Consider the following 56422-nt stretch of genomic DNA (forward strand, 5'->3'; position numbering starts at 1 on the left):
CTCAACTGGCCGTCGGGCGACCACCTGCCGCTGATCCTGCTGGAGCAGGCCCGCCACTTCATGAGCGCCGCCGGGCCGCTGGCGGCGCAGTCGGTGATCGCGACCGCGGTGCCCGTGCTGCTGGTGGTCGTCACCGGGCGCTGGCTGTACCGGGGGCTGACGCGAGGAGTGCGCCGATGACGGATATCTCGCGAAAGGACCGGCTGCGCTTCCGCCTGTCCCAGCTCTCCCGGCAGGCCGGGGCGCACCTGCCCGAGCTGGGGCTCGGCGGGCTGCTGACCGCGGGCGGCACGGTCCTGCTGCTGCAGGAGAAGCTGATCGAGCGGGTGACGGAGTGGCTGCCCGTCTGGCTGCTCGTCATCCTGATCGTCTCCCTGCCGGTCGTGGCCGGCTGGCTCACCCATTTCGTACGCAGCCGCCGCAAGGCCCCACCCCCGACGATCTTCCAACGCCTGCCCTTCCCCGACAGGATCGACGGGCTCGTCGGCAGGGACGCCGAGGTCCAGCAGGTCAAGGAGCGCGCGAAGGAGCGCGGGATCGTCGTCGTGCAGGGCGCGATGGGCATGGGCACGTCCTCGGTGGCGACCCTGGCCACGTGGGACCTGACCGCGGACGCCCGCAAGCAGCGCTACGCCGACCTGCGCGGCCCCGATCGGGACCACGCGGAGACGCCGCTGAGCGTGGCCCAGCGGGTCCTGCGCACCCTCGACCGGCCGCCCGGCGCGATCCAGGAGCCGGAGGACGCCACCGCGCAGGTGATCGACGCGCTCACCGGCACGGACCGGGTGCTCCTGCTGGACAACGTCAGCACCTGGAGCCAGATCGCCTGGCTCCCGCCCCGGGTGCCGGGCGCGCACATCGTGGTGGCGGGCACGTTCACCGACGAGCTGCCGCAGCACATCGAGCCGATCCAGCTGGGCCCGCTCGCGCCCGGGGCCGGGCAGTCGCTGCTGGCCCGCCACATCGGCGACGAGCGCGTCACCCGCGACCCGAAGGCGCTCGGGCTGCTGGTGGACGCCTGCCTGGGCAGCCCGCTGGAGATCGTCAGGATCGGCCGCTGGCTGGCCCGCAACCCCGGCGTCGCGCTCCAGTCCCTGGTCGACGACCTGCGGAACCTGTCCGTCGTCAAGACCCTCGACTTCGTGCTCAACCTCAGCATCAGGCAGCTCAGGCCGACGGCCAAGCAGCTGTTCGTCCTGCTGGCGAGCCTGCCGATCGCCGAGGTGGACCACCGGGCGGCCGCCGCGCTGCTCGGGGTGCCCTCCGCCGCCGACGCGATCGGGGAGCTGGCCGACCTGGGCCTGGTGGAGAACGTACGGATGACGCGCGTCAGGGTGACCGGCGCGTTCCCCAGCGGCACGCCAGGACCGCCTCCTTCGCCGAAGGACGCCGCGGCCTGGCGCCGGCTGGTCGAGCACTTCGCCGACGAGGCCGACTCGTTCGCCGCCCTGTTGCCCGGCGAGGAGGCCCGCGCCTGGTTCGCGATCGAGGACAGGGTGCTGCTGGAGGTGCTGGCGCACGGGAGCCCCGCGCCCAAGACGGCCCGGGCGCTGGCGCGCATCGCGGACGGGCTGGAGACCTGGTTCCGGCTCGAACAGCGGCACGAGGACCGGCTGCGGGCCGCGGAGGCGCTGGCCGAGGCGGCCAGGGCGCTGCGCGACGAGCACGTGCAGGCCACGGCCGAGCTGCGGCAGTGCGCGATCCTGCTCACCTGGGGCGACCCGACCACGGCCCGCCAGCACTTCAACCGGGCGGCCAGGCTGCGGGTCAGGGTGGAGTCGTGGCCCGCCGAGCTGCACCTGGAGCACGCGGCCATCCTCCTGGCCGCCGGCGACGAGTTCACCGCCGTCGAGTCGGCGCTCGTACGGTACGGCCAGGCACTGTCCGGCGGCGACCTCGCCGGGCACTCGCTCCGGCTGATCAACGTGGCCGCGCTGCTCCTGCGCAAGGGGCAGACGCTCGACGGCGACGGGCGCGACCCCGAGGCGCGCCGCCTGTACGCCGACGCCCGCGCCGTGCTGTTCGAGTCGCTCGACCTGGCCACGCGGGCCGACGACGACGGCGCGGCGGCGCACGCCCAGGAGCTGCTCGCGCTCGCGCACCACTACCTGGGGCTGCGCTTCGACGCGAGGTCCAACCTGAAGGAGGCCGAGCGGCTCTACGCGGAGACCGCCGACGAGATCGGGCGGGCCCGCTGCCTCGTGCAGCGGGCCGGGGTGCTGCTGGAGGAGCCCGATCACCGTCCCGAGGAGGTCGTCGCGCTGCTGGCGGAGGCCGAGCCGCGGCTGCCCCCGACGGGGGTGAGCACGGCGCTGGCCCACCTCCACCTGGCCCGGCTGCGGGCCGGGAGCGCCGCCGAGCACCGCGACGCGGGGCTGGCGGCGCTCTCCCCCTGGGACGGGATCGCGGAGCCGCGGCAGGTCCGCGAGCTGCGCACGAGCCTGTCGGAGCTGTGAGCTCACACCGGGATCGTGGCCAGGCTCCTGCCGTCGAAGGTCTCGACCGTGAAGTGGTTCAGCTCGGACTCCGGGAGGCTGGTGCCGCCGTGCAGCAGCAGGGGGTCGGGGGCTCCGGGCACGCCGTACCCCTTGTCGGGCACGCCCCAGCTCGCCACCACCTCGGAGCGGCCGTCGTTGCCCACCGCCAGGAGGCGGCACTGCAGCGGGCCCTTGACGCCCTTGAGCTCCAGCGCGACGTGGCTGCCCCAGCCCTTGTCCTCCAGCCCGACGAGAGCGGACACGCCGGTGCTCTTGTCGGTGGCGGAGTAGGTGTGGCCGGTCATGAGGAGCGCGCGGGCCGGGCTGTGGATGCTGTCGGGGTTGGGGCCGCTGGTGACCGAGCTGACGGCGAGGAAGACGCCGGCCGCGACGAGCACGCAGGCGGCGGCGGACATGAACGTGCGGTGCAGGCTCCGGCGGCGGCGTTCGGTGGCGGCGCGGCGCACCAGGAGCGATTCGACCTCGGGGTCGGGCGGGCTGGGCAGGAGGTCGTCCGGGTGGACGGTCTTGATCAGCTCCCCCATCGCGGCGAACGCCCCGGCCTCCTCCGCGCAGCTCGGGCAGCCCCTCAGGTGGCGCTCGAAATCGGCCTTCTCCTCCCCGCGGAGCAGGCCGAGCGCGTACGCGGCCACGTCTTCGTGACGCACCTCGGTCATGAGAGCGTCACCCCTCTTGCTGCGTGACGCACCTCCAACATGAGCGCGTCACCCCCCTTTTCGCGGTGGCTTCCGTAGTGACGCGCCTCCCTCGTCATGGCAACGTCACCCCCCTTTCGGTGTGGCTCTCATCGTGACGCGCCTCCCACGTCATGGCAGCGTCACCCCCCTTTCCTCCAGCGCCACGCGTAACGCGCGCATGGCGTAGTACACGCGGGACTTCACGGTGCCCACGGGCACCCCGATGATCTCCGCCGCCTCCTGGACCGTGCGGTCCAGGAGGAACGTCTCCGTGAGCACCTGCCGATGGGCCGGTGAGAGCGACATCATCGCGTCGGTCACGACGATCTCGCGTAACAGCTGCTCGTCCTCCGCGGCCACCGAGTTGAGGCGTTCCGGGACGTCCTCGACGGTGTCGAGGGGGCGCGAGCCGGAGCGGCGCCGGTTGTCGATGACCACGCGGCGGGCGACGGTCGCCAGCCAGGGCATCAGGGAGCCGGAGTCGGTACGCAGGTCGGGGAGGTTGCGCCAGGCGCGTACCAGGGTCTCCTGCACGACGTCCTCGGCCCAGCGCCGATCGCCACCCGTCAGCCGGACGGCGAAGGCCATCAGGGGGGCGCCGTATTCGCGGTACAGGGCTCGGACCATGGCCTCGTCGGTCACGCGGTGATTCACCCGCGACTCCTCGCGCTGCGGATACCAGGGAATATCCCGCCGATATTGGAATCATCACTCTAGCCACGGAGGGGGCCAGATGCTGGCAGTTTGCCCTTCTCACCGCTTCGCTGGATTTACCGGCTAAATCATGCTTTGCCCACCTGCGGCGACCCCGCAGACCGACGGCTTAATGATCTTCCGGCTCGGCGGTGAACAGCTCGTAGCTGTGGCCGTTGGGGTCGCGCACGTACACGCCGCGGCCGCCCGCCAGATGGTTGATCTCGCGGTCCCAGCCGTTCATCGGGCCGGAGCCGTAGTCGATCGCCGGGTCCCTCTCGAGCCGCTCCATGAGCGCGTCGAAGGTGCCGTCGTCGACCAGGAAGGCGTAGTGGCCGGGCTGGGGCGCGCGGCGGTCGTCGAAGTCGAGCGTGAGGTCGTCGTTGACGCTGACGGGCGCGAACGGCCCGGCGGGCGGGCCGACCCGCAGCCCCAGCAGGCCGGCGAAGAACGCCGCCGCCGCCTCGCGGTCGACGGCGGGGACGATCAGGTGGTTCATGACGATGGCCATGACGGCATCCCTTTCGGAGGAGATGTATGTGAAACGCACATAATCATACGTGCGTATCGCATGCAACCTGTCGTAGGGTGAGGGCATGAGCGAGGAGGCCGACGGCGGACCGGCGCTGTTCCACCTGGTGCGCTTCTGGTCCCGCCGGTGGGCCGGGCGGGCGTCGGAAGAGCTGACCGGGGAGCAGCGTCACGTGCAGCACATCCTGGTGGTGGAGGCCGTGCACACGAACGCGCGCGCCGGCGGAGAGGCGCCCGAGCCGCCCACGGTCGGCACCGTGGCGCACCAGCTCGGCCTCGATCATTCGGGCGCCAGCCGCATGGTCAGGGACGCCGTCGAGGCGGGTTACCTCGCCCGCGACACCTCCGAGCGCGACCGGCGCCGCGCCTCCCTGCGGCTCACGGACAGCGGGCACGCGCTGCTGGCCGGGGCCAGGCAGTGGCAGCGCCGGGCCTTCGAGGAGCTGACCGCCTCCTGGGACGAGCGCGACCGGCGGCAGTTCGCGACCTACCTGAGCCGGCTGGCCGACGACCTCGGCGCCTGATCCCCGGCCTCCGGCGGTCTCAGGCCCCGCCCGTCTCCGTCAGCCGGTCGAGCCTGAGGCCGAGGTCGATCATCTCGCAGCGCAGCGAGTCGATCTTCCCGAGCAGGTCCGAATGAATGGCCTTGTAGTTCTCGGTCATCTGCACGCGAACCCCGGCGACCTCCACGATCAGAGCCTCGAAGTCCTGGCTCACCTCGGTGCGGATGTCCGCCATCTCGGCCCTCAGCTCGGCCACGCCGATCGACACCTGCGCGACGAGGGCCGGCAGCTCGGACCGGTAGGGGCCGGCCTGGGCGGGGATGATGTCGTCGTGCCGGGCGGTGGAGCGCAGGGCCGCTTCGAGAGCTTCCACCCGGAGCTTCAGGTCGAGGATCTCCGCCTCTACGTTCACGCACACCTACCTTCGCTGCGGTCGGAAGGGATCCCGGCCCAGGTGGCCGGGGCCCTTGCTATGTGTGAGCACATGATGGCAAGCCGTTCATGATCAGGAGTGATCGATCGTCGAAGCGGGTACGGATTTTTCTCCGCCGGCAGGCGTGCTGTCCTCCCGGGACGTGCAGATTCGACCCCGGGCCGGATGACCTCGCCGGTTTGCGGGTGTCACGTCCGCAATGGTGACGGCCATCGCATGCACGCTCCCGCGAAAGAGCCACGCTTCACGTTTCGCGGAGAGCCGACGATGGCCGCAGGGACAGTCTGCTGTGTGGCCGACCGCCGGTGAAGTCCCATCGCGATCGGTGACTCCTACTTGTTGGGCGCGGAGCCGCATGACCGTACTTTCGGCCGGTGCGGCGGGCGGGCGGCGGCTCCTAGCCTGGGCGGTGTGCGGGTGCTGGAGTGGCGGGCCGGGATCGCGGCCGACGTGGTGATCGGCGCGGTGTCCGCGGCGGTGCTCGCCTTCTACGGCTACCGGATCGGCGCGAGCTGGGGTGGCGCGTACTGGGTGTCCGGTTGCGCCGCCGGGGCGGCGGTCTGCGCGCTCGCGCTCGTCCGCCGGCGGAGCCGGTTGTGGACGGCGATCGCGGGGCTGGGCGTCGCGTCGGCCGCCATCGTGGTCGCCCGGGTCGCCCACCTGCCCACCGAGCCCGGCCCCGGCGTGACCTTCGGGTTGTCCGTGCTCGTCGGGTCCGCCGTCCGGGTGCTTCCGCCCCGTCCGGCCTGCGCCGTCGCCGGTGGCGGGCTCGTGGTGGTGGCGGGGGCCTTCGCCGCCGGCTCCCAGGCGGCCGTGGGGACGATGAGCGCCGTGGGCTGGGCGGGCGCCGTCGTGGCCGGGCTGTGGCCGCGGCTGCTGGCCAACCGCCGCCGGGCCGTCGAGGAGCGCGTACGCCGTGGCGAGCGCATGGAGCTGGCCAGGGAACTGCACGACGTCGTCGCCCACCACGTCACGTGCGTCGTGCTCCAGGCGCAGACCGCGCGGCTGCTCGCGCACAAGCAGCCGGAGCGGCTGGCGACCTCGCTGGCGGACATCGAGACGGCCGGCTCCGACGCCCTGGCCGCCACCCGCCGCGTCGTCGGCCTGCTCCGCGACCCGGCCCGGGGCCTGCCCTCCCTCGACGGCCTGGACGAGCTGGTCAGGCGCTTCGGCGGCCACGGACCCGCCGTACGGCTGCGGCTCCCCGAGGGGGAGGACACCTCGCTCTGGCCGCCCGAGGTGGCCACCACCGTCTACCGGATCGTGCAGGAGTCGCTGACCAACGTCTCCCGCCACGCCCCGCGGGCCCGCTCGGTCACCGTCACCGTCGCGCGAGCCCGGAACTCGGTCACCGTCGAGGTCGCGGACGACGCCCCTCCCGCCCCGGCCCGGCGGCTCCGACGCTCCGGATCTGGCGGATCCGGCGGATACGGCCTGGTCGGGATGCGCGAACGCGTCGAGGCCCTCGGCGGGACGCTGCGCGCGGGCCCGCGCCCCGGCGCCGGCTGGTCCGTGGTCGCCGACCTCCCCGTCCCGGCGCGGGAGCACCCATGAGCGCCGCGGACATCACCGTCATGCTGGCCGACGACCAGGCGATGATCCGTGACTGCCTGCGCCTCATCCTGGAGGACCAGCCCGGCATCAGGGTCGTCGCCGAGGCCGCCGACGGCGCCGAGGCGGTCGCCCTGGCCCGCCGCCTGCGCCCCGACGTGTGCCTCGTGGACATCCAGATGCCCGGCCTCGACGGCATCGAGGTCACGCGGGCCCTCGCGGGGCCGGAGGTCGCCGACCCGCTGCGGGTGGTCGTCGTCACCACCTTCGACCTCGACGAGTACGTCCACGGCGCCCTGCGCGGCGGGGCGACCGGCTTCGTGCTGAAGGACGTCGGCCCCGACCTGCTCGTCGAGGCGGTCCGGGCCGCGAACGCCGGTGACGCCCTGATCTCCCCCTCGCTCACCCTCCGGCTGCTGCGCCACCTCACGGCCACCGCCGCCCCGGTCACCCGCGCGCCCGCCCAGCCGCTGTCGGATCGCGAGCTCGAGGTCGTCCGGGCGGTCGCCAGGGGCCGTACCAACCAGGAGATCGCCGCCGAGCTCTTCATCTCGCTGAGCACCGTCAAAGGCCACGTGTCCGGCATCATGACCAAGCTCGGCCTGCGCAACCGGGTCGAGATCGTCGCCTGGGCCTGGGAGCGCCGCCTGGTCGAGTGAGCCCCTACGGATCGGCGAGACCGCCTTGGGCCCGCAGCTCTCTGCGCGACGGGAGGCCCAGCTTGCGCAGGGCGCTGGAGATGTGGCTCTCCACCGTCCGCCTCGACAGGAACAGCTCGGTGGCGATCTCCTGGTTCGTCTTCCCCTCCGCCGCCAGCAGCGCCACCTCCCGTTCCCGCGACGACAGCGTCTGCCCGTGGGACGGCCGTCCGCCCCGCCACGGATAAGGGATCGGCACGCCGTTCTGGCGCATGATCCGGCTGATCCGGGCAAGGTCCCGGTCGGCCCCCATCGCCGCGTACAGGCGCAGCGCCGCTTCGAGCAGGGACCCGCCGTCGCCCGTGCCGCGTTCGCAGCGCCATCGGCCCAGGCGCTCGGCCGCCTGGGCCTCCTCGTAGCGCAGCCCGGCCTCCTGGAGGGTGGTACGCGCCGCGTCAAGCAGTTCGTCGGCCTCCGGCGGGTCCTGGGAGACGACGGCGCGGGCGGTCAGGAGCGCCGCCCGCGCGATCGGGGCGTCGGCGCCTTCGAGGCCGGCGCCCAGCTCGTCCACGAGCTCCACGGTCCCGGCCGTCCTGCCGAGCGCGTCCACCAGGCACAGGACGGTCTCCGCGCCCCACACCCAGTTCCCCTTGGCCCGTACGAGGGAGAGCGCGGCGGTGGCGTGCGCGGCGGCGCCGGCGACGTCGTCCAGGGTCAGCAGGAGGCGGGAGAGCGTCATCTTGGCGGGGATGAGCGGCCAGACGGCGCCGGCCCGTTCGGCGATGGCGATCACCTCGCCCAGGCACGCCACGGCCTCCTCGGCCGGACCCGTCGCCGCCAGCAGCGCGCCGAGCAGCAGCCCCGCCTCCATCGACGCGGCCGGGAAAGTGGCCGTCCCCGCGCCCGGGGAGACGGTCCAGCCGGGCGCGCCGCCCAGGCGGCGGACCCGGGCCTCCAGGCCGTCCCAGCGCCCCGCCGCCCGGTCGACCGCGGCCGCCACCAGCTCCACGACCTCCGCGACCCGCAGGTACTCGGCCTGGTCGGCCACCCGGCGCCCCTCCGCCAGCAGGGCCTCGGCGCGCTCCAGGCATCCGATGTGCAGCGCGCCCTGGGCCCAGTTGAGGCAGGCGCGGGCGTGTTCCCGGGGCACGCCACGGAGCCGGTCGTCGCGCAGCAGGTCGTCGATGAGCCGCCCGCTCCCCGGGTGCCCCTGCTCCAACAGCAGGGACGCCCGCGCGATGCGTACCGCGATGTCCACGTCGGGGTCGCCGCTGCGGCGGGCGGCCTCCTCGGCCTCGTCGCACCTCGCGGTGTGCTCGCTCACGTGCCGGTCCACGACGGTCTCGGGCGCGGCGAGCACGGCCAGCGCCCGCCCCAGCAGCGCGGGCCGGTCGCCGAGGTCGCCGACCGCGCGTTCGATCTGCAGGTGGCCGGCCCGCGCCTCCCCCTGCTGGCGCAGCAGCCGGCCGAGCGCGAAGCGCAGCTCGCCGCGCAGATGGGCGGGCAGTGGCTCGGTGGCGAGGAGGCGTTCGAGCATGGGTACGGCCTCCGCGTGGGCCAGGCCGTCCACCGCCACCCGGCCCAGCTTGACGGCCAGCCGCACCCGCGTCTCCCGGGACAACGAGCCGACCTCCAGCGCCTGGAGCAGGAAGCGGGCCGCTGTGGCGTCGTTCCCGTGGGACAGGGCGGTGCCGGCGGCGGCCTCCCCGTTCGACACGAACTCCTCGGTACGCCCCGCGAGCCGGAAATGGTGGGCCAGCCGGGCCACCGGCCTGGGACCTGGCCCGGTCTCCAGGGCCTGCGCGGTCCTGAGATGCAGCCACCGCCGCTCCGGCGCGGTCACGGACTCGTACACGATCTGCCGCGCCAGCGCGTGCCTGAACCGGGACCGCCCGTCCTCCTCGTGCAGCAGCCCCACGGCCTGCGCCGACGCGAGGGCCTTGGCGATCTCCAGGGGGCCGCGGCCCGTGACCTCCGCGAGCGTCCGGTCGTCGGGCGTCGTACCGATGACCGCGGCGGCCCCGAGGATCTCCCGCGCGGCGCCGTCGAGGGAGGACAGGCGCTGCAGCACGACGTCGCGCAGCACCGTCGGGACAGCCAGGGCGGACAGGACGTCGGGGCGGCCGGGGATCTCATCGGCGGGCAGGCGCTCCAGCAGCGTGCGGAGCACCTCCTCCACGACGAACGGGATGCCCCCGGTCTTCTCGTAGAGCAGGGCCGCGAACGTGCCGGGGAGCTCGGCCTTGAGGATGCTCCGCGCGAGCTCCTCCACCTCGGGCGGGCTCAGCGGGGTCAGGCTGACCACCCGCGCCGGCCCGGACGGCGCGCGGGCGAGGGCCTCACGGATCGGCAGCGCCCCCGACCCGGTGCGGACGGTGAGGATCACCGAGACGTCGTTCGGCTGGTGGGCGGCGAGGAAGGCCAGGAAGTCGTGCGTGCCGCCGTCTGCCCAGTGCACGTCCTCCAGGACGAGCACCAGCGGGCTCAGGTGGTCGAGCAGGGCCACGGCCGCCCGGAACACCCGGTGCCGCTCGGCCCGCTGGTCCGGTAACGGGGGCAGCGGCGGCGGCAGGCGCTCGGCGAGCTCGGGAAGGAGTGGCACGAGCGCTCCCACCACCGGGCTGACCGGCCGGGACGCGGTGAGGTCGGCCGCCAGGCGGAAGGCGTCGAGCAGCGGGGACAGCGGCAGGGGCTCCTGGAGCTGCTCGCACTGCCCCACGAGCCGGCGCGCCCCGGACGCGGACAGCAACTCCCCCACCAGGCGGCTCTTCCCGATGCCCGCCTCCCCCTCGACGAGCGCGAGCGAGGGCGGGGCGGCGATGACGGTACGGAGGAGGGCCAGCTCGGAGCGGCGCCCGATGAGCACATCGGAGAGGGAACCCGAGGGGGCGACGCGGGGCATGCGGCCACCCCCTACCTGCCCTAATGGCGATATATCAGAGGAAAACAGGCTACCTGATCTCCCTCTTGCGATAGGTGCCGCCCAAAAATCCGTATTCGGTACGGATGCCGCCCCCAGCCGTCCTCATTAGCCTCGGCGATCGTTCCGCGTGATCAGCGGGCGATGTACAGAGGGGCGACGATGGACCTGTCCGAACCTACGCGTGGCCGCCGCTTACTCGTAGCGGCGACCGCGCTGATCGCGGTGGCCTGGCCGGGAGCGGCCGAGGCCGAGACCGCGCCCGAAGAGCAGAAGACCTACATCGTGCAGATGGCGGCGGACCCCGTCGCCACGTACGAGGGCGACGTGGCCGGGCTGTCCACCACCAAACCCGCGCAGGGCGAGAAGATCGACCCGGGCTCGGCCGACGTGACCAAGTACGTGGACCACCTGCGCGGCCGGCACGACGCCGCGCTCAAGAAGGTCGGCGGCGGCAGGAAGCTCTACGAGTACGTGTACTCGTACGGCGGCTTCGCGGCCAAGCTGACCGGCTCGCAGGCCAGGGAGCTGCGGGCGATGCCCGACGTCGTGGCCGTGACGGAGGACAGGAAGGTGACGGTCCAGACGTCCTCGACGCCGCACTTCCTGGGCCTCGACGCCCGCGGCGGCCTCTGGGACCAGCTCGGCGGCCCCACCGGCGGCCGGCACGGCAAGGGCGCCGGCGACGGCCTGGTCATCGGCGTGATCGACACCGGTGTCACGCCGTCCAGCAAGAGCTTCGCCAACCCCGACGGCAGCGGCAAGCCGTACAAGCCGATCCGCGGCTTCCACGGCGCGTGCCCGCAGACGAGCCCGGCGGTGTGCAACGGCAAGGTGGTCGCGGCGCGGCACTTCGACGCGGCCTGGGGCGGCGACGCCGCCGTGCAGGAACTGCTGCCGTGGGAGTTCACCTCGCCGGTCGACTACAACGGGCACGGCACGCACACGGCCTCGACGGCGGCCGGCAACCACGCCGTGCCCGCGACCGGGCCGGCGGCGGCGTTCGGCGCGATCAGCGGCATGGCGCCGCGCGCGCGGGTGGCCGTCTACAAGGCGCTCTGGTCGGCGCAGGACTCCTCGACGGCCAACGGCTACTACTCCGACCTCGTCGCCGCCATCGACCAGGCGGTCGCGGACGGCGTGGACGTCATCAACTACTCGGTCTCGGGCACGAGCACGGACTTCCTCGACCCGGCGGAGATGGCGTTCCTGGCGGCCGCGCAGGCCGGCATCTTCGTCTCCGCCTCCGCCGGCAACGACGGCCCCGCCGCCTCCACCGTCAACCACCCCTCCCCGTGGGTGACCACGGTCGCGGCGGGCACGCACAACCGCGGCACGCAGGGGTCGGCGACGCTCGGGAACGGCACGACGTACGGCGGGGCCTCGCTGGCGGCGACCAAGGCCGGCCCGGCGCCGCTCGTCGACTCCACGGCCATGGGACTGCCCGGCGCCGACCCCACCATGGTGGCCCAGTGCTACGCGGCCAGGAACAACGACGGCAAACCGGTGCTCGACCCGGCCAAGGTGAAGGGCAAGATCGTCATCTGCGACCGCGGCGTGACGCCGCGCGTCGACAAGAGCCTGGCCGTGGCCGAGGCGGGCGGCGTCGGCACGGTACTCGTGAACGTCGACGAGAACTCCCTCAACGCCGACTTCCACTCCATCCCCACCGTGCACCTCGCGGTGAAGGACCGGCAGACGGTCAAGGACTACGCCGCCACGAGCGGCGCGACGGCCACGATCGACCAGGCGAAGATCAGCGACGACGTCCCGGCGCCGTACCTGGCCGCCTTCTCCTCCCGGGGCCCGCTCAGCGCGGGCGGCGGTGACCTGCTCAAGCCGGACCTGACCGCTCCCGGGCAGGACATCCTGGCCGCTACGGCGCCGCCGGGCAACAACGGGGCCGAGTTCGGGCTGTCCAGCGGGACGTCGATGTCCGCCCCGCACGTCGCCGGGCTCGCCGCGCTGCTGAAGGACCTGCACCCGGACTGGTCGCCGATGGCCGTCAAGTCGGCCCTGATGACCAGCGGCACCGACGTCCTGGACGGGCCCGGCACCGACCCGAAGGTGATCTTCGGTCAGGGCGCCGGCCACGTCGCCCCGAACAGCGCCGCCGACCCCGGGCTCGTCTACGACAGCGGGGTGAAGGACTGGACGGCGTTCCTCTGCGGGACGACCACGGGCATCGACCGGAAGGTGTGCGACGCGCTGAAGAAGCGGGGGTACTCGCTGGACCCCAGTGACTTCAACGGCCCGTCGATCTCGGTCGGCCGGCTGCCCGGCACGCAGACCGTGACGCGCTCGGTGACCAACGTCGGCCGCTCGACCGCCACGTACACGGCCTCCACCTCCGGACTGGCCGGGATCACGACCAAGGTGACGCCGAGCCGGCTCATGGTGCGGCCGGGGCAGACGAAGTCGTTCACGGTGACGTTCACGCGGACCACGGCCCCGATGAACGCCTACACGGGCGGGCAGCTCACGTGGAAGGGCGGGCGGCACAGCGTACGCGTGCCCGTCCTCGTGCGGCCGGTGCCCGAGACCTGGTCGGCCACGTACGGGGCCGCGGGCGGCGCCGACTCCGCCGAGTTCATCGCGCTCGACCCCAAGGGCAAGCAGGTGTACGTGACGGGCGCCAGCTTCGGAACGTCCCCCGGCGCGCTCAGCCCGAGCATCGCCACCGTCGCCTACGACGCGGCCACCGGCGCGCAGCTGTGGAGCAAGGGTTACAAGGGCCCCGCGGGGACGTACGACGAGCCGGCGGCGATCGTGATGAGCCCCGACGGGAGCAAGCTCTTCGTCACCGGCATCAGCGCGGGCACCGACACCGGCAACGACGCCGTCACCATCGCGTACGACACCGCCTCGGGCGCGGAGCTCTGGGTCGCCCGGCACACCGGGCCGGGCAACCTGTCGGACTTCGCCAACGCGGTCGCGGTCAGCCCCGACGGGAAGAGCGTCTACGCCACCGGCATGAGCACGCTGGCCGAGGGCGGCAAGGACGACTACTTCATCGTCGCGTACAACGCGGACAACGGAGAGCGCACCTGGCTGCAGCACTATGACGGGCCCGGGGGCGGCACCGACGACGCCCGGGAGATCGAGGTGACCCCGGACGGGTCCAAGCTCTTCGTCACCGGCCAGAGCCAGGGCGTCTCCGGCACGGGCTTCTGCGACTGGGGCACCGTGGCGTTCAACACGGCCACCGGCGAACAGCTCTGGGCCGCCCGGCACAACGGCCCCGCGAACGGGATGGACATCCCCTCCGGCATGGCCGTCGACGACAGGTCCGTCTACGTCACCGGGTCCAGCGAGGGCCGGGGCACGCAGACCGACCTCGCCACGGTCGCCTACGACGTCGCCACCGGCAAGGAGCTCTGGACGGACCGCTACGACGGGCCGGCGCACGGCAGCGACACCCCGCACGCCGTCACCCTCGCCTCCGGCAGGCTGTACGTGACCGGCAACACGGAGGGAGAGGGCACGCGGTCCGACTTCACCACGGTCGCCTACGACCCGGGCACGGGCCAGCGGGCGTGGGTGCAGCGCCGCGACGGGCAGGGGAAGGGCGAGGACTACGCCTGGGACGTCGCCGCCACCCCGGACGGCTCCAGGGTCGTCATCACCGGTGAGAGCTCCGACTCCGAGGATGGTGTCGGCGGGAGTGACTACGTGACGGTCGCGTACGACTCGGCCACGGGGCAGGAGGTGTGGACGGGGCGCTACGACGGGGCGGCGGGGGCGCAGGACCGCTCGCACGCGCTGGTGGTGGACGCGGCGGCCGGCATCCGCATCTTCGTCACCGGAGCCACGGCCACGGCTGGGAGCGCGGACTCGATGGATATCGACTTCGGCACGGTGGCCTACTTCAACCCCTGGAAGTAACCCTGACCCACGGAGGGGGCCTTCACCCCGAAGGCCCCCTCCCAAGGACCCCGTCCACCCCGATGTACGGCGGGATGTGGACGCCGGGTCGCCGGGTCGCTGTTCCCGTTCGTGTTCATCATCATCGCGTGCGGCGCGCTGTCGGGGTTCCACTCGCTGATCTCGTCCGGCACGACGCCCAAGATGATCCAGAAGGAGACCCAGGTCCGGATGATCGGGTACGGCTCCATGCTGATGGAGTCGTTCGTGGCCGTCATGGCCATCACCGCGGCCTGCGTGCTGACCCCCGGCCTCTACTTCGCGATGAACTCCCCGGCCGGCGTCGTCGGGGCCACCGTGCAGAGCGCCTCGCAGGCGGTCACCGCGATGGGCTTCGTGATCACGCCGGAGCAGTTGCAGGCCGCGGCGGCGGCCGTACAGGAGCAGACCCTGATCGCCCGGACGGGCGGCGCGCCCACGCTGGCGGTGGGGATCTCGCAGATCTTCTCCGGGTTCATCGGCGGGGCGGGGCTGCAGGCGTTCTGGTACCACTTCGCGATCATGTTCGAGGCGCTGTTCATCCTCACGACGGTCGACGCGGGCACCCGGGTGGGGCGGTTCATGCTGCAGGACACACTGGGCAACCTGTGGAAGCCCATCTCCAGGGTGAGCTGGTGGCCGGGGCTGGTGGCGGCCAGCGCCGTCGTCGTGGCGGCCTGGGGATACTTCCTGTACGTGGGCGTCAACGACCCGCTGGGCGGCATCAACCAGCTGTTCCCGCTCTTCGGCATCGCCAACCAGCTGCTCGCGGTCGTGGCGCTCACGGTCGCCACGACGTTGCTGATCAAGAGCGGCCGGCTGAAATGGGCCTGGGTGACGGGGGTGCCGCTGGCCTGGGACGTGGCCGTCACGCTGACGGCCAGCTACCAGAAGGTGTTCTCCCCCGACCCCACGCTCGGCTTCTTCGCCCAGCGCGACCGCTACCAGACGGCGCTGGACCAGGGGAAGCTGCTCGCCCCGGCCAAGACCCGGGACACGATGGAGCAGGTCGTGCTCAACTCCACCGTGGACGGGATCCTGGCGGCGCTGTTCGCGGTCCTGATCATCATCGTGATCCTCGACGCGCTGCGCGTGTGGGTGAAGGCGGTCAGGTCGCGTGAGCCGCTACCGACCACGGAGGCGCCGTTCCAGGAGTCGAAGATCCTCGCGCCCGCCGGGCTGATCCCCACCCGCGAGGAACGGGAAACGATGGCCAGGACGGCCCCCTAGAAGGCCCTTCAGAAGGCCTCGATGACGCGGCCCAACGTGGTGTTCAGCTCGGCGAGGCCGTCCTCGCCGAGCAGGGCCGCGAGGCGTCGTTCGACGTCGTCGATCGCGGTGTAGCCGACCCTCAGCGCCTCGTCGCCGCGCTCGGTGAACTCGATGAGCTTGGCGCGGCGGTCGGCCGGATCGGGCACGCGGCGCAGGTAGCCCAGCTCCTCCAGGTCGTCGACCAGCGCCCCCATCGCCTGCGGGGTCATCTGCGCCTTCTCCGCGAGCCTGCTCAGCCGGATGCCGTCGTGCTCCATGTGGAAGAACACCGCCGAGTGCGCGGGCCGGATGCGGGCGTCGTACGACCTGCCGGCCTCGAGCACGACATCCTGCAGGCGCAGGTACGCCTCGTACAGCAGGGCTATGACGTGCGGTGGATGTGTGGCGGCCAAACCCCTTCTCCAATCGCTCAGGAAGCCTTATATTAAGGCCACCTTAGCAATGGGAGGGTGCGATGAACCAGGAAGAGATCTGGGCCGCCCTCGAGATCGAGCGGCGCGGCGTCGCCGACCTGCTTGGCTCGCTGCCCGCCGACGACTGGGAGCGGCCGTCGCTCTGCGAGGGCTGGCGGGTCCGCGACGTGGCCGCCCACCTCGCGCTCGCCACCAACGTGAACGTCCCGCGGGCGCTGGTGGACTTCGTCCGGGCCCGCGGGAGCTTCGATCGTTTCGTCCGCGACACGGCGGTACGTCACGCCAGGCTGCCGGTCGGCGAGCTCGTCGCGCAGGTGCGCGAGTCGGCCACCTCGCACCGCCGGGCGCCGACGACCAAGCCGCTCGACCCGCTCTTCGACGTGCTGGTCCACGCCCAGGACATCGCCGTGCCGCTCGGTCTCGACCGGGCCATGCCGCTGGAGGCGGCCCGCGCCTGCGCCGTGCACATCTGGGAGCGCGGCTTCCCCTTCCATCCGCAGCGGCGCCTGCGCGGGCTGCGGCTCGTGGCCACGGACGTGGACTGGTCGGTGGGCGAAGGGGACGTGGTCGAGGGGCCCGTACAGGCGTTGCTCCTGCTGATCAGCGGGCGGCCGGCCGCGCTGCCCAGCCTGCGAGGAGCTACAGGCGCAGCTCTGGCGGGAATCCGGTCCACCTGAGCTCGGGCGGCAGGTGCGCCATGTCGTTGAAGAAGAGCACGGAGGACGGGCGGTCCGGCGCGTACCGGATGACGGTCAGGGCGGCGTTGCAGTGGTTGAGGCCGAGCCAGCGCCAGCCGGGGGCGTCCAGGGCGGCGCGGACGAGCCAGCCGATCAGGAAGTTGTGCGTGACGACGAGCTCGTGGCGCGTCTCCTCCGCAGCGCCGTCCACTGGACCCGTGAACAGCTCCTCGGCCTGGCGGACGAGCCGCGCGCCGCCGTCCGCCGGGAAGTTGGCGAGGAAGCCGAGCAACCGGTCCGCGTGCTCCGGCGGCAGCTCACTCCTTGCCGGCACGTACGGGAGGTAGTCCCCGGCCGCCTCCGAGACGCGCACGGGCACGCCGGGAAGGTGCTCGGCGATCAGGCGCGCGGTCTGGGCGGCCCTCGGGAGCGGGCCGTGGTGGACGGCGGAGAGGGGGACGTCCTTCAGCCGCTCGCCGAGCAGCGCGGCCTGGCGGCGGCCGTTCGCGGTCAGAGCGGACTCGTCCGGCGTGGCCTCGCCGTGGCGGGTGAGGTAGAGGTAGCGAGTCATCGGGCTCCAGTTGTTGACCTCGGACACACGTCATGGGCATCGTAGGGCGGGTGGCCGGCGATGAGACACGTGACGGGGTGGCGCTCACCAACCTCGACCAGCCCCTGTTCGACGGGGCCGGCGCGACCAAGCGCGACCTGGTCGACTACCTCGACGCGGTCGGCGACCGGATCATCCCGGTCCTGCGCTACCGGGCGCTCTCGGTCATCCGCGTACGGCCGGGCCAGGAGCCGTTCATGCAGAAGAACCTGCCCAAGTACGCCCCCGAATGGGTGCAGTCGGTCTCCGTGTGGGCCGAGGCGTCGCGCAGGCAGGTGACGTACGCGCTGTGCAACGACCGCAGGACGCTGCTCTGGTTCGCCAACCAGCGGGCCGTGGAGTACCACCCCGGGCTGTTCGTGGGCTCCCATCCCACCCACATGATCCTCGACCTCGACCCGCCCGACGGCAGCGACGCCTTCGAGCTGGCCGTGCGCGGGGCCTTCCTGGTGCGCCAGGCCCTGGACGACGCCGGGCTGGCGGGCGCGGTGAAGACCAGCGGGGCGAAGGGCGTGCACGTGTTCGTGCCCGTGGCCGAGGGGACGGGCGTGGAGGACCTCGCCGCGGCCACGCGCGCGCTGGCGGCCCGGGCCGAGCGGGTGGACCCGGCGCTGGCCACCACGGCGTTCATCCGCGAGGACCGCGCGGGCAAGGTGTTCATCGACTCGACCAGGGCCGGCGGGGCCACGGTGGCGGCCGCCTACAGCCCTCGTGTACGCCCCGGCACGCCTGTGTCGTTCCCCGTGGCGTGGGAGTCGCTCGATCAGGTGGTGCCCGCCGACTTCACCGTGCACACGGCGGCCGGGCTGCTCAAGGACGCGGACCCGTGGGCCGAGTCCATGCCCGAGCCGCAGCGGCTGCCCGCCGACCTGGTCGAGGAGGGGCACACGATCCCGGTCGCCCGCGTACAGGCGATGCATGAGGGCAAGCGGCGCGCCCGCGCCCGCCGCGCCGAGTGACCCTCGGCGCGCCCGTGCCCGCCGGGCCGAGTGAACCAACCGGATATGTCCGGATATTGACGCCCTAGTGGGCCTTCTCAGTGATCCTCCGCCGGGTTACGTTCACGTGGCGGCTCGGGGGAATCATCGCATTCGTCCACCAGGGGAACCCTTATGCGTCGAATCGCCATCGCACTGATCACCGCACTGGCCCTACCACTGGCTCTGACCACCCCGGCCAACGCCGGCGGCCTTGACGACCTCTTCGCCAAGTTGCTCGTCAAGCAGGTGAAGGGCCCGAACGCCAAGAAGCACCTCGACGCCCTTCAGGCGATCGCCGACGCCAACGGCGGCACCCGCGCCGCGGGCACCCCCGGCTACAACGCCTCCCGGGACTATGTGGCGGGCAAACTACGCAAGGCCGGATACAAGGTCACACTCCAGCCGATCAACTTTGTCCAGAGCTGGACCGAGAACTCCCCGCCCACGCTCAACCTCACCGCGCCGAGCTCGAAGACGTACGTGCCTAACGACGACTTCTTCTCCTTCGAGCCCTCCCCCGCCGGTGACGTGACCGCGCAGGTCCAGGCCGTGGACCTGACCCTGCCGCCGACCCCGACGCCCACCTCGACGAGCGGCTGCGAAGCGTCCGACTTCGCCGGGTTCGTGGCCGGGCGGATCGCGCTCATCCAGCGCGGCACGTGCGCCTTCGCCCTGAAGATCCGCAACGCGGGCCGCGCCGGGGCGTCCGGGATCATCGTGTTCAACGAGGGCCAGCCGGGCCGGACCGACGCGTTCCCGCTCGACATCGGTGAGTGGCGGGCCGGGGTCCCGATGGTCTTCGCCGACTTCGCGGTCGGCAACGAGCTGGCGGCCACGGCCGGGGCGACCGTACGGCTCAAGGTCGACTCCACCCTCGTGCTCGGCACCAACGACAACGTGATCGCGGAGTCCCGCTTCGGCGACCCGCGCAACGTGGTGATGGTCGGCGCCCACCTCGACAGCGTGCCCGCCGGTCCCGGCATCAACGACAACGGCTCGGGCTCCGCCTCCATCCTGGAGGTCGCCGAGGAGATGGCGCTCTACCCGGTCAAGAACAAGGTCCGCTTCGGCTTCTGGGCGGGCGAGGAGATCGGGCTGCTCGGGTCCGACCAGTACGTCGCGTCGCTGTCGGAGACGCAGCGCGACCGGATCCGGGTCTACCTGAACTTCGACATGGTGGCCTCGCCCAACTACGCGTACAAGCTGTATGACGGGGACAACTCCGACAACGAAGGCTCCCCGGCCGGGCCGCCCGGATCCGACCGGATCGAGAAGCAGCTCGAGGCCTTCTACGGCTCGCGCAACCTGCCCACCGTCGGCACCGACTTCGACGGGCGCTCCGACTACGGCCCGTTCATCGACGTCGGCATCCCGGCGGGCGGGATCTTCACGGGCGCGGAGGGCATCAAGACGCCCGAGGAGGCGGCGAAGTTCGGCGGCACGGCGGGGGTCGCGTACGACGCCTGCTACCACCAGGCGTGCGACACGACCGCCAACATCAACGACACCGCGCTGGACGTGGACCTGGACGCGATCGCGGACTCCGTCGCCCGCTTCGCCTTCAACCTGCGCTCCATCCCGCCGCGATCCGCCCCCGCGGCGGCGCCCCTGGCCGCCAAGACGGCCGCCTGACGGCTCCACACCGGGTGGGCAGCGCCCCTGCCCACCCGGGCACCACCTAGGCACCACGGCACCTTGGCACCACGGCACCTTGGCACCTTGGCACCACCGCACCATCGAACCTTCGCACCACGGCACCACGGCACCACCGGTTCCAACGAGCACCATCTCGGGATCTTCCACCCTCGACCCTCGGATGGAGGCGCCGCAATGCGATCGATCATCGTCGCGGCAACAGCGTTATCCCTGGCCATCACCGCCCTGACTGCCGTGCCGGCGCAGGCCGCAGCAGCCCCGAACATCTCCCTCACCAACGTCAAGGCCCACCTCACCCAGCTCCAGTCCATCGCCACCGCCAACGGCGGCAACCGCGCGCACGGCCGCCCTGGCTACCTGGCCTCCGCGAACTACGTACGCGGCCAGCTGGACGCCGCGGGCTTCACCACCACGCTCCAGTCGTTCACCTACAACGGCGCCACCGGCTACAACGTCATCGCCGACTGGCCCGGCGGGGACCCCAACGACATCCTCATGGTCGGCGCGCACCTCGACAGCGTCACCGCCGGTCCCGGCATCAACGACAACGGCTCGGGCAGCGCGTCCATCCTGGAGACCGCGCTCGAAGTGTCGCGCCAGGCGCTCCAGCCGGCCAAGCACCTGCGCTTCGCCTGGTGGGGCGCGGAGGAGCTGGGGCTGCGCGGGTCGCAGTTCTACGTGAACAACCTGCCGGCCGCCGACCGGGCGCGGATCAAGGGGTACCTGAACTTCGACATGGTCGGCTCCCCGAACCCCGGATACTTCGTGTACGACGGCGACAACTCGGACGGCACCGGCTCCGGTCCCGGCCCGGCCGGATCCGCGGAGCTGGAGAAGGTCATCCAGGACTACTTCACGTCGATCGGCGTGCCGACCCGGGGCACCGACTTCGACGGCCGCTCCGACTACGGCCCGTTCATCGCGGTCGGCATCCCGGCGGGCGGCACGTTCACGGGCGCGGAGGGCATCAAGAGCTCGGCCCAGGCCACGCTGTGGGGCGGCACCGCCGGTCAGGCGTTCGACGTCTGCTACCACCGCTCGTGCGACACCACTTCCAACATCAACGACACCGCGCTCGACCGGAACGCCGACGCGATCGCGTACTCGGTGTGGACGATCGCCACCGCCGTACCACCCGCCGTGGTCTGGCAGGACACGTTCGAGACGGCCAACGGCTGGACGGTCAACCCGTCGAGCACCGACACCGCCACCACCGGCCAGTGGGAGCGCGGCGACCCCGAGGACACCACCTCCAGCGGCGCCAAGCAGCTCGGCACCACGGTCAGCGGCACGAACGACCTGGTCACGGGCCGCCTGGCAGGCTCGGCCGCCGGTGACTTCGACATCGACGGCGGCATTACCTCGATCCAGTCGCCCCCGATCACCCTCCCGTCCACGGGTCCGCTGAACCTGTCGTTCTCGTGGTACCTGGCGCACGGCTCGAACGCCTCCAGCGCCGACTACTTCCGGGTCCGCGTGGTCGGCACCACCACCACGACGGTCCTGAACCAGGCGGGCGCCGCATCCAACCGCAACGGCGCCTGGACCACGGCCACGGCCGGCCTGAACGCGTTCGCGGGCCAGACGGTCCGCATCCTCATCGACGCCGCCGACGCCTCGGGCGCCTCCCTGGTGGAGGCCGGCGTGGACGACGTCAAGATCACCCGCTAAACCGCGCTGAGGGCCGGGCCCGTTACGGCCCGGCCCTCAGCTCCCTCGCGGGCCGGGCTCCGCGGCCCGGCCCGCGACGCCCCCGGATCGGGCGGGCTCAGCGGTCCGGTCAGTACACAACGCCCCGGATCAGGCGCGCTCAGCGGTCCGGCCAGTACGCAGCGCCGCCACCACCTTCTCCGGCTCATCCGCGAAGAACCGGATCGACGTGGCCTCCCCCCGGCGGCCGAACGGGCGCACGAAGGCGACCGGCTCGCTCAGCTCCACCGTCATGTTCGTCTGTGAGGAGACCGCCACGCCGAGCCGCCCGTCCTTGACGGTGACCATGCCGCTCTCGTTGTAGTTGCGACTGGTCCGCACGGCGGCGATCCGCTCGACCGGTACGCGTACGTCGAAGTACACGCCGAACCGGATGCGCAGCTCACCAGGGGTGATGACATGCGGCCTGGTGGCGCAGGCGGCGGCCAGCATGACCCCGAACAGCAGCCCGTACACGTCGGCAATCAGCACCGCGAACCGCAGCCACGCCGGCACGTCGAGCGCGACCAGCAGCAGATCGACCACCACGGTCTCGACCGCCATCGCGAACAGCATCAGCGACAGCATGAACGTCTGCGCCTTCGTGTACGTCACGACGGTCGCCCCCACCGGCACGCCATCACGACGCCGGACGATCCACTGTCCGATGGCCAGCAGGCCTTTCAGCTCGAACACCACGATCCGCAGCGCGGCTCTGACCATCGGTCCCCTCACTTTCGGCTCTGTGGGCCCGGTCGCCCCCGATTAGACACGTTGACGTCGCGTCATGGTCAAGCCGATGGGATTCCGGCTCTCTCGGCTGCTCAGCCCGGACGGCTACCGGGCGGGCTGCGCCGGGGTCGTGGCGGCGGGTTCGTCGGCGGACTTCGGAGTGTTCGTGCCTGGCCTGGTGGGCCGCATCGCGGCGGCTGCCAGTGTGCCCAGGAGGAGGATCGCGATCAGGGGGATCAGCGTCTCCTTGGCTGCCTGGGTGAGCCCGTTCTGCATCGACTGCTCGGCGAGTTGCCGGCCCTGGCGGACCAGATGTGCGGGCAGCCCCGGCAGCGCCTGCACCCCTTGGCCGTCGATCTGGCCGGTCTCGGCGGCCTGGCGCATGCCTTCGCGGAAGATCTCCTGGTAGGGGGCCGGCAGGTGTGCGGCCGCCGTGTTCGTTTCGCGGGCCAGGGACAGGGCGATGCGGGCTTGCAGCAGGACGCCGATGGTGGCACTGCCCAGAACCGAGCCCAGCTGGCGGGCGGTGAAGAAGATGCCGGAGGCGGTGCCGCGCAGGCCGGGCGGTACGGACCCCATCGCGACGTTGTTGACGGGGACGAGGACGAGGCCCATGCCGAGGCCGCAGAGCAGCAGGCCGGGGATGAGGTGCCAGGGCGGGAGGTCCGCGCCGGCCTGGAGCGCGAGGGCGCCCAGGCCGCCCGCCATGCCGAACAGGCCGGACATGATGAGGTACTTGCCGCCCACCCGGTCCGACAGACGGCCGATGAACGGGCCCATCACGCCGGAGATCAACGCCATCGGCGCAGTCAGGAGACCGGCCTGGGTGGGTGAGAGGCCCAGCGCGGACTGCAGGTAGATGACCAGCGGCAGGAACATGCCGGTCATGGCGAAGCCGATGATCGCGGTGCTCAGGGAGCCGGCGGAGAAGTTGCGATCGGCGAAGACCCGCAAGGGGACCAGCGGCCCGTCGCGGTTGACGCGCTGCCAGATCACGAAGGCGGCCAGCAGCACCGCGCCGGCGGCGATGACCTCGAACACGGTGATCGGGCCCAGGATCTCGCCCCAGTCGTACGTCTCTCCGTTCTGCACGCCGAACACGATCAGGAACAGGCCGGTGCCCGACAGCAGGATGCCCGGCACGTCGAGGCGCCGCGCATGGCCCAGCCGCAGGTCCGGCAGCACCGACAGGCTCAGGGCCAGGGCCGGGACACCGACCAGGACGTTGACGTAGAAGATCCACTGCCAGCCCAGGGTGTCGATGAGGACACCGCCGAGCAGCGGCCCGGTGACCGTGGCGAGACCGGAGACGCCGCCCAGGACACCCATGGCGCGGCCGCGATCGCCGGCCGGGAACAGGTGGGTGATGAGGGCGAGGGTCTGCGGGGTCAGCAGGGCGGCGCCCAGCCCCTGCGCGGCGCGGGCGGCGATCAGCAACTCGACGCCGCTGGACAGGCCGGCGCACAAGGCGGCGCCGGTGAAGACCGTCAGGCCCGCCACGAACATCCGCCGGGGCCCGTAGCGGTCGCCGAGCCAGCTGGTGAACAGCATGGGCACGGCGTAGGTGAGCAGATAGACGCTGTTCACCCAGACCACCGCGTTGAGTCCGGTATTCAGGCCGCGCACCATGGCCGGCAGCGCCACGGACACGATCGAGATGTCCACCACGATCATGAACAGCCCGAGGGAGAGGGCCGCCAGTGCGGCCCAGGCTCCGGTGGAGGGAGCCGGATGCCCGCTCATCGATGTGGTTGATACGTCCGTCAATGCTCAGCCGACCTCATGGTGATGGATGGGTCCTGTCCCACGCGGCCCGGCCGTCGCCAAGCGGTCGGACCGCGCGGATCAAGGGGCCGGCCCTGGCCCTGGTGGAGGGGGCCGGCGTTCAGCTCGTCAGTAGCGGACCGCCCCGTAGTCGATCTCCTCTGCGGGGTAGGTCGCGGCGCGGCGGCCGAGCCCGCGCATGCGTTGCCTCATCTCGTCGGCGGGGAGGCGGTGCATATCGCCGTGGCCTGGCAGTACCCACTCGAAGGTCAGCTCCTCGGCCCCGCGGGCGACCGACTCGGCAAGCGTCTTGATCGAGTCGTAGACCACGCTGTGGGCGACCTCCAGGGTCTGCTGGGAGTTCGACCAGAAGAACGCGTCGCCGGTGAAGCAGTACTTCTCGTCGGCGATGAAGAGCGTGCTGCCCGCGGTGTGCCCGGGGAAGGGGTGGGCGACGACCCCCGGCCCGATCTCGACCGGTTCCGTGCCGCGGATGACCTGGTCGGCGGAGGGCAGGGAGTGCAGGTCTCCCTCGTGGATCCACAGCCGGGCGCCGAAGGCGTCGGCGTACTTGCGCGCGTGGGCGACGTGGTCGAGGTGGGTGATCAGCACGTCGGTGATCTTGCCGACCGTCTCCTCGTAGCGGCGGGCGAGCGCGGGCCGCCAGCGCGGGGTGTCGATCATCATCGCGCTGCCGCCGGGGCGGCGCAGGAGGTAGGAGGTGGCACCGTACGTCTGTGGGGAGGAATGTCCACAGAGGTAGACGACGCCGTCCTGATCCAGGGGCTTGGGGTAGGGGTCGGAGTCGGCGTCCCACTCATCGGCCGGCGGGTGGATGGAGCGGGTCGGGCAGGCGTGCGCGGCCATGTACAGCTTCTCCACGTCGGCCTCGGTCTCCGGTTGGCGGATGACGGTCGACAGGCCGCCGTACTCGCCGCCCTCCTTGTAGGCGATCATGCCGGGGGCGACCTGACGGGCGATGTTGCAGTTGAGGCAGCGATCATCGACGTGCCAGCCGTCGTGGCGAACTTCCGCCGCCGGGCTTTCGTGCGCTGCTTGAGTCGTGCTCATGACTCCACTTCCTCCAGCTTGTGCTGCTGGTCGTCGTGTTGGGATGGGTGTCGGAGAAGGTCTCGACGCACCGCCGGGCGTCGACGGTGGCTTGCGGGTGCGGGCCCATGCCGGTCCCGCGGAACAACGGGCAGGCGGCGGGGGCGTGCGCGAAGCGGCGGTCACAGATCGAGGACCAGCCGAGGGCTGCGAGAGCGGGAGACGCAGATCATCATGATCTCGTTGGCCTCCCGTTCTTCCGCGCTGAGCACGGAGTCACGGTGGTCGGGCTCCCCTTCCAGCACCTCGGTCTCGCAGGTGCCGCAGATGCCCTCGGCGCAGGAGGAGAGCGCAGTGACGCCGGCCTCCCGGACGGCCTCCAGCACGCTGAGGTCCGGTGGTACGCGGACGATCACCCCGGACCGGTCGAGCACCACCTCGAAGGTGTTCTCCGACGCCGTCTCCCTCTTCTTGGCCTGGAACCGCTCCACTTGGAGCGCCCCGGACGGCCAGGCACCGCACCAGTCCTCGACCGCCTTGAGCAGCGGCTCGGGGCCGCAGCAGTAGACCAAGGTGTCGGCATCGGGCTCACCGAGGAAGCCGTCCAGGTCGAGCAGGCCATGCTGGTCCTGCGGGCGGACGGTCACCGCGTCGCCATAGGCGGCCAGTTCGTCCAGGAACGCCATCGAGGAGCGGGTCCGGCCGCCGTACAACAGCCGCCAGTCCGCGCCTGCGGCCTGGGCCGCGACCAGCATCGGCAGCAACGGCGTGATCCCGATGCCGCCCGCCACGAACCTGTAGCGCCGGGCCGGCCGAAGGGCGAAGTTGTTGCGGGGTCCCCGTACCCGCACCTGCGCGCCCGGGTGAAGTCTGCCGTGGATGTGGGCGGATCCTCCGCGGCCGTCCGGTACGCGCAACACGCCGATCCGCCACGCCGTGCGGTCGCCGGGGGCACCGCACAAGGAATAGCTGCGGACCAGGCCGTCGTCGAGCAGCAGGTCGATGTGGGCGCCGGGCTCCCACTCCGGCAGCGGGGCGCCGCCGGGATGACGAAGCGTCAGGACGGCTACGCCGTCGGCGGCGTCGGCCCGTTCCGCGACAACGAGCCCGCTCTCGAACTCGCGAGTGGAGGAGTTGCTCACGTTGGTTTCCCGCTTTCACAGGAGACGGAGCGACGCCCACGCCGCCGAAGCAAGGCTTCCGACGCATGAGCTGACGCTGGGGACGAGTCAGTTCATGGATCGCGCGACGGAAGGCAGAGCAACGGACGACGATTTCCGCGGCCAACTCTAGCGGACGTACAGGACCTGCGTTATCTGATCGTTACATTAAGTTCGACCGGAATGCCCGCCGCATGTCACGGCTTCTCGGCGGCGGCCGCCGCCGCCGAGACTGTGACACAACCATGACGCGGCGCGAACGAGGCGGGGACGCGGCCGGCCGACAGTGGACGGGGTTGACCGGCGGGCGAGTCACGGAGCGTGCTGCGAAGCGATCCGGCCGCCCGCATCGGGACGACGCCTCAAGGCCCGGCACCACGGCGTCGCCCTCATCAAGCAGGGCGAGACGAACCGGCCGGAGCCGCCGGGACAGAACGTTACGACGAAGACGATCACGAAAAGGAGAAGGTGTGGCTGATGACGGGAAATGGGACCGGCGTTCGCTGTTTCAGGGCGCTGCCGTGCTGGCCGGCGCCGCCGCGGCCGGGCCGCTGATGGGCAGGGCAGCCACGGCGCTGGCCGACAGCGGTGACGCCGACGCGCTGTTCAAGGCCGGGAAGTTCGAGCAGGCCGGCCGGGCGTACGAGGAGATCCTCAAGGCAGACCCTGCGAACCTGCACGCGGCCCGCCGGCGCGGCTATGTCGGGCTGCTGTCCAACCGGTTCGCCGACGCCGAGAAATACCTCAAGATGGCCATCGACCTGGCGCCCGACGACAAGGAAACCAACGGGCTCCTGGGCGACTGCTACATCCGGCAGGACAAGTTCGGCCTGTCCGCACCGCATTGGAAAGCGGCCGGTGAGGACGGCTACGCCAAGTGGTTCGCGGCGGTCAGCGGCGAGGCGTACCAGGTCAACGGCGACCTCGCGCGGCTGGAAATCAAGCAGATGGACCCGATTCCGCTGGTAGAGGCCTCGGTCAACGGCGGACCGACGAAGCGCTTCATGTTCTACACCGGCGCCCCGAATCTGAGCATGCGGGCGTCGGTGGCCAAGGAGGCCGGGCTGAGTCCCGTTGCCAGTCAGAAGGTCGAGTACGAGAACGGCATCATATGGGCGTACTACGGGATACTGGACTCCTTCAAGCTGGGTGGCATCGAACTGCGCAACGTCCCGGTGGGCTGGTCGTCGACGGAGTCGGGCGAGGATGTCGGAACTGACAGCGACGGCCTGATCGGCACGTGGGTCTTCTACCACTTGTTGACCACCTTCGACTATGCGGGCCGGCAACTGATCCTGCGCCGCCGCACCCCCGAAACGGCCAGGAAGGCACGCGCCGCCGCCAAACAGGCGGGCGCACAGTCCCTTCCAATTTGGCTGGCCCGTGAGCAATACCTGCACAGCACGGGCAGCTTCGCCGGCACCGCCGGCTCCCGCACAGGGGTGGTGGGCGTCAACTTCGGCGGAACCAGCGAGATCGTGGCGGGCTTGCGGGGAAGAACGGCCGAGCAGTTGGGAGTCCGCAGCGACTACGACCGCGAGATCGGGACTTTCGGCAGCAGCCACCCGGCCGTCGTCTACCCCTGCTACCCGAAGGAGATCCGCCTCGGCAACGCCGTCGCCAAGGAGGTCTACTGCTACACGAACCCGAACCAGCCGGCCAACGTGCCCTGGCCTTATGGGACAGGGTTCGACTCGATGGGCTGGTTTTCCCACTGCTTCTGGAAGCCCTATAACATCACCGTCGACTTCACCGACATGAACCTCTACATCGCCCGCGGCAAGGCCACCTGATCAGGAGCCACGTGGAGCTGCCGGCGGGGTAAGGGCAAACCAGACGCCCGCACCCCCTCGCCCGGTGCCGTACCAGGCAGCGTCCCCCGGGCGCCACAGTAGCCCAGCGGCAAGCCGCGTCAGGCGGCCGGGGCGGCGACGGCGTCGGGTGGGAGGTGGCGGGAGAGGCGCAGGAGGGTGAGGGCGGCCAGCGCGAGCAGGACGGTGAGCGTGCCCCACAGCAGCGCGGGCGCGGCGCCCAGCAGGGCCGAGAAGGCGGCCGGGGCGACGACGTTGCCGATGGCCCAGGTCTGCTGGTGGATCGCCAGGTAGCGGCCGCGGAGGGCCGGTGGTGCCGTCGCCGCGGCCAGGGCCCACGACGGGGTGGCGTGCATCAGCTCACCCACCGTGAAGACGAGGGTGGCCGTCACCAGGGCGATGACGCGCGGTGGTCCCGGTGGGAACGCGGCCGCCGCGGCGTACGCGACGCACGACACGATCAGGACCGCCCCGCCGAGGGCCATGGCGTGGGTACGGCGGGCGGCGCGCTGCCGTCGCCGGACCGCGAGCTGGCCCACGGCCACCAGGATCGTGTTGAGCGTGTACAGCAGGCCCAGCAGCCAGGCGGGGGCGCCGAGCACCGTGACGGCGTACACCGGCAGCGCGACCGGAAGGACCAGGCGTGTCAGCGTGAACGCCTGCTCGGCCGCCACCAGCCCGAGGAACGGCCGGTCCGCCAGGACCCGCCGGTACCCGCCCCGCTCCGGGAGCACCGGCTCGATCGGTACGCGCCTCCCCGACAGGACCAGGCAGCCGGTGGCCACGACGAAGCTGGCCGCGTTGACCGACGCGATGATCACGAAGCCGGTCGTGCCGCCCAGCGACACCACCCCCGCCGACAGCAGCCCGCCCAGGCCGAACGCGACGTTCCTGGCGGTCGACATCAGCGCGTACAGCCGGTCCCGGTCCGCGCCCGTGGCCAGGACCGAGATGTAGCCGCCGGAGGCGGGATAGTAGGCCCGATCTCCGAACGCGACCACCGCCGCGACCACGATCAACGCGGCGAAGCCGTCCACGAACGGGTACGCGGCGAAGCCCAGCCCGCGCAGCACGTACGTGCCCATCAGTACCCGCCGCGCGTCGAACCGGTCGATGAGCACGCCGGCCACCGGATTGGCGGCCAGCCCCACCGCGGCCGCGGCCGTCACCCCCAGCCCGACCACGGTCATGGGCAGGCCGGTGACCCGGTGGATGAACAGCAGGGTGAGCGGGTAGTACAGGCCGCTGCCCAGGGCGTCCACGAACATCCCGACGAGAAACGGCCGCACGCCCGACTGGCGCTGCGCGGAGGCGATCGACATGACCAGGAGTATCAGCACGCGCGAGGGCCGTCGCGGATCGGCCGCCCGCCCTAGACGTTCTACGCCGATGGTCCTAGCACCCGGGTGAGCGCTGCGGCGATCCACGTAAAAGGCCAGGTCAGGAACCGTGCGACACGCTCTTGGGGCGAATGGGGCCCATCGCTTGCGGGTATCGGTCGCATGCATCTCCGCCAACACGACCAGGCCTGAAAGGGAATCAGATGACCCAGACCGCAGAGCGTACCGAGACGACTGAGCGCGAAACCGAAGAGCGCGAGGCGTTCGAGTCGCTGATGTTCGCCGCCCTCGCGGCCCGCCGTGAGGAAGGCACCGAGACCGGCATCGAGCACCCGCTGCTGCTGGCCGCGCTCATGCGCCGCCGCAGAGAAGGCGGTACGAGCATGATCGAGCACCCGCTCCTGCTCGCCATGCTCATGCGCCGCCGCTCGGAAGGCGAGGAAACCGGCATCGAGCACCCGCTCCTCCTCGCCATGCTCATGCGCCGCCGCAGAGAAGGCGGTACGAGCATGATCGAGCACCCCCTCCTGCTCGCCATGCTCATGCGCCGCCGCACGGAAGGCGAAGAGACCGGCATCGAGCACCCGCTGATGCTGGCCGCGCTCATGCGCCGCCGCAGGGAGAGCGGCATGAACATCATGGAGCACCCTCTCCTGCTCGCCGCGCTCATGCGCCGCCGCACGGAAGGCGAAGAAGCCGGCATCGAGCACCCGCTGATGCTGGCCGCCCTTGCGTCCCGATAGGCACCCGACAGCCGCCCGACAGCCGCCCGACGACCACCCGACGACCGCGCCCGCCGGCCCGCAAGGAAGAACGCCGTCTCCTGGTTTCCCGGCAAGGGGAAATCGGGAGACGGCTCACACCGACCGAAAAGGAGCACCTCATGGCGCCGGAGCAAACCGGTAACTCATCCGAGCACAACCCTCTGGAGTCCATGATCGACGACCTCATCCGCGACATCCTCAGCGAGTCCGGCCAGACCACCAAAGCCCGCGCACGCGGCGTGGATCCCATGGCGAGCCTGATCGAATCGGCCCTGTCGTCGACCTCGCGTACGGCGTCGAAGGCGTCGCCGATGGAACGGCTCCTGCTCACGCAGGTGTTGTCGTCCGCGTTGGCGGACGCGCTCGCGCCGGCGCTGGCAGAGGTCCTGGCGCCCGAGATCATGAAGTCCCTGGAGCATCATCTGTCTCCCGGCCCGACCAGCGGCATGGCTTCGACGCGCAGCACCGCCAAAGGAGCAACGGGGAGCAGAAGAAAGACCTGAGTCTCCGGCCGCGGCGACAGGGCCCGGCCGCCGTCCGGCAGCAGCCCCGCGACGGCGGCCGGGCCCTGCTGCCTGACGGACCGGGGCAGGCGCCCGAAAACAGGGCCCAGGCGCCTTATGGCGCGTGCTGATCAGGTGGAATCATCGGCGCATGAACGCTGACGTCATCGTCGTCGGGGCCGGGCTGGCCGGTCTGGTGGCGACCTGCGAACTGGTCTCCCGAGGCAAGAAGGTCGCCGTGGTCGACCAGGAGAACGCCGCCAACCTGGGCGGCCAGGCCTTCTGGTCGTTCGGTGGGCTGTTCCTGGTCGACTCGCCGCAGCAGCGGCGGCTGGGCGTGAAGGACTCCTTCGAGCTGGCCTGGAACGACTGGCAGGGCAGCGCCCAGTTCGACCGCCTGGACGACGAGGACTCCTGGGCCGTGCGGTGGGCTCGGGCCTACGTCGAGTTCGCCGCCGGGGAGAAGCGGGCCTGGCTGGACGGCCTGGGCATCAAGTTCCTGCCCACGGTCGGCTGGGCGGAGCGGGGTGACCTGCGCGCGGACGGGCACGGCAACTCCGTGCCGCGCTTCCACGTCACCTGGGGGACGGGGCCGGGGGTGCTGAAGCCGTTCGTCCGCAGGGTCCGGCAGGCGGCCGGCAGCGGGCTGGTCACCTTCCACCACCGTCACCAGGTGGACGAGCTGATCGTCAGCGGCGGAGCCGTACAGGGGGTGCGTGGCACGCTGCTGGCCGAGGACGACTCGCCGCGAGGAGTGGCCTCCAACCGCGACAGGATCGGCGAGTTCGAGCTGACGGCACCGGCGGTGATCATCACCAGCGGCGGCATCGGCGGCAACCACGACCTGGTGCGCCGCTACTGGCCGGAGCGGATGGGCAGCGCGCCGGAGAGCATGGTCACGGGCGTGCCGGCGTACGTGGACGGCCGGATGCTCGACATCAGCGCCGAGGCCGGGGCGCGGCTGGTCAACCGCGACCGCATGTGGCACTACACGGAGGGCCTGCGCAACTGGGACCCGATCTGGCCGGGCCACGGCATCCGGATCCTGCCCGGCCCCTCCTCGATGTGGTTCGACGCGCTGGGGCGGCGGCTGCCCGACCCCTGCCTGCCCGGCTACGACACGCTGAGCACGCTGCGCCACCTGCGCGGCACCGGCCACGACCACTCCTGGTTCGTGCTCACCCAGAAGATCATCGAGAAGGAGTTCGCCCTGTCGGGCTCCGAGCAGAACCCCGACATCACGGGCAACGACCGCAGGGCGTTCCTCCGGGAACGCCTCCTCGGGAAGGGCGCCCCGGCCCCGGTGGAGGCGTTCAAGCGCAACGGCGCCGACTTCGTCGTGGCCGCCACCTTGGACGAACTGGTCGCCAAGATGAACCAGCTGACGCTCGAACCCCTGCTCGACGCCGACCTCGTGCGCCGCCAGATCGAGGCCCGCGACCTGCAGGTGGCCAACCCGTTCAGCAAGGACTCCCAGATCCAGGGCATCCGCAACGCCCGCCGCTACCTCGGCGACAAGCTGGGCCGGACCGTCGCCCCGCACCGGATCCTCGATCCCGCCGCCGGGCCGCTGATCGGGGTCATGCTCCACGTACTCACGCGCAAGACCCTCGGCGGCATCCAGACCGACCTCGACTCCCGCGCCCTGGGGCCGACCGGCGAGCCCGTCGACGGCCTGTTCGCAGCGGGTGAGATCGCGGGCTTCGGCGGTGGCGGCGTCCACGGCTACAACGCCCTCGAAGGCACCTTCCTCGGCGGCTGCCTCTTCTCCGGCCGCCAGGCCGGCCGCGCCGCGGCACGCTGAGCTATTTCCACAGGTAGTCGTGACGTGGCGAGGCCCGGCCGATGAGAACGCCGCCGTCGCGGACCTGCCACTCCTGCTGCCCCTCGACCTCGTGGAACACGAGGAAGAGGCCGCAGACGCGGTCGCCGTCCGCATCCGTGGGCGGCAGGGCGGCGATCCGGCGGATCAGCGCGAGAACCTCGCCGGATCGGCCCTCGCGGACGGCACGCGCGTAGCAGGCGGCATCGAGCCAGCCCCCTTCGGGAAAGGCCCAGCCCTCCGTCTCGCCCTGCCGGATGATCCGCTCCGCCTCGGATCGTTGACCCGAGAACTCCAGCCAGCCGCGTATGTAGACCCACGCACTCATAACCACATGATGGCTTGCGGGAAGTCGAGAGCATTTGTCGGAATTGCCTGCGGCGGCCACCGCCCGGACGGCAGACTGTTGCCGCGGCCATCACGAGCCTTTCTCCGTTCTCTGACGAGAGCCCGCGGAGAGGGCCGGGGTGGCCGTCACCATTTCCCCGGACACCCTCAGCCCAGCAGCCGGGCTTCCACCTCCGGGGCGAGGCCGACGCCCGGCCGGTCCGGGCGCGTCGGAGGCCGGCCGCCGATGCTCCGGAGCCACTCCCACGTGTCGGCCACCGTCTCCTCCAGCGGACGGCACCGCAGACCCGCCGCCACCGCCTTGGACACGTCGCCCCCGTGCATGAAGTCGTAGCCCTCGCCCACCAGCCAGATCGGCAGGTCCGTCCACGGTTTCACGCCCGCCGCCAGGATCCGCTCGGCCGCCACCCAGCGCAGCTCCGCGTCCGATCCGGTCACCTTGACGCAGGTCTCCAGGAGCTGCCTCATCGTCGCGAACCCCGGCGGGCTCACCACGTCATAGGCCCCGCCGAGCCCGCGCCCGGCCGCCGCCAGGCACCAGCCGGCCAGGTCGCGGGCGTCGATGTACTGCAGGCCGAGGTCGCGCGGCTCCGGGGCGAGCACCGGGCCGCCGCGGGCGATCCGGCTCAGCCACCAGGGCAGACGCCCGATGTTCTCGTACGGGCCCAGGATCAGGCCCGCGCGGGCCAGCAGCGCCCGGTCCCCGAACGCCGCGACCGCCCCGGCCTCCGCACCCGCCTTGTCCTTGGCGTAGTCGCCGTCGCCGTCGTCCGCCGCCACCGCCACGACCGGGGCGCTCTCGTCCGCGCCGAACGGCACCGGCGGCGCGTACACCGACCGGCTGGACACGTAGACGTAATGGCCGGCCCGGCCGGCCAGGAACGACGCGGCCGCACCGACCGCGGCCCGCGCCCACGACCAGGTGTCGACCACCACGTCCCACTCCCCGCGCTCCAGCGCCGCCAGCCCGCCGGGGGCCGTGCGGTCGCCGCGCAGCGCCGTCATGCCGGCCCGCGGCTGGTGGGTGCCGCGATTGAACGTCGTCACCTCCCAGCCCAGCGCCACCGCCTCATCGACGAACGCCCGCCCCACGAACTCCGTGCCGCCCAACACCAAAAGCCTCATGGCATCCACCATGGCCTGGCGGATTCGGGCGCGGTAGGTGTGCACGCCCTCAGCGGAATCGCCACCAGCGAATATGCCGGGGCGGACGCGGGCCCGGTCATGTTGCGACGGCCCTGCGCGGGTAAATGTCACAGACAGTGATGAAGTCGGGACGGGACGGGATGGTGAGACGGCTGTTTCCACGCTCGATCCGCGCACGCCTGACCACGGTCGCGACCTTGATAGCGGCCGTGGTCTTCATCGCGACCGCCACCATCACGCTCGCCACCGTGCCCGACAACCTGCGCAACGTGGTCCAGACGAGGGTCGAGCTGGCGGCACGGCGGGTCGCCGCCGAGGCACGTACCGGAAACCTGTCCCCGGTGCTGGAGACGCCGTCACGCGTCCACATCCTCCAGGTGGTCTCGGCTGACGGCAGGCTGCTCGCGAGCAGCCCCGGCCTGGCCCAGGACCTGCGGCTGGGGGACCTCAAGCCCACCTGGCCCCAGGTCGTCCGCGTCGGCGAGCGCACCGTGTCCCGCCACCCCGACGAGCCCGAGACCCACTACCTGGTCATGGCGATCGCGGCGCAGACCCCTCAGGGCCCTGTGACGGTCTACGGGGCGTCCTCGCTGGCCGACGTGGACCGAGCCCTCAACTGGATATATGTCCTGGTGTTCATCGGCACTCCGCTCATCCTGGTGAGCGTGGCGGGCATCACCTGGATCTCGGTCGGGTCCGCGTTGCGCCCCGTCGAACGCATCCGTGCGGAAATGGCCGAGATCACCGGCCAGGACCTCAGCAGGCGCGTGCCCGTGCCCGACACCGGCGACGAGATCACCGACCTCGCCGCCACCACCAACGACACCCTCGACCGCCTCGAACGCTCCGCCGAGACCCAGCGCCGCTTCGTCGCCGACGCCTCCCACGAGCTCCGCAGCCCCATCTCGGCCCTGCGCGCCCAGCTGGAGGTGGCCCACGCCTACCCCGACGAGACGGACTGGCAGGCCACCGGCGAGCAGGCGCTGGCCGCCGCCGACCGCCTGGCCGGCATCATCGACGAGCTGCTGATGCTGGCCCGGCTGGACGCCGGCGCGGTCGGCGAGCGCCGTGTGGTGGACCTGGCTCGCGTGGCGATGGACCACGTCCGCCGCCGCGAGGGCAACCGGGTGCCCATCATCCCCGACGTGTGCGCCGCGGCGCCCGTCCACGGTTCCCTCATGCAGCTCGACCGGCTGCTGACCAACCTGCTCGACAACGCCACCCGGCACGCCGCCACCCGCATCGACCTGGAGGTGGCCGTGGAGGGCGACAAGGTGATCGTCACGGTGACCGACGACGGCGACGGCATCCCGCCGGAGGATCGGGAGCGGGTCTTCGAACGCTTCACCCGCCTGGCCGCCGCCAGGGCCAAGGACAAGGGCGGCAGCGGACTCGGCCTGGCCCTGTGCCGCGACATCGCCGCGGCCCACGACGGCACCCTCACCATCGCCGACCACTCACCCGGGGCCCGCTTCGTGGTCGTCCTCCCCCTTTACGGGGAGCCGTGATCGGCCGGGGTCTGCCGTAGGCTCGCGCCCATGGATCTGCGCCAGCTCGCCGCCGAGATCGAACCCATTTCCAGCCGGTACGCGGACAAGCTCGGGATCGAGCGCGACGACACCTGGTTCCTGCTCAAGCTCCAGGAGGAGATCGGCGAGCTGACCCAGGCGTTCCTCATGCGCTCCGGCCGGGCCAGGACCAAGGGGCGCACGGCGGACGAGCTGGACGCGGGGTTCCGGGAGGAGCTGGCCGACGTGCTGTGCCACGTGGTCCTCCTGGCCCACCATCACGGGGTGGACCTGGAGGCGGAGGTGGCGCGCAAGTGGCTGGCCTGGAAGCGCTGATGCGTGCGCCGTTACGGCGGCCGGCCCCGTGCGGGTCAGCGGGCGTCACCCTGGAGGCCCCTCGCCACGTGCGGCGGGTGGTGCCGCCCGTGCTCTGCCGTACAGGATGAAGGAGCCCCGCCACGTGCGGCGGGAAAAGGGGCGGCCCGCCCGAGAGGAAACGGGCGGGCCGGAGGGAAGAGAAGCTAGTTGACGGCGGTGATCCGGGTGGTGGCCGGCGGGGCGATGGGGTTGTCCTTGCCGAGCTGCTCGACGAAGGCGTCGATGTCCAGCGGCCCGCTCCACAGGTCGGTGCCGTCCTTGAAGCCCGCGAAGGCGTCGCCGCCGCCCACGAGGAAGTTGTTCGCGGCGACCCGGATCGACTGCGTGTCCGTCACCGGCACCCCGTCGATCTTCATGTCCGACACCTTGGAGCCCCAGGCGGCGCTCCGGCTGTAGGTGTAGGTGAAGTTCGCCGACGGCTGCAGGATCTTGGCGAACGGCTGGTTGTTGGGACCGCCGGTGAACTGCTGCTCGAGCACGGTCTTGAGCTGGGCGCCCGTGAGCGTGACGACCTGCATGAGGTTGTTGAACGGCTGCACGGTGAACGCCTCGCCGTACGTGACGACGCCGTCGCCCTCGTTCGCCGAGGACGTCGCGTACGTCAGGGACGCCCGCACCCCGCCCGGGTTCATCAGGGCGATCTGGGCGTTGCCGCCGGTCTTCGTCCCGGCCAGCTGGCCGTCGGCGATGAGGTCACCGAGCGCGGACTCGCCGGACGGTGCGGCCGTGTTCGTGATGTCGGCGGCGATCTTGCCGACGGGCTTGTTGGCGACGGAGGCGACGCGGTCCTTCCACGTCTGCACGAACGTCGAAATTTCGGGATCCGGGGTGACTGTCCGGGTCACGACGTGGTTGTCCGCGACGACCGAGGCGCGGTCGATGTCCCGCGTCTTGACGTTCACGTTCAGGTCCACCTGCGTGATGACCCGCCCGAACGAGCCGCCCTGCGAGTAGACGCGGTCGTTGCCCGCCGGGTCCTTGACCTTGCACAGGTAGGCCTGGTGGGAGTGCCCGCTGAGCACGACGTCGATCTCCGGGTCCACCTGCGTGGCGATGCGGTTGCCCGCCCCCGGGACGGCGCTGCAGGCGTCGGGCGACTGGCCCGCGTTCACCTGGTCGCCCTCGTGCATCAGGATGACCTGCGCCTTCACCCCGACGAGCTTGAGCAGCTTCGAGGCGACGTTCGCGGCCTTCACCTCGTCCACGAACTTGAGGTCCTTGATCCCCTCGGCCGTGACGATGTTCGGCGTGGTCTGCGTGACGAGGCCGATGAAGCCGATCGGCACGCCGTTCATCCACTTGATGCTGACCGGCGGCAGCGCGGGCACGCCCCAGTCCGACAGGACCTGCTTGACCTGCGCCGAGTCCGAGCCGCCGAGGGCGGCGAGCGCGTCGGTCTTCTCGTTGCGGTTCTTGAACAGGACGTTCGCGCCCACGTAGTCGAACTTCGCGCCCTTCCACGGGCCGGCGGGCGAGCAGCCGTCCACCGGGTGGCAGCCGCCCTTCATGATGCGCCGCAGCTCGGTGTAGCCCTCGTCGAACTCGTGGTTGCCCACCGCGGCCACCTTGAGCCCCAGCTTGCCCATGAACTCGACCGACGGCTCGTCGTGGTAGGCCGCCGAGATCAGCGGCGTCGCCCCGATGAGGTCGCCCTGGGCCACGGCGATGGTGTTCTTGTCGGCCAGGGCCTTCATGTGGGCGGCGACGTACGCGGCGCCACCGGCGTCCACGGTCTGGCCGTTCTCGTCCACCATGCGGCCGGAGGATCCGGTGGGGGGTTCGAGGTTGCCGTGGAAGTCGTTGAGCGCGAGCAGCCGTACGGGCACCGTACCAGGGGCTTTGCTCGCGTCCGCCGGGAGCGTGGCGAGCATGACCGCACCCGAGGCGACGGCTCCGGCCAGCGCCAGCCGGAGGAAGGAACGAGACGTCATGGCCCAAGACGTTACGTTGGGAACCTATGCAGCCAATGGCGCAAAGGTAACGATTTGCCAGGCTGTCACATGGCGTTATTTGCCAGTCATACGCCTAGAGTTCGTTCTGTGAGCGAGCGGGGGGATTGGCGCCACGTGATCGCTCACAGCGAAGGAGGGCCTGTGGGCGAGCATGTGAAGGTCAGGGAACGGCTCGATGACACCGAGGTCGCCTCGGTGCTCGACCTGGTGGAGGCGGCGACGGAGGCCGACGGCGTCCGGCCGCTCAACGAGCACGTGATGCTCCACCTCCGCTACGGGGGCGACCCGCAGGCCCGGTCCCTGCTCCTGGAGGCGGACGGCACGCTCGTGGGCTACGCCCACATCGACCCGACCGACGAGGTCGAGGGCCCGAGCGCCGAGCTGGTCATCCACCCCGCCCACCGCCGTCAGGGTCACGGCGCGCGCCTGCTGAGCGCGGTCGCGGAGCTGGCGGACGGCCGGCCTCGCCTGTGGGCGCACGGCGACCACGCGGGCGCCGGGGCGCTGGCGGCCGCGTTCGGCTTCGAGCGGGTGCGCTCGCTCTGGCAGATGCGCCGCTCCCTCTTCGCCCCCCTTGAGGCTTCCGCCCTGCCCGACGGGGTCGTGCTGCGCACGTTCGTACCGGGTCAGGACGAGGAGGCCTGGCTCAAGGTCAACGCCGCCGCCTTCGCCCACCACCCCGAGCAGGGCGCCTGGACGATGGACGACCTGCTCCGCCGCGAGCAGGAGCCCTGGTTCGACCCGGAGGGGTTCTTCCTGGCCTTCCGCGGCGACCGGCTGGCCGGCTTCCACTGGACGAAGATCCACGGCTCCTCGTCCCACGGCCACGAGCCCCTGGGAGAGGTGTACGTCGTGGGCGTCGACCCCTCGCAGCAGGGCACCGGCCTGGGCAGGACGCTGACCCTGGCCGGGCTGTGCCACCTGCGCTCGCGCGGCCTCGCCCAGGCGATGCTGTACGTGGACGAGGCCAACACGGCGGCGATCAGGTTGTACGAGTCCCTCGGCTTCAACCGCTGGGACGTGGACGTGATGTACGCGCCCGCCGAAGAGGCGGCTACTCCACGATCGAGTGAAGGATGAAGTAGGAGACGGCGGCCACCAGGGCGGCGGCCGGAATGGTCAGGATCCAGGCGGTCACGATGTTCCCGGCGATCCCCCATCGCACGGCGCTGAGCCGCTTGGTGGCTCCCACGCCCATGATCGCCGTGGTGATCGTGTGCGTGGTGGAGATCGGCGCCCCGAACCCGATGGCCGCCCCGTACAGGACCGTCGCCGCCGCCGACTCCGCGGCGAAGCCCTGGGGCGGGTCGAGCGCGATGATGCGCCGGCCCAGCGTGCGCATGATGCGCCAGCCGCCCGCGTACGTCCCCAGCGAGATCGCCCCGGCTGCGGCCAGGATGACCCACTGCGGGATGGGGTCGGACGGATTGGCGAACCCGCCGACGGTGAGCGCCAGGAAGATGACACCCATGGTCTTCTGCGCGTCCTGCAGCCCGTGCCCGAGCGCCATGGCGGCGGCCGAGACGGTCTGCGCGTAGCGGAAGCCGCGGTTGGTCTTGCCCGGCTGGCTGTTGCGGAAGATCCAGTAAATTGCGATCATGATCAGGGCCGCCAGCGTGAACCCGATCAGCGGCGACAGCACCATCGGGATGACGACCTTCTCGACCACGCCGTCCCAGTGCACCACGCTGGCCGAGGCCAGGGCGGAGCCCACCAGTCCGCCGATGAGCGCGTGACTGGAGGAGGAGGGCAGGCCGAAGTACCACGTGATCAGGTTCCAGGAGATCGCACCGATGAGCGCCGCGGCCACGACGACCAGCCCGTGGGGGCCGTCCGGAGCGTCGATGATCCCCTTGCCGACCGTCTGCGCGACCTGGGTGCCCAGGTGGGCGCCGATGAAGTTCATGGCCGCGGCCATGAACAGCGCGGCCCTGGGGGTCAGGGCCCGGGTCGAGACGGAGGTTGCGATGGCGTTCGCCGCGTCATGGAACCCGTTGGTGTAGTCGAAGACCAAAGAGATGACGACCACGCCGATGACGAGGGCGAGCGTAAGGTCCACTACTGGGCCTAGCTTTCCTTGACCGCGATCGACTCGACGGTGTTGGCCACGTGCTCGAAGGCGTCGGCCGCCTCTTCGAGGGCGTCGACGACCTCCTTCATCTTCATGACGGTGAGCGCGTCGTACTCACCGCTGAACAGCTTGGCCAGCAGCCTGCGGTAGACCTGGTCGCCCTGGTTCTCGAGGCGGTTGACCTCGATCCAGTACTCGTTGAGGTTCTTCATGGACCGCAGCCGCGGCATCGCCTCGGCCGTCAGCTCGGCGGCCCGCTCCAGCACCTCGACCTGCCTGACCACGTCTTTCGGCAGGTGGTCGAGCTGGTACAGGACGATCAGGTCGGAGGCCGCCTCCATGGCGTCCATCACGTCGTCGAGGTTGGACGCGAGTCGGTAGATGTCCTCACGGTCGAACGGAGTGATAAAGCTCTCATTGAGCCGGTTCATGATCGCATGGGTGCGTTCGTCCCCGGCGTGCTCGCATGCACGCATCTTCTCGGCCAGGGCCTCCCTGTCCGATCCGTCACTGATGATCTCTACCAGCAAACGGGATGCGGTGACCAGGTTGTTCGCGGAGTCTGCGAACAGGTCGTAGTAGCTGTCCTCACGTGGCGTGAGACGCAGGCGCACGTCGTTCTCCAGATGTGCGGGGATGGTCCGTGGAAAGGGTACGGGCTACCAGGCGAAATGCGAACTTCATGTCCCCTTCTCCTACTGGTTACCCTGCGTATGTTGTGCAACACCCGGGACAGAGGGTACTTTGGTGTCTTTTTTGTCACGTTACCGGGGGACCGATATCAAACCTTGGTCCGATGGAAGTCCCGGAACGACCTCGACGGCGTCGGCCCCCGCTGCCCCTGATACCGCGACCCGTACTTCGCGGACCCGTACGGATGCTCAGCGGGCGAACTGAGCCGGAACACGCACAACTGCCCGATCTTCATCCCCGGCCACAACTTGATCGGCAACGTGGCCACGTTCGACAGCTCCAACGTCACATGCCCGCTGAACCCCGGATCGATGAACCCCGCGGTCGAATGCGTCAGCAACCCGAGCCGCCCCAGCGAACTCTTCCCCTCCAGCCGCGACGCCAGATCATCCGGCAACGTCACCACCTCATAGGTGGAGGCCAGCACGAACTCCCCCGGATGCAGGATGAACGGCTCATCCCCATCGGGCTCGACCATCCGCGTCAGATCCGGCTGCTCGACCGACGGGTCGATGTGCGGGTACCGGTGGTTCTCGAAAACCCGAAAGAATCGGTCAAGCCGTACGTCGATGCTGGAGGGCTGGATCATGTCCAGGTCGAACGGCTCCAGCCCGAGCCGGCCGGCTTCGATCTCGGCAAGGATGTCACGGTCAGATAGCAGCACGGTGAGCAACCTACCGTCCGATCGGAAACTCTGCGGGGTTGGGATTGCTGTTGTGCGCCAAGTTTCCGCTACAGTGGGGGACGCGGCTTCGGGTCGCATGCGGGTGTAGTTCAATGGCAGAACATCAGCTTCCCAAGCTGACAGCGCGGGTTCGATTCCCGTCACCCGCTCCAAGCGCGAGGACCCAAGTCAGGTGTTTTCCCCTGCCTGGGTCTTGATGTACTGCTAACGGTCGACACGGCCTTCGCGGTGTTATCAGTCGAACCAGGCGACCAATCGCACGCCCCCAGGCCCGAACCGCAGCGCCAACGCCTGCATCACCCCGAAGACGTGTTCCCACCCGGTGCCCGGTCCCAGCGCGTCCAGCCGCGTCACCGGGCCATACTCGAGCGTCGCTCCAGAAATCTCCCAGCGACCCATCGGAGCCTCGACAGGCGAGGCACCCAACGGCGGCGTGCCGTACTCCTCCACAACATCCTCGGGCCACTGGCCATCGACCCGATACCGGCTGATCGGCGAGTCAGGTCCTGAGTGAACATCAAGCACCCCCCTGGCGGCGGGACGGACAGTCATATCCAGATCACGCAGCTCCGCCCATGAAACCCACGTGCAGCCATGTATGGCGGCATCGATTCGGACGCAGTCCTCGTAGTCAGTACGAACTGGTTCCGACGCGTCGGCAGGTAGACCACGGCCAGCCGCGACTGGGGTCCAGCCGAGCCGGTTACGGACACCGAAGAGGCAGCCGAACGACTCATAGTCACGGCCGTCATAGAGCGGGTAGAGAGGCATGGACACCGCCCATGCATCCCAGTCGTACCAGTCCTCGTCAGCGCTCGGGTGGCGAGCCTCGATGTAGCCGTAGATGTCAGTGCCCACATCGACAGGTTAGACATGTTCAGATCGTTGCCTTTTGATCGTGTGCCGGAACGTCTCCTCGCAGGCGAATGAAGCCATGACCAGACGGTCGGGCGGGCACGCTCTGATCTAGGGTGCCCTATGGCCGAGAACCGATGGTTTCCACTTGACGATGATGACGAGCCCGATGAGGTTCAGGCTGCTTTCATCGACGCGTTGAGAGAATGCGCAGCGTCGTGGTCGCTGACACCTGATGATGCTGAGGTGCTGCTTCCGGACTATGTTGCTTACGGGTATCGCCCCCAGCTGGGAGAGACATCCTTCGGCAAGCTCCTTGTCTACGCGGATCTGCCGGCCCCTGGATTGCACCTCAGCCTTATGACGGTAGGTGCTTACCTCGATGGATCCAAGATTCACGGCGACCAGCTCCACAACCAGTTGCTGACCTTCCCCGCCGAACCCACGCCCCTCGCCTTCACAGAGTCTGGCAGTCCTGCTGAGTTGGCAGCGAGCACGGCCGATTGGTTCGAAACCATCTGGAGACGTCCAGTCGTTCGCTACGACTGGCTCCTGCTTGGGCAGGTCTACGCGCATAGATTTCTATTCGCAGACACAGGCCAGGGTCTGATCGAGGGCAAAGTCCGTACCACTGCCCTCGGAACACCTGATCGCATTGTCCACGTCCGAGGCGAATCAGGCCTGTCCGAGGGTGGGTGACACATCAACAGCTGACCAGATCACAGTGGAAGCGTTCAGCGTGCCCGTTGCGTGCCCGTTCGGACGGCGACCAGTGGGGAATCACGGAGACGCACGGTCCCTCCACCGGCATCTGCCCAAGTCGGCGTTTCTCCTGCTCAGAGGCCATGATCTTGAAGAATTCCCAAGCTGACAGCGCGGGTTCGATTCCCGTCACCCGCTCTCACTGCGAAAGCCCAGGTAGACCGATGGATTCGGTACCTGGGCTTTGATCTTGTCTAGGGTATTTGATCTCTGCGTGCCATTAGCGTGCCATTGGGCGGAGAGGTGTCTGTGGTCGAGCACAGTTGCGAGTCGATGGTTCGCCAGGTGACCTGGGAGTGCGATCAGCATGCGGACCCGTTCGACTGTCCAGACGCGCTGATCACGTTCAATGAGCGGTTCATCGAGTACGGCTTGATCATCCATGACGGTGGGACATCCGTCATCGTCATCTCCTACTGCCCGTGGTGTGGGATGCGGCTAACTGAATCTCGGCGGGACCGGTGGTTCGATGCGCTGGAGGCTCTCGGAGTCGACCCGTCGACTGACGAGATCCCGACCGAGTACCAAGACGGACGCTGGCTGCAGTCTTGATCGCGTAAGCCGGGGAGAGCGTCGCATCTACCTCACTGCGGTCAGAGCGGCCGGGCCGTCGTCCGTGTCATCCTCGGCCTTACCCTTTGTCTCATGCCCGAGTAGACGCTTGTCGATGGCGTCCGTGATCAGCTTGTCCGCTCCCCGGACGGCGTGCTGATAGATCATCGCGGCTCGGACGTTGTCGTGCCCCATGCACGCCATGAGGTCCTTGAGGCCCGCACCCGAGTCCGCCGCGATCATGTTTCCCGTGTGGCGGAGATCATGGAAGTGCAGGTCCGGAACGCCGATCGCCCGTACGGCCTCCATCCAGCCAGAGAGCTTGTTGAACCCGCTCCGGCGCATGGGGCCGCCTTTGATCCCGGTGAAGACCGGTGCTCCGGCGTCGGGCTTCACGTAGAGCCGCAGGCGCTCCTTCAGAGCCGGGATGATCGCTCGTGGGATGCCGACGATGCGCTTCCCGGCCTTGGACTTGGGCGGACCAAGAACCAGCTCTCCAGTGGAGCGTTCCACATAGGCCAGGCGCACGCGGACTGTACCCGCGTCGAGGTCGAGATCGGATCGGGTGAGTGCGGTGATCTCACCCCATCGCAGGCTCGCAAACGTGGCCAGGAGTATGAAGGCCCGGTAGCGCCGATCATGTGTGCAGTCGGCGTGCCCAGGGTCGATCAACCGCCACAGCGCCCGCTCGGCTTCTGCTCGCGTCGGGAAGACCTCCGGGTAGGTCCGCATCTCACCATGCCTTTGGAATCGGATTCGACGTGCTTCGCCTCTCTTGAGTCCTCGGATGCTGCCCACGGGTCGGCGCCCCACTTTGTCCGCCAGCTCGAAGATCTGCCCCACGGAGAGGACCGGTCGTTCTTCGGCGTGCTCGTCGCCCCGCGGATACGGCACGGGTTGCGGGAGATGATCCCGTCGTCCTCGGCCGCTGTCATGCCGTACGAGAGCTCCATCAGCTTGGGGTCGAGCGCCCAGACCTCTACCAGGCCCGCGTGCACCGCAGGAATGAGCCCACGAATCGCTGACCAGATGATCGAGCCCTTGCCCGCCCCGGTGGCACCGGCGACGAGGACATGAGTCCCATGTAGTCGGAGGAGCCACGGCGAGCCGTCCTCTTGCCTGCCGATTTCGACGGGCCCGACGGTCGGTGAATCTGGAACTGGAAGCGCTGCTATTGGCGTGACCAGCGGGTCGTGGCGTGGAAAGGTCAGCATGAGCTGTCCGGCCTTGACCGCCGAGACGCGCCACGTCTCCGACCCGAAGCCGTGGGACAGGTTCTCGATCCTGTCGGACCAGTCCTTGACCGCCTGGCCGTCGAGCATGCGGACGTAGAGCCGATCAGCCCAGGAGTCGGAGGTGACCTTGACCAGCCGCGGAACGTACTCCCGTCCGCGTATGTGCCGAGCCAGCCCGGCGACGGTCATGACCGGTTGCCAGTGCCGCCGATAGATCCAGAACCAGCGGGCGAAGGCGACCAGTCGCCAGCCGACCCATCGCGCGAACGTCGGCCTGTCGAGAATCGCCCAGGCGCCCATGGCCACAAGAGCCGAAACGACGACCAGCAGCACGACGTGCCAGCCGTACACAAGGCGGAGCCCAGCAGGAACGGCGATCGTCACCAGCGCGACGGGATGCCGCCAGGCCAGCCGGAAGAGGCCGGCTACGAACCGGACGGTGAAGATGACCAGAGTGATGATGGCCGGGGTCTGCACCACGGCCGGTTTGAAGACCACCGCCGTATCGGGCGTGGTGGAGACGATGCGGTGCGGCTCGTCGCCAGGCATCCTCTTGAACATTAGGGTGAAGTCCTTCCAAGCACGTCGTGTGTGTGCGGAAGACCGAGAGGCCGCCGGAAGTTGCCGCTTCCTGCAGCCCCGCTGAACATCAGGCCGCCTCGCTGTCGGTGGCCTTGTCTGACTGGCCGGAGTGCAGCCGCTCACAGTCGGCCAGATATTGAGCGGCGGCGTTGAAGATCTCGCGAGCAACGGTCAGGTCGTTGTCGGTCACCGACCCCGAGATCGAGACGGTCACCGAGGCGTCCGAGGTGTCCAGGTCGAAGCAGGGCTTGCCGCTCTCCCCGAGCCACGCGCGCGCCCGCAGCTCCGCCGAGCAGAAGGCGACACTGACGCGCGAGGGCCGATCGGGACGCATGGAGACGGTGACGTAGGTGTACGGGCTGAGCGTCATCGACCAGCCACCCCAGCCCGTTCGGGAGACCGTGGAACATGCGCTCCACCGCACCCGCGAACATGGCAGCCTCGCGTGCCAGGCTCCGAGCGAACTCGACATCGTCGAGGGTGACGTGATCGTTGGCCGACGTGGTGGCGAGCACCTGTGTGCCGCCGAAGACGAGCCCCAGGACCGGCGACCGCTGCGGATACGGATGGTTCCGAACATCAGCGCCCTGTCCGACCTTGAGAGCGATCGTGCTGACCGGACGGGCCTTCCGCAGCCCCATCACGCCGCGTCCTTGGCAGTGGCTGTCGCCTTACCGGCCGGAGGAGGAGCACGCATCTCGCGAACCTTGATCGAGTACGCCAGCCGCCCGGCCTGGTTGACGTACGGCGTTGCGGTCATGTGGTCGAACTCGACCGGCGTGAACGGCAGTCCGGCCATCGGAGCCGGGGGAACCGGCTGCACCGGGCTGAGGATCTTGACGAAGACGGTCTTCTGAGCCGCCTTGAGCGTCGGGTCGGCGTCCATGACGCTGACCTGCCAGACGAGCTCTCCACTCTGCTTGTCGCGAGTCTGGACGAAGCGCCCGTTGGTCGAGGCGTCGAAGTCCTTGACGGGCTCGACCTCGCCGACGATGTAGCAGCCGTGCGGGAAGACCATGTCGAACGTGACGGGGATGGGACCTTGCAGTGCCATGAGACTTGCTCCTAGCTAGTCGTCTTGTCGCTAACTCGTCTTGTCGAGTTGTCATGGCATACCCAGCTTTTCGATGCTCGACAACACAAGTTCGCAAGTTTTCTTCGAACCGCTTTCCCTGGGCGTGGGCGAATCGGCAGAATTCTGGACAACTTTGCGACTGGAGGCTCTATGAAGCGGTTCGTCATTACGGTGATGGCGGTGGCGTTAGCAGTGACCGCGCTCCCTGCGAGCGCCGAGGCTGCCGATCCCGTGTCCGCGTTGAAAGCTCAGCTGTCCAAGAACCGAGGCGTCACGGTCGTTGAGAGAGGTACCAAGCCCGCTGAGAAGGTTGTAGGCATCCGGACGAAAGTCCTGGTGGAGCTCGATCGGTCGGGTCGGCCGGTTGCCTCAGACCGCACCATCATGACCCTCGGCCCCGCGGACATAGCCCAGCACGCAAGGGACATCGTCGTCGCCGGCCGAATGTACTACCGGGGCCGCATATTTAACGAGGGAAGCCCGGTGCTTCCCGAAGGCAAGCAGTGGGTTTTGAGGGCTGGCAAGGCCAGGCCGGCGGTCGGCTTCCTGCAGGTCGTGAATGTACTGGAGCCTGCCACCTTGGGTACGTTGCTCAAGTCGACTACCAGGGTTCGCCGCAGCAAAGGCGAGACTCTGTACTCTGGAGCGGTTTCGCTCGGCGAGATATACAAAGTCTCCTCATCGCTTCGCGCGGATTATCCAGAAGGCTTCGACTACAAGATGGTCGTACTCAACTGGCGGCTCTCCACCGATTCCAAGGGACTGGTCCGCCGATTGGTGACCTCTGAGAAAAACATTGATTCAACCGACCTCATCTTCGACACTCGCTTCTCCGGCTGGCGTCCAGAGGTAACCATCCAAGCTCCCCCAGCCGACGAAGTCGCTAAACAGAGCGAAGTCGGGCACGCGTAGATCTGGTTGTGCGCAGCGACTTCGCCTACAGCGAGTAGGAATCCTCCAACTCATGGAGATCGCCTGGTAGGACAAGGTCCACCACCAGCACTGGCCGCCCACCACCGTTGAAGATGCTCGCCAGTACCCCGAGGACCGCCGAGGACTTAGGAAGCTTCAATGCCTTGGACTCGTCGGCCGAGGGGTGACGAGCGCTCAGCCTTTCAACGACGTGCTGCAGCTTGAGTCCCTTGCTCGTCTGGAGATGTTGCCTGATGCCGGCAGTGAGCGGCTGCGCCTCGCCGAGCTGCGTTCCTTCGGCCTGATGCACTGGACACCACACAGTGAACAGGTCCGTCGGTCGCTCATCATCCCGGAAGAGAACACGACGCCGTACCACTGTGGACCCCTCCAGAACGTCCAGCAGCTTCGCGATCCCAGCAGTAGCCGCCAGTGATCCAGCGTCGATGACCGTGCAGTTCTCGTCGGCTTCCACGCGATCCAGGACGGCTCGCCCCGGACGGGGATTCTGGTTGGACGCGCCCGGCGGGGCAGCCTTCACGAAGGATCCCTTGCCGTGCTCTCGTTCGATGACCCCGCGGAGCTGAAGAACTTGGAGGGCCCGGACGACTGTCGGGCGGCTCACCTTGAACTCGCGGACAAGCTGCGTCTCGGAGGGCAGCAGAGAGCCGGGCGGATAGGTCCCATCCGCGATCTTCTGCCTGATCGTCTGAACGATCTGGGCGTACTTCGGTGGTGCGAACTCTTCAGACAACATGACGACCATCCAACAACTCGACTTGTCGTAAAGCCTAGTTCGAGATGAACGGTCTGCCTCCTCCTCGCGCACAGGAACCGTACGGACTGGTGAGGGACTGTCTGACTGCGCGACAGCAGTCCCCCACCAACCCAAGGCACGACGAGATGGGCACCCCTCCGCACCCCTCGCCGCGCCCGCTTATCGGGCCCGACCTTCGAGGAGGGCTATCCAGACGCCTTGCGCCTCCTTGCGCAGCCATCGGTACGTCTCATGGACCTGTGTTGCCCCGGCCCTTCGCCGAGTCCGGCGGATGAAGGAGTGGCCCGCCGCATGGCACAGTTCGTAGACCGTGTCCTTGCAGTCACAGGTGTAGGCGGTCACCCGGACCAGGTCCTCCGCCTTGTGGGGCTCTTGCCAGACCAAGCGCATGTGATCCGGTTCCGGCGGAGCGACATGGAAGCTGAAGCAGTCGGTGTCCATCCTCACGACAGCGCACCCGCCTTTCCGGTCCCGTTGCACCGCCAGCAGTCGTCCTGTTGCCTGTCGTCCGAGGCGGCTCCACCGGGGTTCTCAGCCGCCACAACAGTCCGGCGAAGGCTGACGTATTTCCAGCCCCGCCCAGAGCAAGAGTCACATCGCGCAGTCATGCAACGAGGATTGCCCGAGGGACTGTCACGTCTCGATCGCCCGCGAGTACCGTCTGTGATCGACTCGTCTCCGTTCGTCTCCTCTTTGTCTCGTCCGAGCCCGTCTCTGTCGCTAACCTGGGCCTGTATGGCACCCCAGCCCGAGGCGCGGATCATGACTGACCAGCCGATCCTGTTGAAGACACTTCTGACGCAACGCCACTGGCAGACCTACAGCACGTTCTGTAAGGAGTACGACAAAGCCGCCAAGAAGGTGGACCCGTCGTTGCAGGGTGGTTGGCCGAGCCGTGCGCAACTCCATCGATGGCTGACAGGCGAACTCAAGGGCTTGCCCTACTCCGGCCACTGCCGCGTCTTGGAAGCGATGTTCCCGGGCAAGTCGGCACAGGAACTGTTCTCCACGAACGCTGTCGAAGTCCCCACGCCGAGGGCAGAGCCAGAGCCAGCCCGAAGCGCCGGCCCCGAGGTCGCAGCCTGCGTGATGCCGCAGATGGCCGACGTAACCGCGGTCTTCAGCAGCCGCTCTGCCTTCTCATCCGCGTATCCCCCATCGACGATGTTCGACAGCGCGAAGGAGATCAACGCGGCGGGCCTGTCGCTCAACATCATCTGCCAGAGCTATCCCGACCATCAACTCAGGCGTCTGCTGGACTCCGGCACCCGCATCCGCTGCCTCTTCCTCGACCCCAAGGGCCAGGCGATCCGCGCCCGCGAAGCAGAAGAGCGCTATACCGACAACACTCTGACGACCCTCACAGCCCTCAACATCACCATGCTGACCAGGCTGCGCGATCGACTCGACACCGCCTCGGCCCAGCGCCTCGAACTCCACGTCTACGACGAGACGATCCGCTTCAACCTGCTGATCGTTGACCGGGCCCTCTGCGTGGTCCAGCCGTACCTACCGCAGTCCCGCGGAGTCGACTCGCCAACCTTCGTGATCAAAGACAACACCGCCGCGGAGGGGTTGTTCCCCGTCTTCGACCAGGTGTTCAGGGATATGTGGGAGCGGAGCAAACCTGTATGACCATCGAGGCCCGAGCGCTTCTCCCCATCGCCGAACGCGCCGTATCGATCGCCAGCGAGATCATCAGGACCAAGGCCCCAGGCGTCGTCACCGCCAAGGGCGACCGCGACATGGCGACCGAGGTGGACTACGCCGTCGAGCACGCCGTACGGGAATTCCTGTCTCGGGAGACACCCGAGATCGGATTCCTCGGCGAGGAAGAAGGCGTCAGTCGGACGGGCGATGGCCTGATGTGGGCGCTGGACCCCGTGGACGGAACGGCGAACTTCCTGCATGGCATCCCGTTGTGTGGCGTGTCCTTGGGCTTGGTCGACAAGGACATGCCCACGCTCGGAGTGATCGATTTGCCGTTCCTCAACCTCCGCTACTCAGCGGCCGAAGCGGCTGGCGCACAAGCCAACGGATCTCACATTCAAGTGAGCGACGCCCGCGACCTGGAAACCGCCATCGTCGCCATTGGCGACTACGCAGTGGGCAAGAACGCCCAGGAGCAGAACAAACCACGATTCGCTCTGACCCAAGAGCTAGCCGCGCGCGTCCAGCGCATACGGATGTTCGGCTCAGCCGCGATCGATCTCGCGTGGGTGGCAGACGGCAAGATTGACGCCAACATCATGCTCAGCAACAACCCATGGGACACCGCCGCAGGCGTCGTCATCGCCCGCGAAGCCGGGGCCACAGTGGTCGATCTCGACGGCAGCCCGCACAGCATGACCGCCCGCGCGACCATCTCCGCAAGCCCCAAGCTCATAGCCGACCTCGTGGAGCTCATCGCCGAGGCTCGCGAGGCCACAAGGCATAGCCAGCACACTGCCGAATAGCTCTTGTAGGTATCAAGGGCGGCGCTTCGCGCCGCCTCGCGGCCCTGCGCCCGCTCGGCGGCCGGGCATGCGGCCTGGGGGCCGGTCCCGGCCGCCAGCAGCTCGGGCCGCTGTCATATCGCGGCCCCACCTTGCCGACGAAACCACCCGACTACAGCTCGTCGGGCGCTTCCGTATTCCGTCGAGCCTCGCGCTCCGCCCATTCACGACGCTGAGCCTCGCGCTCCGCCGTTACACGTTCGTGCAGACTCGGCACCCGTCGCCGCTCATGCCTGATCGCCAGCCGGACCGCCCAGTAAATGAGGAAGAAGAGCACCACTGCTGGAACGACCCAGATCACCAACAGAATCAGGGCCTCAGCTGGTCCAACCGCCGACATCTGATCCTCCAAATGGGGGGAGGACAAGTGTGCCCGAACTGTCATTCAACGTCTACCAACCGCTCTGGCCCGTATACCTGCTGAGCTGGGCACGGGCGAGAGGTTTTCGATGCCTCCGGCGGGGGCCTCGGCTCCGGGATGACGGCCGCGCGGGCCTGAGGTTCGTGGATCGCTGAGGTGGGAGCTGATCATCCCGTCCGCCATCGCCCCGGGACAAGCCGAGCAGACCAGGGCCACGGGGACAAGGTCGTTCCTCCAGTTGGGGGCTCCACCTTGTCCGCGTGGCCCTGGCCCGCTTCCCCTTCGGGCGGGCCCGACGGCAGACGGGATGATCAGGCGGGCGGGTGCGCTGACCGCCGGGTTATGAGCACTGGCTGATTGCCTCCACGGGTCGGTCAGGGCATTTCAAGCAGGTAAAGATGTACATCGATCCCGCGTCACCGATCATGATGTTCGCGGGTTCCAGTAGTTCGGGGACCTGATAGGGACCCAACCGGTGCTTTTCTTCCAGCGGTGTCCATGTCTTACAGGACTCGCCGTCATGCTCCCAGCTCGCGATGGTGAGCAGATGCGACATCTCGTGTCCGCGGTCACACTCCATCGCGATTGGGTCCTGAATCCAGTCAACCCACCCGCCGATCTTGGTACCCGGGGCCGTGGACAGGTGAAAGTGGTAGCTCCAATTCTCGGGATTCTGCGAAGACTTACTCCATTGCGCGATCTGCTTGTCCAGCCCCGCTGGCAACACCCACACGGACGGATACTCCCGCACGCGTTCGGGGGACAATACACACGGCACGGGCAGGTACTCCTCCTCAGTCTCCACCGGTTCGGGAACCTCAGTGAGGACGTTCGTGACGAGCCGCGAGTCCCGCCAGACCGAGTGGAGCAAGGGCACATGATCGGGCTTGTGGGTCACCGGGCACCACAACACCTGGCACAGGTCCGCTGTGGAGGGGAACGGCAGCTCTGGGACATCGCAGGCGTAGATCTGCAAGACGGGCACCATCGCCACCCGTCCCCAAAGCCCTGACGGGTCCGCGTGCTCCGCCGCCTCACAGTACGGCCATGCCTCATCGGTGGGCCACAGCAGAGGCCCGCCCATAGAACTATCCGTGACGGCCGGAGCTCCACGTCGCGGGTGCAGCCGGACCGTGGTCCTGCCCTGGCCGGCCAGCTCCGGGAAGAGCGCCGCCACGTCAACTGGTGGAGGTGGGGTCGTCAGTTGCACGCCTTCTCACTCCGATCATCAGGAACTCCGTGGACCGCATACCGTAGAGCAGTGCTCCGACAGAACGGAATGTGTGCCCTTCGGGGCCGATCGCTGGGCCGATCGCTGGGCCATTAGCGGGCCATTAGGAGGGGTGACGAGGGGTCAATCACGGTCACTCAGGACCGGCTTTCTACGCAGCTCAGCGCCCGATCAGGCCGTGATAGATGCAGTTCCCAAGCTGACAGAACGGGTTCGATTCCCGTCACCCGCTCCACAACGAAGGCCCAGGGCAGGGCTGACATAGTCGAAGCTCTGAACCACTTTGGCCGCGGATCGGCGTGCCTTTCTCAGGCGACTTTCCAGGTTCGGTCGCCGAGCGTAGCAACGAGATCCAAGTGACCCCCGAGTGCAGCGATGTACTCTCGTACGACGTCGATGCCGGACACCTCGCCATGCTCGATCTTGGAGATGCGAGCTTGGCTGACTCCCAAGGTGTGGGCGAGTTCAGCCTGGGTGACACCGGCGGCCTGGCGGATCTCGGCGAGCTGGAATCCGCGGACGTACGCTTCGCGGCGTTCACGCGCGACGGCTTCCCCGGCAGCGCGTTCCGTCTCGTTTCGCGGGTCGAGCGCTGCCGCCTTGGCCTTGACATCCGACCACTTGCTGTACCGAGTGCTCATCGCTCCTCCTGCTCCTCTTGGTTGAGCGTGATCAGGTGCTGGGCAAATCGTTCATCAGCCAGCGGTATCGCTTCCCGATACCAGCGGTTCCAGTTGCCGGCTTTGTCGCCAGCTACCAGAAAGATCGCTTCCCTTGCCGGATCGAAGCAGAACAACATCCGGATCTCACTCGTCCCCGATGAGGGCGGACGTAGTTCCTTCATGTTGTGATACTGGCTGCCCTGTACCCGGTCGACCAGAGGCCGGCGCGCTGTCGGGCCTTCCTCCGCGAGCTGATCGATCGCGTCCTTGATTAGGTCTGCAGTCTCCGGATCGGTTGCGCATATGGTCAGATACCACGCCTCAACCTCCGGATGAAGACTGACCTCCCAGCTCATGCAGCTATTATAACCACCTAGTCATATTCTCCATATCCGCATCCCCGCTTCCCCCTCGGGCGGGTCGACGGTGGACGGGATGATCAAGCGGCCGACGTGCGCGCGTCGCGGGGGAAACACCAGGTCGCGGGCTGATCGCCGTGCCATTAGCGTGCCATTAAGGGCGGTAACGAGGGGTCAACCACGGTCACTCATGACCGGCCTCAGCCGCAGGTCAGCGCCCCTACAAGCCGAGATCCCTGCAATTCCCAAGCTGACAGCGCGGGTTCGATTCCCGTCACCCGCTCCACTTACGAAAAGCCAGGCCAGGGATGGATTCCCCGCCTGGCTTTGATCGTTTCTAGTGTTGTTTTCGATCTTCCGTGCCCGTTACGTGCCCGTTACGTTTGGATCTTGCTCGTCGGGCTTGGGCTCTTCCGGCTTCAGCGCTTCCTCGGCGAGCTTGCCGAGAGCGTCTGCGATGGCCCTGTCACGCTCCATCGCGGTGTGCTGGTAGATCAGCGCGGCTCGCGTGGACGAGTGGCCCATACGGGTCATGAGGTCCCGGAGGGTCGCGCCGGACTGGGCCGCGAGGGTGTTTCCGGTGTGGCGGAGATCATGGAAGTGAAATCCGCCGAGCTTCGCCTTATTGAGCGCCGCCGCCCAGACACGGGTGAAGTTCGCGCCGGAGCTTGGCACCCTTGGGGCCGACGAAGACGTGCCCATGCTCACCCTGCTCCGCGTACGTCTCCATGTGCGCGCGAAGGTCCGGGAGCAGTGTCGCCGGGATGCTGACGATGCGCTTGCCCGCCTCCGACTTGGGCGGCCCGATGGCCACCGAGCCGTCCTCGAGTTCGGTCGTGGTCCCGACGACACGGATCGTGCCTGCCTCCAGGTCCACGTTCCTCCGCTGGAGCGCCGCCAGTTCGCCCCACCGCAGGCTCCCGAAGGTAGCGAGCAGGATCAGCATCCGAAACCGCGGATCAATGGCATCGGCCAGGACGAAGACCTGCTTCATGGTCAGCACCGGCCGCTCCGGCTCCCCTTCGGGCGGGTCGACGGCAGACGGAATGATCGGGCGCGTGGGGTGCGCGCGTCGCGCGAACAAGACCAGGTCGCGGGAAACGGTGGCGCGTCGTGGCGCACCTCCCAGGCGGTTCAACACGTACGTCCTCGGCGGACGGGGGTGAGGTGCGAAAACCGCCGCTATTCGTTCTTCCTCCGCAAAGCCTGGCCTGAAAGCTTCACCAAAGCCGGAAGTGTTACGGCTGGTCGCGATTGGAGAGCTACGCTCCCCCTTTGCCGGGCTCCTATACGAAGGCCGGTGGACCGCGCTAGTAGCGATCAGCGAACGGAGGCATCGTGGCGCAGCCGCCCTACCACACCGGGCCCGGTGCGTGGCAGCCGCAGAGCCAACCGCGCCATGCCAGAAGCGGGCCGCAGGGCGTATCCCAGCCGCAACCGCCCTACCCGTTTGGTCCGCCGTATGCGCCTGGAGGGCCACCGCCCCCGCGGCGGCGCAGGAATTCGGGGTGTACGGCGGCGCTGTTGGGCGTCTCAGGGCTGCTGATAGCCGCCTTGGTGATCGCCGTCGGCTTCGTGGCGGTGTCCAAGCTGCGAGGCGATGTCCGTCCGATCGCGAGGGGAGACCGCACCGCGTCGCCGGAGCCCGGGCGGCACATCGCCGAGGGCGGCGCCAAGCTGAAGACGGTCGAGCGTGACGGCTACGACGAGCTGAAAGGGGAGGAGGCTGAGGGGATCTCCGATCCTGGGCCGCTGGTGGCGAAACCCGGCCGCTCGCCGCGCCGGTACGCCGGCTCACCGGTCATCTCAGCCTGCACTCTGCTGACGTTCGCCGATCTGAACAAGCTCGGGCTGCTTCTGCACCCCAATCCTCTGATCGGATCGTACCGGCGCTCCTACTTCGACGGGCAGGGCAATGGTCCGATCGAGAAGGGCGGGCTGTTCGTCCCGACCGACGCGCCGAACAGCTGCAAGTACGTGCTGTGGCCGAAGTCCCCGGTGGAGATCGCGGTTTTTCAGGAGAGCTACACCAGTTCCCGCGCCATGGACTACTCCTTCGATCGCTACAGCACGAGGCCGGCGATCGGCGACGTGACGGTGCGGGAGCGCAAGCGCAGCTCGAGCCGAGTGAACGAGACCATCGACTACCTGCACTACGTTCTACGGCTGAAGAACACGGTCGTGCAAGTGGAGTTGTCGCTACAGCGCGGACCCCAGCAGGAGAAGCTCAGGCGGGCGCTGCTGGAGACGATCGCCGGCAACCTGGTGGAGCGCTCGGCGGATCCGGCGGGAATCCCTTCTATCGCCTATGACAGCCCTCTGATCACCGCGAAGCCGGCGCCCGCGTGCGCCCTCATCGATGCCAAGGACTTCCGGACGCTGTTCCACCGGCCGCCCGCGCCGTTCGTCGGGGAGGAGTTCGGCAGCGCGGCCGGCAGGACGAACTTCAGCATCGGCACGAGCATCCCCGACCAGAACGAGTACGCCTACGTCTACACACGGTGCGAGCGGAGCACGGGGCACAACTACCTCACCGACCGATACAAACTGCAGGTAGAGGTCATCAGCTACATGGCCGATGCCGCGGCCGCGCACTCTATCGACTTCACCAGGCCGCTCGACGGCGGCCAGCCGCTGACCCGTCCTGCGGGCGAGGAGTCGTACTGCGTGACCCGGCCCTATGCCCGATCGGCCGGCGCGCTGGTGTTCCGGAAGGGGCGATTTCTGGTGACACTGTGGATGACTCAGCCCGATGATGTTCAGCGCTTTGATCCGCGCGAGCGCTGCGGGCGCATCGCCTCCGTGGCTCAGCGGGTGGCCGGGAGATTGTAAGGCCCCTGCCCTGGAAGGTACGCCGACCGCATGCGGCGGCTCGTCGCAACCGCCGAGGCGGACGTTTCCGAGTTCGACGACTGACTCGCCTGTTGCTGAACGGCGAACGCCAAGCCCGCCAGCCGTACGGGCGCGCTCGATCCGACGTGCGACTTTTACGCACGCAGTGGGCCGAGCGGCGGCATGAGCGTGTGCGTCAGCAGTGCCCATGGCGATCAGCGAAGTCGACGGCCGGCCGGTGGGTGAGCGGACGGTCGCGTCGGTGGCGCGCGAGTTCTGATCGTGGGCCCTTGGCCGTGCCCGTTGCGTGTCCGTCAGGTTGGTGCATAGCGGGGAGTCACGGAGGCTCATGGTCGCTCG

At 69.3% G+C, this 56422-nt stretch carries 53 protein-coding genes and 1 tRNA gene (1 of these 54 cut by a window edge); 25 read left to right on the forward strand and 29 right to left on the reverse strand.

Annotation, left to right across the window (positions count from 1 at the left end):
- Together AB0L65_RS44225 and AB0L65_RS44230 are read left to right on the forward strand one after the other, a co-directional pair.
- Positions 1 to 180: the end of an ABC transporter permease subunit gene (locus AB0L65_RS44225; RefSeq protein WP_364258955.1), read on the forward strand. It extends 1518 nt beyond the left edge of the window; 180 of the gene's 1698 nt are visible here — the last part of the coding sequence; its start codon lies beyond the left edge, outside the window; its stop codon occupies positions 178 to 180.
- Positions 177 to 2456: a hypothetical protein gene (locus AB0L65_RS44230; RefSeq protein WP_364258958.1), complete on the forward strand. Its 2280-nt coding sequence runs from the start codon at positions 177 to 179 to the stop codon at positions 2454 to 2456. Before AB0L65_RS44225 ends, AB0L65_RS44230 begins: the two co-directional genes overlap by 4 nt.
- A gap of 2 nt (positions 2457 to 2458) precedes the next feature.
- Here the strand turns inward: AB0L65_RS44230 and AB0L65_RS44235 are convergent, their stop codons facing one another.
- The 3 genes from AB0L65_RS44235 to AB0L65_RS44245 all read right to left on the reverse strand — a co-directional run bounded on the left by AB0L65_RS44235 (position 2459) and on the right by AB0L65_RS44245 (position 4379).
- On the reverse strand, positions 2459 to 3154 hold the full coding sequence (locus AB0L65_RS44235; RefSeq protein WP_364258961.1) for a zf-HC2 domain-containing protein: 696 nt from the start codon (positions 3152 to 3154) through the stop codon (positions 2459 to 2461).
- A gap of 150 nt (positions 3155 to 3304) precedes the next feature.
- The gene (locus AB0L65_RS44240; protein WP_350733159.1) at positions 3305 to 3829 is read right to left on the reverse strand and encodes a sigma-70 family RNA polymerase sigma factor; all 525 of its coding nucleotides are present in this window, start codon (positions 3827 to 3829) and stop codon (positions 3305 to 3307) included.
- Positions 3830 to 3998: 169 nt separating this feature from the next.
- Entirely contained in the window at positions 3999 to 4379 is a 381-nt protein-coding gene (locus AB0L65_RS44245) for a VOC family protein (RefSeq protein WP_364258964.1), read from the reverse strand.
- 85 nt (positions 4380 to 4464) lie between these two features.
- Here AB0L65_RS44245 and AB0L65_RS44250 point away from each other — a divergent pair, with 85 nt between their 5' ends.
- A complete protein-coding gene (locus tag AB0L65_RS44250; protein ID WP_364258966.1) occupies positions 4465 to 4923 on the forward strand; it encodes a MarR family transcriptional regulator in 459 nt (152 codons plus the stop codon).
- Positions 4924 to 4942: 19 nt separating this feature from the next.
- On the opposite strand, the gene AB0L65_RS44255 is transcribed toward AB0L65_RS44250, so the two are convergent.
- A complete protein-coding gene (locus AB0L65_RS44255) occupies positions 4943 to 5314 on the reverse strand; it encodes a hypothetical protein (RefSeq protein WP_364258968.1) in 372 nt (123 codons plus the stop codon).
- Positions 5315 to 5746: 432 nt separating this feature from the next.
- Between AB0L65_RS44255 and AB0L65_RS44260 the strand changes: the two genes are divergently transcribed.
- Positions 5747 to 6889 (forward strand): histidine kinase, encoded by a 1143-nt coding sequence (locus AB0L65_RS44260; protein WP_364258971.1) that lies wholly within the window; start codon positions 5747 to 5749, stop codon positions 6887 to 6889.
- Positions 6886 to 7545: a response regulator transcription factor gene (locus AB0L65_RS44265; RefSeq protein WP_364258974.1), complete on the forward strand. Its 660-nt coding sequence runs from the start codon at positions 6886 to 6888 to the stop codon at positions 7543 to 7545. The genes AB0L65_RS44260 and AB0L65_RS44265 overlap by 4 nt, the downstream gene beginning before the upstream one ends.
- A 4-nt stretch (positions 7546 to 7549) precedes the next feature.
- Here AB0L65_RS44265 and AB0L65_RS44270 read toward each other — a convergent pair whose 3' ends face one another.
- Positions 7550 to 10426: an AAA family ATPase gene (locus tag AB0L65_RS44270; RefSeq protein WP_364258977.1), complete on the reverse strand. Its 2877-nt coding sequence runs from the start codon at positions 10424 to 10426 to the stop codon at positions 7550 to 7552.
- Between the two features lie 180 nt (positions 10427 to 10606).
- Between AB0L65_RS44270 and AB0L65_RS44275 the strand changes: the two genes are divergently transcribed.
- Positions 10607 to 14329, forward strand: a complete 3723-nt coding sequence (locus AB0L65_RS44275; RefSeq protein ID WP_364258980.1) for a S8 family serine peptidase — start codon at positions 10607 to 10609, stop codon at positions 14327 to 14329.
- 111 nt (positions 14330 to 14440) lie between these two features.
- Entirely contained in the window at positions 14441 to 15577 is a 1137-nt protein-coding gene (locus AB0L65_RS44280; protein WP_364258983.1) for a carbon starvation CstA 5TM domain-containing protein, read from the forward strand.
- An 8-nt stretch (positions 15578 to 15585) separates the two neighbouring features.
- Here the strand turns inward: AB0L65_RS44280 and AB0L65_RS44285 are convergent, their stop codons facing one another.
- Entirely contained in the window at positions 15586 to 16011 is a 426-nt protein-coding gene (locus tag AB0L65_RS44285) for a MarR family transcriptional regulator (RefSeq protein WP_364258986.1), read from the reverse strand.
- A gap of 62 nt (positions 16012 to 16073) precedes the next feature.
- Here AB0L65_RS44285 and AB0L65_RS44290 point away from each other — a divergent pair, with 62 nt between their 5' ends.
- Positions 16074 to 16709 (forward strand): maleylpyruvate isomerase family mycothiol-dependent enzyme, encoded by a 636-nt coding sequence (locus tag AB0L65_RS44290; protein WP_364258989.1) that lies wholly within the window; start codon positions 16074 to 16076, stop codon positions 16707 to 16709.
- On the opposite strand, the gene AB0L65_RS44295 is transcribed toward AB0L65_RS44290, so the two are convergent.
- Positions 16672 to 17280 carry a histidine phosphatase family protein gene (locus tag AB0L65_RS44295; RefSeq protein ID WP_364258992.1) on the reverse strand — a complete coding sequence of 203 codons (609 nt, stop codon included), beginning with the start codon at positions 17278 to 17280 and terminating at the stop codon, positions 16672 to 16674. The genes AB0L65_RS44290 and AB0L65_RS44295 overlap by 38 nt on opposite strands.
- A 50-nt stretch (positions 17281 to 17330) precedes the next feature.
- On the opposite strand from AB0L65_RS44295, the gene AB0L65_RS44300 reads away from it, so the two are divergent.
- The 3 genes from AB0L65_RS44300 to AB0L65_RS44310 all read left to right on the forward strand — a co-directional run bounded on the left by AB0L65_RS44300 (position 17331) and on the right by AB0L65_RS44310 (position 21626).
- The gene (locus AB0L65_RS44300) at positions 17331 to 18278 is read left to right on the forward strand and encodes an ATP-dependent DNA ligase (RefSeq protein ID WP_364258995.1); all 948 of its coding nucleotides are present in this window, start codon (positions 17331 to 17333) and stop codon (positions 18276 to 18278) included.
- Positions 18279 to 18431: 153 nt separating this feature from the next.
- Entirely contained in the window at positions 18432 to 19931 is a 1500-nt protein-coding gene (locus tag AB0L65_RS44305; protein ID WP_364258998.1) for a M28 family peptidase, read from the forward strand.
- 198 nt (positions 19932 to 20129) lie between these two features.
- Positions 20130 to 21626 (forward strand): M28 family metallopeptidase, encoded by a 1497-nt coding sequence (locus tag AB0L65_RS44310; RefSeq protein WP_364259001.1) that lies wholly within the window; start codon positions 20130 to 20132, stop codon positions 21624 to 21626.
- Positions 21627 to 21755: 129 nt separating this feature from the next.
- On the opposite strand, the gene AB0L65_RS44315 is transcribed toward AB0L65_RS44310, so the two are convergent.
- The 4 genes from AB0L65_RS44315 to AB0L65_RS44330 all read right to left on the reverse strand — a co-directional run bounded on the left by AB0L65_RS44315 (position 21756) and on the right by AB0L65_RS44330 (position 26332).
- Entirely contained in the window at positions 21756 to 22367 is a 612-nt protein-coding gene (locus AB0L65_RS44315; RefSeq protein WP_364259004.1) for a hypothetical protein, read from the reverse strand.
- A gap of 114 nt (positions 22368 to 22481) precedes the next feature.
- Positions 22482 to 24119 (reverse strand): DHA2 family efflux MFS transporter permease subunit, encoded by a 1638-nt coding sequence (locus AB0L65_RS44320; protein ID WP_364259006.1) that lies wholly within the window; start codon positions 24117 to 24119, stop codon positions 22482 to 22484.
- A gap of 150 nt (positions 24120 to 24269) precedes the next feature.
- The gene (locus AB0L65_RS44325) at positions 24270 to 25211 is read right to left on the reverse strand and encodes an MBL fold metallo-hydrolase (protein ID WP_364259009.1); all 942 of its coding nucleotides are present in this window, start codon (positions 25209 to 25211) and stop codon (positions 24270 to 24272) included.
- 161 nt (positions 25212 to 25372) lie between these two features.
- Positions 25373 to 26332, reverse strand: a complete 960-nt coding sequence (locus AB0L65_RS44330) for a PDR/VanB family oxidoreductase (RefSeq protein WP_364259012.1) — start codon at positions 26330 to 26332, stop codon at positions 25373 to 25375.
- 488 nt (positions 26333 to 26820) lie between these two features.
- Here AB0L65_RS44330 and AB0L65_RS44335 point away from each other — a divergent pair, with 488 nt between their 5' ends.
- Positions 26821 to 28143, forward strand: coding sequence for an aspartyl protease family protein (locus AB0L65_RS44335; protein ID WP_364259015.1), 1323 nt, complete (start codon positions 26821 to 26823; stop codon positions 28141 to 28143).
- 119 nt (positions 28144 to 28262) lie between these two features.
- Here AB0L65_RS44335 and AB0L65_RS44340 read toward each other — a convergent pair whose 3' ends face one another.
- Positions 28263 to 29483 carry an MFS transporter gene (locus AB0L65_RS44340; RefSeq protein ID WP_364259018.1) on the reverse strand — a complete coding sequence of 407 codons (1221 nt, stop codon included), beginning with the start codon at positions 29481 to 29483 and terminating at the stop codon, positions 28263 to 28265.
- Between the two features lie 221 nt (positions 29484 to 29704).
- Here AB0L65_RS44340 and AB0L65_RS44345 point away from each other — a divergent pair, with 221 nt between their 5' ends.
- The 3 genes from AB0L65_RS44345 (at position 29705) to AB0L65_RS44355 (ending at position 32572) form a co-directional block, all read left to right on the forward strand.
- Entirely contained in the window at positions 29705 to 30244 is a 540-nt protein-coding gene (locus tag AB0L65_RS44345) for a hypothetical protein (RefSeq protein ID WP_364259021.1), read from the forward strand.
- A gap of 140 nt (positions 30245 to 30384) precedes the next feature.
- Positions 30385 to 30768, forward strand: a complete 384-nt coding sequence (locus AB0L65_RS44350) for a hypothetical protein (RefSeq protein WP_364259024.1) — start codon at positions 30385 to 30387, stop codon at positions 30766 to 30768.
- Positions 30769 to 30919: 151 nt separating this feature from the next.
- Positions 30920 to 32572 carry an FAD-binding dehydrogenase gene (locus AB0L65_RS44355; RefSeq protein ID WP_364259027.1) on the forward strand — a complete coding sequence of 551 codons (1653 nt, stop codon included), beginning with the start codon at positions 30920 to 30922 and terminating at the stop codon, positions 32570 to 32572.
- Between the two features lies 1 nt (position 32573).
- Here AB0L65_RS44355 and AB0L65_RS44360 read toward each other — a convergent pair whose 3' ends face one another.
- Together AB0L65_RS44360 and AB0L65_RS44365 are read right to left on the reverse strand one after the other, a co-directional pair.
- Complete coding sequence (locus AB0L65_RS44360) at positions 32574 to 32918, reverse strand: hypothetical protein (RefSeq protein ID WP_364259030.1); 345 nt, start codon at positions 32916 to 32918, stop codon at positions 32574 to 32576.
- Positions 32919 to 33085: 167 nt separating this feature from the next.
- On the reverse strand, positions 33086 to 34063 hold the full coding sequence (locus AB0L65_RS44365; protein ID WP_364259033.1) for an NAD-dependent epimerase/dehydratase family protein: 978 nt from the start codon (positions 34061 to 34063) through the stop codon (positions 33086 to 33088).
- 161 nt (positions 34064 to 34224) lie between these two features.
- Between AB0L65_RS44365 and AB0L65_RS44370 the strand changes: the two genes are divergently transcribed.
- Both AB0L65_RS44370 and AB0L65_RS44375 read left to right on the forward strand, forming a co-directional pair.
- Positions 34225 to 35592, forward strand: a complete 1368-nt coding sequence (locus tag AB0L65_RS44370; RefSeq protein WP_364259036.1) for an ATP-binding protein — start codon at positions 34225 to 34227, stop codon at positions 35590 to 35592.
- A gap of 30 nt (positions 35593 to 35622) precedes the next feature.
- Positions 35623 to 35928 (forward strand): pyrophosphatase, encoded by a 306-nt coding sequence (locus AB0L65_RS44375; RefSeq protein WP_350733106.1) that lies wholly within the window; start codon positions 35623 to 35625, stop codon positions 35926 to 35928.
- Positions 35929 to 36113: 185 nt separating this feature from the next.
- On the opposite strand, the gene AB0L65_RS44380 is transcribed toward AB0L65_RS44375, so the two are convergent.
- Positions 36114 to 37901, reverse strand: coding sequence for a bifunctional metallophosphatase/5'-nucleotidase (locus AB0L65_RS44380; RefSeq protein WP_364259039.1), 1788 nt, complete (start codon positions 37899 to 37901; stop codon positions 36114 to 36116).
- Between the two features lie 162 nt (positions 37902 to 38063).
- On the opposite strand from AB0L65_RS44380, the gene mshD reads away from it, so the two are divergent.
- Complete coding sequence (mshD, locus tag AB0L65_RS44385; protein ID WP_364259042.1) at positions 38064 to 39002, forward strand: mycothiol synthase; 939 nt, start codon at positions 38064 to 38066, stop codon at positions 39000 to 39002.
- On the opposite strand, the gene AB0L65_RS44390 is transcribed toward mshD, so the two are convergent.
- The 3 genes from AB0L65_RS44390 to dcd form a co-directional block, all read right to left on the reverse strand.
- Positions 38977 to 39981, reverse strand: a complete 1005-nt coding sequence (locus AB0L65_RS44390; RefSeq protein ID WP_355204167.1) for an inorganic phosphate transporter — start codon at positions 39979 to 39981, stop codon at positions 38977 to 38979. The genes mshD and AB0L65_RS44390 overlap by 26 nt on opposite strands.
- Positions 39982 to 39989: 8 nt before the next feature.
- Positions 39990 to 40607 carry a DUF47 family protein gene (locus tag AB0L65_RS44395; protein ID WP_043625094.1) on the reverse strand — a complete coding sequence of 206 codons (618 nt, stop codon included), beginning with the start codon at positions 40605 to 40607 and terminating at the stop codon, positions 39990 to 39992.
- Between the two features lie 167 nt (positions 40608 to 40774).
- Positions 40775 to 41464 (reverse strand): dCTP deaminase, encoded by a 690-nt coding sequence (gene dcd / locus AB0L65_RS44400; protein ID WP_364259045.1) that lies wholly within the window; start codon positions 41462 to 41464, stop codon positions 40775 to 40777.
- Here dcd and AB0L65_RS44405 point away from each other — a divergent pair.
- Positions 41450 to 41523 (forward strand) — tRNA-Gly (locus AB0L65_RS44405). The genes dcd and AB0L65_RS44405 overlap by 15 nt on opposite strands.
- Before the next feature lie 82 nt (positions 41524 to 41605).
- Here AB0L65_RS44405 and AB0L65_RS44410 read toward each other — a convergent pair.
- A complete protein-coding gene (locus tag AB0L65_RS44410; RefSeq protein ID WP_364259048.1) occupies positions 41606 to 42229 on the reverse strand; it encodes a hypothetical protein in 624 nt (207 codons plus the stop codon).
- Positions 42230 to 42349: 120 nt separating this feature from the next.
- Between AB0L65_RS44410 and AB0L65_RS44415 the strand changes: the two genes are divergently transcribed.
- Both AB0L65_RS44415 and AB0L65_RS44420 read left to right on the forward strand, forming a co-directional pair.
- Positions 42350 to 42925 carry a hypothetical protein gene (locus tag AB0L65_RS44415; RefSeq protein WP_364259051.1) on the forward strand — a complete coding sequence of 192 codons (576 nt, stop codon included), beginning with the start codon at positions 42350 to 42352 and terminating at the stop codon, positions 42923 to 42925.
- A gap of 312 nt (positions 42926 to 43237) precedes the next feature.
- Positions 43238 to 43540: a hypothetical protein gene (locus tag AB0L65_RS44420; protein WP_364259054.1), complete on the forward strand. Its 303-nt coding sequence runs from the start codon at positions 43238 to 43240 to the stop codon at positions 43538 to 43540.
- Between the two features lie 27 nt (positions 43541 to 43567).
- Here the strand turns inward: AB0L65_RS44420 and AB0L65_RS44425 are convergent, their stop codons facing one another.
- From AB0L65_RS44425 to AB0L65_RS44440, 4 genes are all read right to left on the reverse strand, one after another.
- Positions 43568 to 44272 carry a site-specific integrase gene (locus AB0L65_RS44425; protein WP_364259057.1) on the reverse strand — a complete coding sequence of 235 codons (705 nt, stop codon included), beginning with the start codon at positions 44270 to 44272 and terminating at the stop codon, positions 43568 to 43570.
- The gene (locus tag AB0L65_RS44430) at positions 44209 to 45324 is read right to left on the reverse strand and encodes an FtsK/SpoIIIE domain-containing protein (RefSeq protein WP_364259060.1); all 1116 of its coding nucleotides are present in this window, start codon (positions 45322 to 45324) and stop codon (positions 44209 to 44211) included. The genes AB0L65_RS44425 and AB0L65_RS44430 overlap by 64 nt, the downstream gene beginning before the upstream one ends.
- 100 nt (positions 45325 to 45424) lie before the next feature.
- Entirely contained in the window at positions 45425 to 45727 is a 303-nt protein-coding gene (locus AB0L65_RS44435; protein WP_364259063.1) for a hypothetical protein, read from the reverse strand.
- Between the two features lie 270 nt (positions 45728 to 45997).
- A complete protein-coding gene (locus AB0L65_RS44440; protein WP_364259066.1) occupies positions 45998 to 46411 on the reverse strand; it encodes a plasmid replication, integration and excision activator in 414 nt (137 codons plus the stop codon).
- Positions 46412 to 46582: 171 nt separating this feature from the next.
- Here AB0L65_RS44440 and AB0L65_RS44445 point away from each other — a divergent pair, with 171 nt between their 5' ends.
- Positions 46583 to 47344 carry a hypothetical protein gene (locus AB0L65_RS44445; RefSeq protein WP_364259069.1) on the forward strand — a complete coding sequence of 254 codons (762 nt, stop codon included), beginning with the start codon at positions 46583 to 46585 and terminating at the stop codon, positions 47342 to 47344.
- A gap of 25 nt (positions 47345 to 47369) precedes the next feature.
- On the opposite strand, the gene AB0L65_RS44450 is transcribed toward AB0L65_RS44445, so the two are convergent.
- Positions 47370 to 48110 carry a GntR family transcriptional regulator gene (locus tag AB0L65_RS44450; RefSeq protein WP_364259072.1) on the reverse strand — a complete coding sequence of 247 codons (741 nt, stop codon included), beginning with the start codon at positions 48108 to 48110 and terminating at the stop codon, positions 47370 to 47372.
- A gap of 747 nt (positions 48111 to 48857) precedes the next feature.
- On the opposite strand from AB0L65_RS44450, the gene AB0L65_RS44455 reads away from it, so the two are divergent.
- Both AB0L65_RS44455 and AB0L65_RS44460 read left to right on the forward strand, forming a co-directional pair.
- Positions 48858 to 49757, forward strand: coding sequence for a DUF5919 domain-containing protein (locus AB0L65_RS44455; protein ID WP_364259075.1), 900 nt, complete (start codon positions 48858 to 48860; stop codon positions 49755 to 49757).
- Positions 49754 to 50578, forward strand: coding sequence for an inositol monophosphatase (locus AB0L65_RS44460; protein WP_364259078.1), 825 nt, complete (start codon positions 49754 to 49756; stop codon positions 50576 to 50578). Before AB0L65_RS44455 ends, AB0L65_RS44460 begins: the two co-directional genes overlap by 4 nt.
- Before the next feature lie 740 nt (positions 50579 to 51318).
- On the opposite strand, the gene AB0L65_RS44465 is transcribed toward AB0L65_RS44460, so the two are convergent.
- The 5 genes from AB0L65_RS44465 to AB0L65_RS44485 form a co-directional block, all read right to left on the reverse strand.
- Complete coding sequence (locus AB0L65_RS44465; RefSeq protein WP_364259081.1) at positions 51319 to 51954, reverse strand: hypothetical protein; 636 nt, start codon at positions 51952 to 51954, stop codon at positions 51319 to 51321.
- Positions 51955 to 52517: 563 nt separating this feature from the next.
- Complete coding sequence (locus tag AB0L65_RS44470) at positions 52518 to 52850, reverse strand: helix-turn-helix transcriptional regulator (RefSeq protein WP_364259084.1); 333 nt, start codon at positions 52848 to 52850, stop codon at positions 52518 to 52520.
- Complete coding sequence (locus tag AB0L65_RS44475; RefSeq protein WP_364259087.1) at positions 52847 to 53227, reverse strand: type II toxin-antitoxin system RelE/ParE family toxin; 381 nt, start codon at positions 53225 to 53227, stop codon at positions 52847 to 52849. The genes AB0L65_RS44470 and AB0L65_RS44475 overlap by 4 nt, the downstream gene beginning before the upstream one ends.
- A 369-nt stretch (positions 53228 to 53596) precedes the next feature.
- Positions 53597 to 53905 (reverse strand): tyrosine-type recombinase/integrase, encoded by a 309-nt coding sequence (locus AB0L65_RS44480; RefSeq protein WP_364259090.1) that lies wholly within the window; start codon positions 53903 to 53905, stop codon positions 53597 to 53599.
- Positions 53853 to 54233 (reverse strand): hypothetical protein, encoded by a 381-nt coding sequence (locus tag AB0L65_RS44485; RefSeq protein ID WP_364259093.1) that lies wholly within the window; start codon positions 54231 to 54233, stop codon positions 53853 to 53855. The genes AB0L65_RS44480 and AB0L65_RS44485 overlap by 53 nt, the downstream gene beginning before the upstream one ends.
- A gap of 554 nt (positions 54234 to 54787) precedes the next feature.
- On the opposite strand from AB0L65_RS44485, the gene AB0L65_RS44490 reads away from it, so the two are divergent.
- Complete coding sequence (locus tag AB0L65_RS44490) at positions 54788 to 56062, forward strand: hypothetical protein (protein WP_364259096.1); 1275 nt, start codon at positions 54788 to 54790, stop codon at positions 56060 to 56062.
- Positions 56063 to 56422 lie beyond the last annotated feature (360 nt).

It is taken from the genome of Nonomuraea sp. NPDC052116 (assembly GCF_040680035.1).
GTDB lineage: Bacteria > Actinomycetota > Actinomycetes > Streptosporangiales > Streptosporangiaceae > Nonomuraea > Nonomuraea angiospora_A.

Excerpts from the sequence above, each read along its gene's own strand:
- AB0L65_RS44360 (WP_364259030.1), bottom strand. The coding sequence starts at position 32,918 with ATGAGTGCGTGGGTCTACATACGCGGCTGGCTGGAGTTCTCGGGTCAA.
- AB0L65_RS44310 (WP_364259001.1), top strand. The coding sequence starts at position 20,130 with ATGCGATCGATCATCGTCGCGGCAACAGCGTTATCCCTGGCCATCACC.
- AB0L65_RS44270 (WP_364258977.1), bottom strand. The coding sequence starts at position 10,426 with ATGCCCCGCGTCGCCCCCTCGGGTTCCCTCTCCGATGTGCTCATCGGG.
- AB0L65_RS44425 (WP_364259057.1), bottom strand. The coding sequence starts at position 44,272 with ATGCGGACCTACCCGGAGGTCTTCCCGACGCGAGCAGAAGCCGAGCGG.
- AB0L65_RS44235 (WP_364258961.1), bottom strand. The coding sequence starts at position 3,154 with ATGACCGAGGTGCGTCACGAAGACGTGGCCGCGTACGCGCTCGGCCTG.
- AB0L65_RS44440 (WP_364259066.1), bottom strand. The coding sequence starts at position 46,411 with ATGGCACTGCAAGGTCCCATCCCCGTCACGTTCGACATGGTCTTCCCG.
- AB0L65_RS44320 (WP_364259006.1), bottom strand. The coding sequence starts at position 24,119 with ATGAGCGGGCATCCGGCTCCCTCCACCGGAGCCTGGGCCGCACTGGCG.
- AB0L65_RS44460 (WP_364259078.1), top strand. The coding sequence starts at position 49,754 with ATGACCATCGAGGCCCGAGCGCTTCTCCCCATCGCCGAACGCGCCGTA.
- AB0L65_RS44325 (WP_364259009.1), bottom strand. The coding sequence starts at position 25,211 with ATGAGCACGACTCAAGCAGCGCACGAAAGCCCGGCGGCGGAAGTTCGC.
- AB0L65_RS44230 (WP_364258958.1), top strand. The coding sequence starts at position 177 with ATGACGGATATCTCGCGAAAGGACCGGCTGCGCTTCCGCCTGTCCCAG.
- AB0L65_RS44370 (WP_364259036.1), top strand. The coding sequence starts at position 34,225 with ATGGTGAGACGGCTGTTTCCACGCTCGATCCGCGCACGCCTGACCACG.
- AB0L65_RS44455 (WP_364259075.1), top strand. The coding sequence starts at position 48,858 with ATGGCACCCCAGCCCGAGGCGCGGATCATGACTGACCAGCCGATCCTG.
- AB0L65_RS44305 (WP_364258998.1), top strand. The coding sequence starts at position 18,432 with ATGCGTCGAATCGCCATCGCACTGATCACCGCACTGGCCCTACCACTG.
- AB0L65_RS44450 (WP_364259072.1), bottom strand. The coding sequence starts at position 48,110 with ATGGTCGTCATGTTGTCTGAAGAGTTCGCACCACCGAAGTACGCCCAG.
- AB0L65_RS44415 (WP_364259051.1), top strand. The coding sequence starts at position 42,350 with ATGGCCGAGAACCGATGGTTTCCACTTGACGATGATGACGAGCCCGAT.
- AB0L65_RS44345 (WP_364259021.1), top strand. The coding sequence starts at position 29,705 with ATGACCCAGACCGCAGAGCGTACCGAGACGACTGAGCGCGAAACCGAA.
- AB0L65_RS44315 (WP_364259004.1), bottom strand. The coding sequence starts at position 22,367 with ATGGTCAGAGCCGCGCTGCGGATCGTGGTGTTCGAGCTGAAAGGCCTG.
- AB0L65_RS44340 (WP_364259018.1), bottom strand. The coding sequence starts at position 29,483 with ATGTCGATCGCCTCCGCGCAGCGCCAGTCGGGCGTGCGGCCGTTTCTC.
- AB0L65_RS44355 (WP_364259027.1), top strand. The coding sequence starts at position 30,920 with ATGAACGCTGACGTCATCGTCGTCGGGGCCGGGCTGGCCGGTCTGGTG.
- AB0L65_RS44375 (WP_350733106.1), top strand. The coding sequence starts at position 35,623 with ATGGATCTGCGCCAGCTCGCCGCCGAGATCGAACCCATTTCCAGCCGG.
- AB0L65_RS44265 (WP_364258974.1), top strand. The coding sequence starts at position 6,886 with ATGAGCGCCGCGGACATCACCGTCATGCTGGCCGACGACCAGGCGATG.
- AB0L65_RS44290 (WP_364258989.1), top strand. The coding sequence starts at position 16,074 with ATGAACCAGGAAGAGATCTGGGCCGCCCTCGAGATCGAGCGGCGCGGC.
- AB0L65_RS44245 (WP_364258964.1), bottom strand. The coding sequence starts at position 4,379 with ATGGCCATCGTCATGAACCACCTGATCGTCCCCGCCGTCGACCGCGAG.
- AB0L65_RS44430 (WP_364259060.1), bottom strand. The coding sequence starts at position 45,324 with ATGCCTGGCGACGAGCCGCACCGCATCGTCTCCACCACGCCCGATACG.
- AB0L65_RS44470 (WP_364259084.1), bottom strand. The coding sequence starts at position 52,850 with ATGAGCACTCGGTACAGCAAGTGGTCGGATGTCAAGGCCAAGGCGGCA.
- AB0L65_RS44275 (WP_364258980.1), top strand. The coding sequence starts at position 10,607 with ATGGACCTGTCCGAACCTACGCGTGGCCGCCGCTTACTCGTAGCGGCG.
- AB0L65_RS44435 (WP_364259063.1), bottom strand. The coding sequence starts at position 45,727 with ATGACGCTCAGCCCGTACACCTACGTCACCGTCTCCATGCGTCCCGAT.
- AB0L65_RS44250 (WP_364258966.1), top strand. The coding sequence starts at position 4,465 with ATGAGCGAGGAGGCCGACGGCGGACCGGCGCTGTTCCACCTGGTGCGC.
- AB0L65_RS44445 (WP_364259069.1), top strand. The coding sequence starts at position 46,583 with ATGAAGCGGTTCGTCATTACGGTGATGGCGGTGGCGTTAGCAGTGACC.
- AB0L65_RS44295 (WP_364258992.1), bottom strand. The coding sequence starts at position 17,280 with ATGACTCGCTACCTCTACCTCACCCGCCACGGCGAGGCCACGCCGGAC.
- AB0L65_RS44475 (WP_364259087.1), bottom strand. The coding sequence starts at position 53,227 with ATGAGCTGGGAGGTCAGTCTTCATCCGGAGGTTGAGGCGTGGTATCTG.
- AB0L65_RS44350 (WP_364259024.1), top strand. The coding sequence starts at position 30,385 with ATGGCGCCGGAGCAAACCGGTAACTCATCCGAGCACAACCCTCTGGAG.
- AB0L65_RS44365 (WP_364259033.1), bottom strand. The coding sequence starts at position 34,063 with ATGAGGCTTTTGGTGTTGGGCGGCACGGAGTTCGTGGGGCGGGCGTTC.
- AB0L65_RS44380 (WP_364259039.1), bottom strand. The coding sequence starts at position 37,901 with ATGACGTCTCGTTCCTTCCTCCGGCTGGCGCTGGCCGGAGCCGTCGCC.